General features: G+C 71.6%; 46 protein-coding genes (1 of these 46 running past the window's edge). 26 read left to right on the plus strand and 20 right to left on the minus strand.

The features are described 5' to 3' along the window. Nucleotides 1-616: the 5' portion of a hypothetical protein gene (locus tag WME83_RS23805; protein WP_437321563.1), read on the minus strand. The gene continues 8 nt to the left of window position 1, outside the view; 616 of the gene's 624 nt are visible here — the first part of the coding sequence; its start codon is at nt 614-616; its stop codon lies off the left edge, out of view. A gap of 528 nt (nt 617-1144) precedes the next feature. Between WME83_RS23805 and WME83_RS23810 the strand changes: the two genes are divergently transcribed. Beyond that, on the plus strand, nt 1145-2677 hold the full coding sequence (locus WME83_RS23810; RefSeq protein WP_437321564.1) for a hypothetical protein: 1533 nt from the start codon (nt 1145-1147) through the stop codon (nt 2675-2677). 37 nt (nt 2678-2714) lie between these two features. On the opposite strand, the gene WME83_RS23815 is transcribed toward WME83_RS23810, so the two are convergent. Continuing rightward, nucleotides 2715-3146, minus strand: coding sequence for a hypothetical protein (locus tag WME83_RS23815; protein WP_437321565.1), 432 nt, complete (start codon nt 3144-3146; stop codon nt 2715-2717). A 153-nt stretch (nt 3147-3299) separates the two neighbouring features. Between WME83_RS23815 and WME83_RS23820 the strand changes: the two genes are divergently transcribed. Further along, the gene (locus tag WME83_RS23820; RefSeq protein WP_437321566.1) at nt 3300-3986 is read left to right on the plus strand and encodes a DUF1349 domain-containing protein; all 687 of its coding nucleotides are present in this window, start codon (nt 3300-3302) and stop codon (nt 3984-3986) included. Nucleotides 3987-4037: 51 nt separating this feature from the next. Here the strand turns inward: WME83_RS23820 and WME83_RS23825 are convergent, their stop codons facing one another. Further along, on the minus strand, nt 4038-4970 hold the full coding sequence (locus tag WME83_RS23825; protein WP_437321567.1) for a LysR family transcriptional regulator: 933 nt from the start codon (nt 4968-4970) through the stop codon (nt 4038-4040). A 248-nt stretch (nt 4971-5218) separates the two neighbouring features. Between WME83_RS23825 and WME83_RS23830 the strand changes: the two genes are divergently transcribed. The 5 genes from WME83_RS23830 (at nt 5219) to WME83_RS23850 (ending at nt 10592) form a co-directional block, all read left to right on the plus strand. Continuing rightward, nucleotides 5219-6616, plus strand: a complete 1398-nt coding sequence (locus tag WME83_RS23830) for an alpha/beta fold hydrolase (protein WP_437321568.1) — start codon at nt 5219-5221, stop codon at nt 6614-6616. Between the two features lie 369 nt (nt 6617-6985). Continuing rightward, a complete protein-coding gene (locus WME83_RS23835) occupies nt 6986-8218 on the plus strand; it encodes a ferritin-like domain-containing protein (protein WP_437321569.1) in 1233 nt (410 codons plus the stop codon). 159 nt (nt 8219-8377) lie between these two features. Then, nucleotides 8378-8683 (plus strand): DUF3817 domain-containing protein, encoded by a 306-nt coding sequence (locus tag WME83_RS23840; protein ID WP_020736696.1) that lies wholly within the window; start codon nt 8378-8380, stop codon nt 8681-8683. Between the two features lie 238 nt (nt 8684-8921). Continuing rightward, complete coding sequence (locus tag WME83_RS23845; protein ID WP_437321570.1) at nt 8922-9524, plus strand: hypothetical protein; 603 nt, start codon at nt 8922-8924, stop codon at nt 9522-9524. Between the two features lie 267 nt (nt 9525-9791). Beyond that, nucleotides 9792-10592, plus strand: a complete 801-nt coding sequence (locus tag WME83_RS23850) for a GNAT family N-acetyltransferase (protein ID WP_437321571.1) — start codon at nt 9792-9794, stop codon at nt 10590-10592. A 37-nt stretch (nt 10593-10629) separates the two neighbouring features. On the opposite strand, the gene WME83_RS23855 is transcribed toward WME83_RS23850, so the two are convergent. Together WME83_RS23855 and WME83_RS23860 are read right to left on the minus strand one after the other, a co-directional pair. Continuing rightward, nucleotides 10630-12465 carry a M2 family metallopeptidase gene (locus WME83_RS23855; protein WP_437321572.1) on the minus strand — a complete coding sequence of 612 codons (1836 nt, stop codon included), beginning with the start codon at nt 12463-12465 and terminating at the stop codon, nt 10630-10632. A gap of 234 nt (nt 12466-12699) precedes the next feature. Beyond that, nucleotides 12700-14193 carry an arabinan endo-1,5-alpha-L-arabinosidase gene (locus WME83_RS23860; protein WP_437321573.1) on the minus strand — a complete coding sequence of 498 codons (1494 nt, stop codon included), beginning with the start codon at nt 14191-14193 and terminating at the stop codon, nt 12700-12702. A 535-nt stretch (nt 14194-14728) separates the two neighbouring features. On the opposite strand from WME83_RS23860, the gene WME83_RS23865 reads away from it, so the two are divergent. Beyond that, nucleotides 14729-15079 carry a hypothetical protein gene (locus tag WME83_RS23865; RefSeq protein ID WP_437322034.1) on the plus strand — a complete coding sequence of 117 codons (351 nt, stop codon included), beginning with the start codon at nt 14729-14731 and terminating at the stop codon, nt 15077-15079. A gap of 103 nt (nt 15080-15182) precedes the next feature. Here WME83_RS23865 and WME83_RS23870 read toward each other — a convergent pair whose 3' ends face one another. Next, on the minus strand, nt 15183-16235 hold the full coding sequence (locus WME83_RS23870) for an SRPBCC family protein (RefSeq protein WP_437321574.1): 1053 nt from the start codon (nt 16233-16235) through the stop codon (nt 15183-15185). A gap of 309 nt (nt 16236-16544) precedes the next feature. On the opposite strand from WME83_RS23870, the gene WME83_RS23875 reads away from it, so the two are divergent. Beyond that, nucleotides 16545-17243 (plus strand): fatty acid desaturase, encoded by a 699-nt coding sequence (locus tag WME83_RS23875; RefSeq protein WP_437321575.1) that lies wholly within the window; start codon nt 16545-16547, stop codon nt 17241-17243. A gap of 373 nt (nt 17244-17616) precedes the next feature. Beyond that, nucleotides 17617-18000, plus strand: coding sequence for a VOC family protein (locus tag WME83_RS23880; RefSeq protein WP_437321576.1), 384 nt, complete (start codon nt 17617-17619; stop codon nt 17998-18000). Nucleotides 18001-18228: 228 nt separating this feature from the next. Here the strand turns inward: WME83_RS23880 and WME83_RS23885 are convergent, their stop codons facing one another. Then, nucleotides 18229-18987 (minus strand): hypothetical protein, encoded by a 759-nt coding sequence (locus WME83_RS23885; RefSeq protein WP_437321577.1) that lies wholly within the window; start codon nt 18985-18987, stop codon nt 18229-18231. A 691-nt stretch (nt 18988-19678) separates the two neighbouring features. Here WME83_RS23885 and WME83_RS23890 point away from each other — a divergent pair. From WME83_RS23890 to WME83_RS23910, 5 genes are read left to right on the plus strand one after another with little or no spacing between them, the layout of a single operon-like run. Continuing rightward, complete coding sequence (locus WME83_RS23890; RefSeq protein ID WP_437321578.1) at nt 19679-20422, plus strand: tetratricopeptide repeat protein; 744 nt, start codon at nt 19679-19681, stop codon at nt 20420-20422. Further along, nucleotides 20422-21297, plus strand: a complete 876-nt coding sequence (locus tag WME83_RS23895) for a DUF4388 domain-containing protein (RefSeq protein ID WP_437321579.1) — start codon at nt 20422-20424, stop codon at nt 21295-21297. Before WME83_RS23890 ends, WME83_RS23895 begins: the two co-directional genes overlap by 1 nt. Further along, complete coding sequence (locus WME83_RS23900; RefSeq protein WP_437321580.1) at nt 21294-22097, plus strand: ParA family protein; 804 nt, start codon at nt 21294-21296, stop codon at nt 22095-22097. The genes WME83_RS23895 and WME83_RS23900 overlap by 4 nt, the downstream gene beginning before the upstream one ends. Beyond that, complete coding sequence (locus WME83_RS23905) at nt 22069-22629, plus strand: hypothetical protein (protein WP_437321581.1); 561 nt, start codon at nt 22069-22071, stop codon at nt 22627-22629. The genes WME83_RS23900 and WME83_RS23905 overlap by 29 nt, the downstream gene beginning before the upstream one ends. A 52-nt stretch (nt 22630-22681) precedes the next feature. Next, nucleotides 22682-23056, plus strand: a complete 375-nt coding sequence (locus WME83_RS23910) for a hypothetical protein (protein ID WP_437321582.1) — start codon at nt 22682-22684, stop codon at nt 23054-23056. A gap of 134 nt (nt 23057-23190) precedes the next feature. Here the strand turns inward: WME83_RS23910 and WME83_RS23915 are convergent, their stop codons facing one another. From WME83_RS23915 to WME83_RS23925, 3 genes are all read right to left on the minus strand, one after another. Beyond that, nucleotides 23191-24639, minus strand: coding sequence for an amidohydrolase family protein (locus WME83_RS23915; RefSeq protein WP_437321583.1), 1449 nt, complete (start codon nt 24637-24639; stop codon nt 23191-23193). Between the two features lie 323 nt (nt 24640-24962). Beyond that, on the minus strand, nt 24963-25556 hold the full coding sequence (locus WME83_RS23920) for a hypothetical protein (RefSeq protein ID WP_437321584.1): 594 nt from the start codon (nt 25554-25556) through the stop codon (nt 24963-24965). Beyond that, the gene (locus WME83_RS23925) at nt 25556-26074 is read right to left on the minus strand and encodes a hypothetical protein (RefSeq protein WP_437321585.1); all 519 of its coding nucleotides are present in this window, start codon (nt 26072-26074) and stop codon (nt 25556-25558) included. Before WME83_RS23925 ends, WME83_RS23920 begins: the two co-directional genes overlap by 1 nt. A 122-nt stretch (nt 26075-26196) precedes the next feature. Here WME83_RS23925 and WME83_RS23930 point away from each other — a divergent pair, with 122 nt between their 5' ends. After that, nucleotides 26197-26598 (plus strand): PEGA domain-containing protein, encoded by a 402-nt coding sequence (locus WME83_RS23930; RefSeq protein ID WP_437321586.1) that lies wholly within the window; start codon nt 26197-26199, stop codon nt 26596-26598. Between the two features lie 455 nt (nt 26599-27053). Further along, nucleotides 27054-27974 carry a transposase gene (locus tag WME83_RS23935; RefSeq protein WP_437321587.1) on the plus strand — a complete coding sequence of 307 codons (921 nt, stop codon included), beginning with the start codon at nt 27054-27056 and terminating at the stop codon, nt 27972-27974. A 431-nt stretch (nt 27975-28405) separates the two neighbouring features. Here WME83_RS23935 and WME83_RS23940 read toward each other — a convergent pair whose 3' ends face one another. After that, on the minus strand, nt 28406-29182 hold the full coding sequence (locus WME83_RS23940) for an SDR family oxidoreductase (RefSeq protein ID WP_437321588.1): 777 nt from the start codon (nt 29180-29182) through the stop codon (nt 28406-28408). Nucleotides 29183-29201: 19 nt separating this feature from the next. Further along, complete coding sequence (locus tag WME83_RS23945) at nt 29202-30074, minus strand: NAD(P)-dependent oxidoreductase (protein ID WP_437321589.1); 873 nt, start codon at nt 30072-30074, stop codon at nt 29202-29204. A 209-nt stretch (nt 30075-30283) separates the two neighbouring features. On the opposite strand from WME83_RS23945, the gene WME83_RS23950 reads away from it, so the two are divergent. Continuing rightward, nucleotides 30284-31120 (plus strand): helix-turn-helix domain-containing protein, encoded by an 837-nt coding sequence (locus tag WME83_RS23950; RefSeq protein WP_437321590.1) that lies wholly within the window; start codon nt 30284-30286, stop codon nt 31118-31120. Between the two features lie 9 nt (nt 31121-31129). Here WME83_RS23950 and sigJ read toward each other — a convergent pair whose 3' ends face one another. Further along, nucleotides 31130-32071 (minus strand): RNA polymerase sigma factor SigJ, encoded by a 942-nt coding sequence (gene sigJ, locus WME83_RS23955; RefSeq protein WP_437321591.1) that lies wholly within the window; start codon nt 32069-32071, stop codon nt 31130-31132. Between the two features lies 1 nt (nt 32072). Further along, complete coding sequence (locus WME83_RS23960; RefSeq protein ID WP_437321592.1) at nt 32073-32504, minus strand: carboxymuconolactone decarboxylase family protein; 432 nt, start codon at nt 32502-32504, stop codon at nt 32073-32075. Nucleotides 32505-32844: 340 nt separating this feature from the next. Here WME83_RS23960 and WME83_RS23965 point away from each other — a divergent pair, with 340 nt between their 5' ends. Together WME83_RS23965 and WME83_RS23970 are read left to right on the plus strand one after the other, a co-directional pair. Further along, nucleotides 32845-34395 carry an Hsp70 family protein gene (locus WME83_RS23965; protein WP_437321593.1) on the plus strand — a complete coding sequence of 517 codons (1551 nt, stop codon included), beginning with the start codon at nt 32845-32847 and terminating at the stop codon, nt 34393-34395. Between the two features lie 203 nt (nt 34396-34598). Further along, complete coding sequence (locus WME83_RS23970; RefSeq protein WP_437321594.1) at nt 34599-34901, plus strand: acyl carrier protein; 303 nt, start codon at nt 34599-34601, stop codon at nt 34899-34901. 56 nt (nt 34902-34957) lie between these two features. Here WME83_RS23970 and WME83_RS23975 read toward each other — a convergent pair whose 3' ends face one another. The 3 genes from WME83_RS23975 to WME83_RS23985 form a co-directional block, all read right to left on the minus strand. Beyond that, nucleotides 34958-35908: an AEC family transporter gene (locus WME83_RS23975; protein ID WP_437321595.1), complete on the minus strand. Its 951-nt coding sequence runs from the start codon at nt 35906-35908 to the stop codon at nt 34958-34960. Between the two features lie 384 nt (nt 35909-36292). Further along, the gene (tkt, locus tag WME83_RS23980) at nt 36293-38281 is read right to left on the minus strand and encodes a transketolase (protein ID WP_437321596.1); all 1989 of its coding nucleotides are present in this window, start codon (nt 38279-38281) and stop codon (nt 36293-36295) included. Between the two features lie 616 nt (nt 38282-38897). Next, entirely contained in the window at nt 38898-40592 is a 1695-nt protein-coding gene (locus tag WME83_RS23985) for a hypothetical protein (RefSeq protein WP_437321597.1), read from the minus strand. Nucleotides 40593-41387: 795 nt separating this feature from the next. On the opposite strand from WME83_RS23985, the gene WME83_RS23990 reads away from it, so the two are divergent. From WME83_RS23990 to WME83_RS24000, 3 genes are all read left to right on the plus strand, one after another. Continuing rightward, entirely contained in the window at nt 41388-42341 is a 954-nt protein-coding gene (locus WME83_RS23990) for a TolB family protein (protein ID WP_437321598.1), read from the plus strand. Nucleotides 42342-42977: 636 nt separating this feature from the next. Continuing rightward, nucleotides 42978-43970, plus strand: a complete 993-nt coding sequence (locus tag WME83_RS23995) for a response regulator (RefSeq protein ID WP_437321599.1) — start codon at nt 42978-42980, stop codon at nt 43968-43970. Nucleotides 43971-44031: 61 nt separating this feature from the next. Next, entirely contained in the window at nt 44032-50049 is a 6018-nt protein-coding gene (locus WME83_RS24000) for an AAA family ATPase (RefSeq protein WP_437321600.1), read from the plus strand. Between the two features lie 21 nt (nt 50050-50070). On the opposite strand, the gene WME83_RS24005 is transcribed toward WME83_RS24000, so the two are convergent. Then, entirely contained in the window at nt 50071-51204 is a 1134-nt protein-coding gene (locus WME83_RS24005) for an acyl-CoA dehydrogenase family protein (protein ID WP_437321601.1), read from the minus strand. A 280-nt stretch (nt 51205-51484) separates the two neighbouring features. Here WME83_RS24005 and WME83_RS24010 point away from each other — a divergent pair, with 280 nt between their 5' ends. After that, a complete protein-coding gene (locus WME83_RS24010) occupies nt 51485-52603 on the plus strand; it encodes a hypothetical protein (RefSeq protein WP_437321602.1) in 1119 nt (372 codons plus the stop codon). A gap of 273 nt (nt 52604-52876) precedes the next feature. Then, nucleotides 52877-54511: an amidase gene (locus tag WME83_RS24015; protein WP_437321603.1), complete on the plus strand. Its 1635-nt coding sequence runs from the start codon at nt 52877-52879 to the stop codon at nt 54509-54511. Here the strand turns inward: WME83_RS24015 and WME83_RS24020 are convergent. Together WME83_RS24020 and WME83_RS24025 are read right to left on the minus strand one after the other, a co-directional pair. Further along, nucleotides 54463-54648: a hypothetical protein gene (locus tag WME83_RS24020; RefSeq protein ID WP_437321604.1), complete on the minus strand. Its 186-nt coding sequence runs from the start codon at nt 54646-54648 to the stop codon at nt 54463-54465. The two genes, WME83_RS24015 and WME83_RS24020, sit on opposite strands and share 49 nt — an antisense overlap. A gap of 46 nt (nt 54649-54694) precedes the next feature. Beyond that, on the minus strand, nt 54695-56038 hold the full coding sequence (locus tag WME83_RS24025) for a tyrosinase family protein (protein ID WP_437321605.1): 1344 nt from the start codon (nt 56036-56038) through the stop codon (nt 54695-54697). Between the two features lie 394 nt (nt 56039-56432). On the opposite strand from WME83_RS24025, the gene WME83_RS24030 reads away from it, so the two are divergent. Then, on the plus strand, nt 56433-57140 hold the full coding sequence (locus WME83_RS24030) for a DUF4336 domain-containing protein (RefSeq protein ID WP_437321606.1): 708 nt from the start codon (nt 56433-56435) through the stop codon (nt 57138-57140). Nucleotides 57141-57255: the final 115 nt, after the last annotated feature.

Genomic DNA, 57255 nt, shown 5'->3' on the forward strand with positions numbered 1-57255 from the left:
GGGCGTCGCGCGCGGCTGCAGCGGGGCGTCGCGCCGCGAGGGCCGACCGGGCCGGCGCCGAGCTCGCGTAGGCGGCGAACGCGTCCGTCCTCGATCCATCGCCGCAGACGATCCGGCGCAGATCATAGACGTGATGGAATACGCCGAAGAACCAGCTCTCGCGCAGCCAGTGACCATCGCTCACCCGGCGCATCGTGAGCCGTGCGAGCTGCTCCGGGACGCGGACCCGCCGGCCGGCCAGGCTGACGAACGGGACGATCTCGCCGAAGGTCCGCTCGGCGTCGAGCCGGAGCTCGTAGACGAGGCGCGCCGCGCGCACCAGCGCGTAGAGCCCGCGCCCCCGGAGATCGGCGTGCCAGCTCCAGACCCGCTCGCCGTAGACATGGATCCGGGTCGTGCTGGTCTCGGCGTCCCAGACCGACCCGCCGAGCGAGACCACCTCGTCGGGGAGCGGGTTCCCATCCATCCAGAAGAGACCCTGGAGCGCCTCCGGGATCCCGCTCGACGGGCCGGCGACGAGCATCTCCCTGTCCACCCGATCCGAGGGTATCTCGATGAGCTCGTACGCAGAGCCCTCGGTCACCCCGACTGGCAACATCACGGGGGCACGCTCCATCTCCGATCGATAGCCCTCGGCGCCGCGCACGCCCGCAGAGCTCGACGCCACGTCGGACGACAGCCGCCGGGACGGTCGACGTCGCCACCAGCCCTGCCGCCCATCACGTCCGTTCGGGCCCGGGACGGACGCGCGGCTCTCGGGCAGGGTGGACAGCGACGTTCTCGAGGGTCGTGGCGGGGACGCGTACGGCCAGGGCGCGAGGACGTCGAGCCCTTCGCGCGGCGCGCCGCGCGCGACGTTCGCAGAGCTCGCATGAGGACGTGACGAGGGCGCGAGAGCTCCTCGGACGAAAGGCCGCCGCGGCCGCGCGACAGGAGCAGGCCCGAGGTGCGCGAGCGCACGCGCCGCCGTCTGGAGCGCAATCGCGCGAGCGCGAAGGAGAACGCAAAGGACGAACGCGCCCACCGACGCAGCTCTCCTGCGCGTGCATCGATTGCGCGACGCGTCCACCTCGCCGCTGGCCTGACCTCTGCAGACATCGGCGACGCGGGTGGCAGAAGGTAGGCGTCACGGGGGGAAGCAGCCATGACAATGCGCATCGGGGCGGTGGCGGTGAGCTCGGCGGTTCTCGCGCTGGGCTGTATGGATCCGGATCGGCAAGAGCCGCTGCGCGACGGCGCGGCCGCTCTCCAGAGCGGCGCGGAGCCGGCAGCGGCGCGCTTCATCGAGGGCGGCTCGGTGCCGTACGTGCTCGGGTTCTCGCCGGAGACCGGGCAGATCCTCGGCGGCTCGCACACGCTCCTCATCCCCCTGAGCGGGACGCGCGAGCCCATGGACGCCGCGAACCTCCCCACGAGCCTGCACCCGGAGCTCCGGGGGACCTACGCGGCGCTGAACTCGACCCTGCTGCAGGGCCAGTCCACGGGCCCCTTCGCCTCGCAGTGGTGGCCCCAGAACAGGAACGGCATCGCCGACCGCTGGAACTCCGTGGTCAAGGACTACGGCGATCTGACGTCGGATCCGGACAACCTCTCGCCGGCGGAGAAGTACGATCTCCTGTTCTACGCGGGGCAGGCGCGGTCGCTGGAGCCGCCCGAGGGCGCCGTCGCCGGCGAGGCCGGCCTGCCGGAGGGCACGCGCGCGGCGCCGCGGGCGACGCGGGTGGCGGGGCCGACGACGTACTGGGAGCTGACGCACCACGGGCTGTACCAGGGCGTGACCCCGGAGTACTGGTGGGGACACTGCAACGGCTGGGCGGCCTACGTGGTCGCGGAGGGCGGCGGCCCGCCGCTGCGCGACATCCGGGTGAAGGTCTCCGGCGGCACGCTGATCGAGTGCGCGGCGGTCGAGCGGGGGTGCATCCTGTTCCGCACGGCGGACATCGAGGCGCTCATGACCGAGGTGTACCACAACGACTCCGCCACCATGTCGGGGCGGCGCTGCGAGACGCGGGAAGACCTCGTCCAGCGCGACGTCTACGGCAGGCCGGTCGATCCGGCGTGCCGCGACCTGAACCCGGGGACGATGCACGTGGCCATGACCGGCCTGCTCGGGCTGGGCGCGAGCTCCATCAGCTCCGCGTCGAGCGGGCGAGCGCAGCGCTCGTTCATCGTCGACTACACGTGGCACCGCGAGGTGTGGAGCTACCCGGTCACCTCGTTCACCATCGACACGATGGCGGAGGTGAGCGCGCAGGAGGCGGCGCGGCTCGTCTGTAACGGCGGGTACCAGGGCGCCGATTGCTACAATTACCTGCTCAACCCGAACGCCAGGCGCTTCGTCCGCGTCGGGGCGCGCTACGGGATGATCTCGGACGAGGTGAGCGCCGCCGACCTCCTCCGGCCGCCCGCGCTGCGCAACGTCCCGATCCTCACCTCGGAGCTCCACTACGTGCTCGAGCTCGACGATCGGCTGACGGTGCTCGGCGGCGAGTGGATCAAGAACCCCGCCTTCGCCAACGGCGTGAACGGCAAGGCCATGCACCCGGACTACCTCTGGATGCCGGTGAGGCCGCAGGGCGCGGGCGAGGACAACGACGATCTTGGCGGCTCCGGAGACAACCCGTACATCGCGTACTCGCGCGCGAGGGCGCTGCTCGATCTGTCGCGGCGGCGGTGATCGCCGCCCGGCGAGCCGCGATCCCGCGCCCCTCTCGTCAGTTCGCGCCCGCCCCCTCGGCGCCGCCCGCCGCTTCCCCGGCCCCTGACGCCTCGCCCGTCGCTTGTCGCGGCCCGGCGTGCCCTGCTCCCGGATCGACCGGACCAGGCACGACGCCGCGGTCGGGCTCCCCGAGGACGCAGGCCTCCTTCCCCTCCACCACCTTGCAGCGGCGATCGGCAGGGCACTTCCCGCCGCACGGCAACCGCACGCACAGCCCCGTCGCAGGATCGCACGCCGTCCCGGTCTCACAGACGGCGTAGCAGGTGTCGTACAGCTTGCGGTTCACGGCCGCCGCCCCGGCCGCGGCGGCGAGCACCGCCGCGGCGTCCGCATAGGAGCCGCCCGCCGACGAAGAGGAGCCGCCCCCCGCCGAGGTCACGGGCCGCACCCCCACCAGGAACTCGGGTGGACCGCGCTTCGCCCTCAAGCAACCGGCCAGGCTTACAGCCATACAGCAGGACACCAGAAGGGCGGTAATTCGCATGGGCCTGAGATCCTGCATACACATCGAAACGATTCGACGACAAGACAGGAACGGACTCCGGTACTATGGTCGTCATGAAGGGGGGAGGCATACAAGGTGAGTGAGCCTGTACACCTAGCGCCGTTGCCGACGCCGCTCCGCTGGGAGGTACCGCCCAGGAGCTGGAGCACCGGCAAGGCATCGAGCCTGACCGTCACGGCGGGCGGCAAGACCGACCTGTTCCTCGATCCGGAGCGCACCACCGGCCTCCTGAACGCGCCGCGCCTGCTCGGGACGCCGCACGGGGACTTCCTCGCCAGCGCGCGGGTGACGGTGGGATTCGCGGCGGCGCACGACGCGGGCGTGCTGCTGCTCTGGGCGCACGAGCGCGCGTGGGCCAAGCTCTGCTTCGAGCTGTCGCCCGAGCGGGTGCCGACGGTCGCCTCCGTGGTGACCCGCGGCCTGTCGGACGATCGAAGATCCTTCGAGGTGGACGGCGACCACGTCTGGCTCCGCGTCTCTCGGCTCGGGCGCCTGTGCGCGTTCCACGCCTCCACCGACGGGGCGAGCTGGCACCTGCTCCGCAGCTTCTCGCTCAGCAGCACGACCGAGCTCGCCGTCGGTTTCTCGGCCCAGTCGCCCACGGGCGACGGCTGCACCGCCGTCTTCGACGACATCCGCTTCACGCCGCGCCGGCTCGGCGATCTGCGCAGCGGAGACGCCGAGAGCGACGCGGCGCTGGCGCGCGCAGGTCAGATGGCGCCGCGGACCGGCATCGCCTCGTCGCTCACGTACGCGTCGTAAGGGGCGCGCCTCACGGAGGCCCGCGCGGCGTCGTGCGGCCGTCTCCCGCGCTCAGGACGCCGCCCTCGCGAGCTGGTCGCGCAGCCAGCGCTGCGCCGGATCGTGGTGCGTGCGCTCGTGCCAGATCATCGCGAACGAGAAGCCGGCCAGCTCGAGGGGCGGCGGCAGCACCGCGAGCCCGAGCGGCGCCGCGGTGGCGTCGGCGATGCGGGCGCCCAGGGTGGCCATGAGGTCGGTGGCCGCGACGACGTGCGGCGCGACCAGGAAGTGCGAGACCGTCGCGGCGACGCGCCGGCTGCGCCCGAGCGCCGCCAGCGCGTCGTCGACCAGGCTGCCCGGCGTGCCGCGCGGCGCCACGAGGAGGTGCGAGAGCGCGCAGTAGCGGTCGAGGGTGAGAGATCTGCGCGCCGCCGGATGGCCGCGCCGCACCACGCAACGGAAGCGCTCGTCGAAGAGCGGGCGGAGGTAGAGGCCCTCGGGCCAGCCGCGGCGAGGAGGGCCGATCACGACGTCGACGGCGCCCGACGAGAGCTGCGCGACCACCCCCTCCAGGGTCAGCGCGAGCGGCAGCATCCACACGTCGACGCCCGGCGCCTCCCGGGCCAGGAGCGACAGCAGCGGCGGCAGCAGCACGAGCTCCGCGTAGTCGCCGGTGGCGACCCGGAAGGTGCGCCGCGCCGCTCCGGGATCGAAGCGCGCCTCGCCGCGGATCGCGCTGGCCAGGCCGCGCAGCGCGTCGCGCAGGCCGGGCGCCAGGGCCTCGGCGCGCGGGGTGGGCAGCATCGCGCCGCGCGTCCCGCGCACCAGCAGCGGATCGCCGAGCGCGCGGCGCAGCCGGCCGAGCGCGTGGCTGCACGCCGGCTGGGTCATGCCGAGGCGCGCGGCGGCGCGGGTGACGTGGCGCTCGGCGAGCAGCGCGTCGAGCACCACCAGCAGGTTGAGGTCCAGGGCGGAGAGCTCACGCGCATCATGTCCATCCTGCATGGTTCAGATGAATACCATGTATTGGAGACATGACGTTCCCGGGCACATGATGGGCTCGTCGGCGCGGCGGTCCCTGGCCGGCTGAGCCGGCCCAGCGCCGAGAGCTCCGCGGCGATCGCGCGATGTTCTGCGGCGAGCGGCAAGGCTCGCCCGGCCGGCGTGTGCCTCGCGTCCGCCGCGGCCACGGCCACCTCGACCCACGGGAGGAAACGATGAAGAGCGAAACAAGAGCGACTCTGACCGACACGATGACGAGGAGATGGACCGGCGCGGAGGTGCTGCGCGTCCTTTGGGCCGGGCTGGCCGCGGCGGTCTGCGTCGTCCTGCTGGCCACCATGGCCGTCCTGGCGGTACCGCATGCGCGCGGCATCGCCTTCTTCCCCGCGCTCCGGTACGCGGTCGTCACCCCCGCGTGCGCCCTCGTCGCGGTGGCCGCGGCGTTCCTCTACCGCGCCGTCGCCGAGCGCTCCGCGCGGCCGCGCTCCATCCTGGCGGCGAGCCTCGCCGGGCTCGCGGCGAGCGTCCTCGTGGGGATGATCCTGGCGGGCCCGCGCGGCCTCGCCGCCGCCGCGCTCCCCGCCGTGGCCTGCGCCGCGGTCGCGCTGGCCCTGCTCGTCCCTCGCCTCGTCGAGCGGCCGCGCTCCTCGCGCGCCGCCGTGGCCGCGGTCGCGATCCTCGGCGCGATCGAGCTCGTCGGCGTCGCGGGCGCGCTCTCGAGCGAACGCGCCGCGCCGCGCGGTCCGCAAGGCATGGCCTTCGAGATCCCGCGCGCGATGTTCGACGTCGACCACAGGTTCGTCGAGCTCCCGAGCGGAGCGCGCGTCCATTACGTGGACGAGGGTCAGGGCGAGACGCTCCTCTTCCTGCACGGCAACCCGGCGTGGTCGTTCCAGTGGCGCGAGCTCATTCACGGGCTCCGGGGCTCGTACCGGTGCGTCGCGCTCGACTACCCGGGCTTCGGCCTGTCCGAGGCGCCCGCCGGGTTCGGCTTCACGCCGGGCGAGGAGAGCCGCGTCGTCGAGGAGCTCGTCGATCGGCTCGGCCTCCGCGACGTGACCCTGGTCATGCAGGACTGGGGCGGCCCCATCGGGCTCGGGTTCGCCGGGCGCCGGCCCGAGCTCGTGCGCCGCGTCGTCCTCGGGAGCACGTGGGCCTGGCCGACCAGCGCGAGCACGCCGCGCGGCAAGTTCTCGAGGATCGTCGGCGGGCCGATCGGCGAGTTCGCGCAGGTGAACTTCAACGGGTTCGCCGCGCTGGGGATCGACAACGGGATCGTGCGGGAGCTGCCCGCCGAGGTCGCCGACGTCTATCTCCGGCCGTTTCTCCCGCTCGATCGCCGCGGCATCGCGGCCTTCTATCCGGGGCAAATCACGGCCGCGACCGAGTACTTCGCGGAGGTCGAGGCGGGCCTGCCCCGGCTCGCGGACCGGAAGGCGCTCATCTTCTGGGCGCTCAAGGACGTGGGGTTTCCGCGCAGCGATCTCGCCCGCTTCGAGGCCGCCTTCCCGGACCACAAGACGATCGAGCTCCCCGACGCGGATCACTTCTTCTTCGAGGACGCCGCGGAGGTGATGATCGCGGAGATCCGCGCGTTCGTCCCTGCGGGCCCGGCCGCGCGGACGACCGCGCTCGGCGACGTTCGCTGACGACCTGGCAGACGACGCCGCTCGTCGAGCGGCCTTCCAGCGACGTTCGGCGGGCAGCGCGCCCGACGAGCCCGTGTCGTCATGTGAAGACCGCCTTCCCCCCCAACGACGAGATGAAGGGCGGGGAAGAAGGCGTGAACTCACAGCAACGTTATCGAGGAGCGTCCGTTACGGGACATGACGCGCCCTCGTCTCGCGCCCCTCCCGGCGATACGCGACGACTTTGTCCCCCCGCGCCGCCAAGGATGCCAAGGAGACAATGTCCTCGTCGAGGAGGCACCGCATCCTCGGCCCCCATCATCGATAGCTCTGAGATATAAGGAGGGGTCCGACGCCGATCGACGGCACGTCGCAAGGAGGCACAGCGCCATGAACAGAGAGCTGCGCGCGCGCATCATGCATATCGTGGGAGCCGGCGTGTTCACCGGCCTGTCGCTGGCGCTCGGCTGCCAGGACGGCGCCGACGGCGGCGCGGAGACCGCAGGCGGGACCGGCGGCGCGGGAGGCGCCGGCGGCGCGGGCGAGCAGGGCGGCGCCGGCGGTCAGGGCGGCGCCAGCGGACAAGGCGGCTCCGGCGGACAGGGCGAGGTCGGTGAGACGAGGTGCTTCCCGCCGGAGGAGGTCCGCGCCGACGCCGGCGCTGGCGGGGCCGGCGGCGCGGGGGGAAGCGCCGCGACGTGCCCGAGCCAGTACCACCCGAACCCCGTGTCCTGCGTGGTCTACGAGCATGGCCGGCTGGAGGACGGCCAGTGCTGCTACGACACCAACAACCTCGGCGTCGGCGCCTGCGGCCGCCCCTTCTTCGTGGGCGGCGAGCCGCGCCTCGCGGGCGTCGAGGCGCGGACCGACTGGGTGCTCGCCGCCGCGCCGGACGAGCCGCTCGCGCTCGACCCCGCGACGCGCGCCGCCCTCGCCGAAGCGTGGCTCGCCGACGCGCGCCTCGAGCACGCGTCCGTGGCGTCCTTCGCGCGCTTCGCCCTCGATCTGCTCGCCCTCGGCGCGCCGCCCGCCCTGCTCGACGCCGCGCAGCGCGCCCTCTCGGACGAGCTGCACCACGCCCGGGCCTGCTTCACCCTCGCGAGCCGCTACGCCGGCCGGTCGCTCGGCCCGGGGAGGCTCGCGCTGGACGGCGCGCTCGACGCGCCCACGCTCGCCAGCGCCGCGGCCAGCGCGGTGCGCGAGGGCTGCGTGGGCGAGACGCTCGCCGCGCTCCAGGCCGGCGCGCAGCGGAGCCTGGCCCGCGACCCCGAGGTGCGCCGCGCCCTCGACAGGATCGCCGCCGACGAGGCCGCCCACGCCGAGCTCGCGTGGGCCTTCGTGCGCTGGGCCGTCGCGCGGGGCGGCGAGCCGGTGCGCGCCGCCGTGGCCCGCGCCTTCGACGAGGCGCTCGCCGGCGTGCGCGCGGCCCGGGGCCCGGAGCGCGCCGGGATCGACGCCGCCGCGTGGCACGACCACGGCCGGCTCACCGAGGCGGAGCGGGCGCGCTGCCACCTCGACGCCGTGCGCGAGGTCATCGCGCCGTGCGCAGAGGCGCTCTTGTCCGCGCCGCCCGTGATGCCCGCGGCCCCCGCGGGCATCGCCGGCCTGGACGCCCCGGCGTAGCTCGGCCGCACCGACGCTCGGCCGCCGCCGGCCCGGACGCCCCGGCGTAGCCTCGCCCCTGGATTCCGCGCCCGGCCGCGCCTACGTCGAGACGCGAGCACTGCGCCGGTGCCCGAGAAGAATTCCACGAGCCCCTGCCCCCTGCCCTACCTTCCCGTCATGACCGCGCTCCGCCAGCTCCGCCTCATCGCGATCCTCGAAGGCCTGTCGTACCTCCTTCTGCTCTTCATCGCGATGCCGCTCAAGTACCTCGCCGGCCAGCCGCTCGCCGTTCGCGTCGTCGGCAGCGCCCACGGCCTCCTCTTCGTGCTGTTCCTCGCCGCGCTCGCCCACGCCGCCGTCCGGCGCCGGTGGTCGCTCGGGCGTTCGCTGCTCGCCTTCGTGTCGTCGATCGTCCCCTTCGGGACGTTCGTCTTCGATCGCTCGCTGCGGCGCGAGATCGAGGCGACCCTGCCGTCGCCCTAGGCCAGGCGGCCACGGAGACGGCGCGATCCCGGGATCGCGGGCCCGCCCCGCCGCACCGGGCAGCGCGGTCTCGCAAAAAAAATCAATAAATTCTCATACTTAAGAGAATATAAAAAAGATTGAGAGGCGTGTCGATCCTGCATCAGCCCGTTCGTCGTGACGATAGAACCAGGGCGCATCCGGTCGGGGACGGCCGGACGGCCTGCTTCTAACCCAAGGAGACACGACGATGCGATCCATGAACACCGCGGAACCGGCGACGAACGAGGCGAGGACGGGCGCGCAGCAACCGGATCACGCGACACGGTCCGATCGCTGGACGAGAAGAGGCCGCGCGGTCATGAGGCGCATCTCGATGGCGGCGTGCCTGTTCGTCGCTGCGTGCGGTGGCACGGACGACGGCGGCGCGGGCGGCGGCGGCGGCGCGGACGGCGCGGGCGGCGGCGAGCCCGATGAGGTCGCGTGGAAGGACATGACCTTCGAGGAGCGCACCACGTACATGACCACCGTCGTCATGCCCCGGATGAAGGAGGTCTTCGTCGCGTACGACGCGAAGTACGAGACCTTCGACTGCACGACGTGCCACGGGGACGACGCGGTCGAGCGCGCCTACGCGATGCCGAGCCCGGCGATCGCCCCGCTCCCGGCCAGCGAGGAAGGGTTCCTCGAGTGGGTGGGGGATCCGGAGCACCCGGAGCGCCAGGAATGGACCGATTTCATGTTCAACGAGGTCGTACCCGCGATGGCCGACCTGCTCCAGGTCCCCAGGTTCGACCCGACGACGATGACGGGCGAGTTCTCGTGCAACAACTGCCACACGCTCGAAGAAATCGAGCCGTGAAGCGGCCCGAGGCGTGAGCGAGCCACGGCGGATCCCGGCGATCTCGCTGCGCGCGATCTCTCCCGGTCTGCGCCCTTGCGTGTGCGCGCCGTGGTGCGGCGCCGCCCCCTCTCAGAGTTCCTACCGGACAGGCCACCTCATCTCCTCCGACGGAGCGCCCCGCCGCGACCGGCGGCTCGGCACGATCGCTCCGCACGCAGCGCGACAGCGGCAGCCCGATCCCCGGACGCCCGGTTCCGGCTACTCTCCGCTTCGAGGAGGTTTCGCATGCCCGACCCGATCGAGATCGAAGAGTCCAACGCTCAGTTCCTGGCCGCCTGGATCTATTTCAGCCAGGGCCTCCCGGGCCATCGGATCGAGCACACCGACGGCGTCACCGTCGTCCTCTCGGGCACGGACATGGTCCTGCTCAACATGGCCACGCTCTCCTCGCCGGCCACCGACCTCCAGGATCTCGAGCGCCGGGCGCGCGGGGCCGTCGAGCTCGCCCGGGCGGGCGGCGTGCCGTGGCTCTTCGCGCTGTCCGACAGCTGGTCGCCCGGCGGCGACGGGGGCGCGACCGCCGAGCTCCTCGGCCGGCTCGGCTTCAAGCCGGCCGTGTCCCTCCTGGGCATGGTGGCCGACGCGATCACCCCGCCGCGGCGCGCACCTTCCGGCCTCGATCTCCGGCGCGTGGCCGACGCCGAGACGCGCACCGCCATCGCGGACCTCAACGCCGCGGCCTACAGCGTCCCGATCCCCGCGGGGCGCGCCTCCGTGGCCCACGAGGCGATGTGGGGCGACCGGGCGTTCGGCCGCGTCGGCTACGTGGGCGAAACGCCCGTGTGCTCCGCGGCGACGTTCATCGTGGAGGGAATCCGCTACGTGGGCTTCGTCGTCACCGCGCCCGAGCACCGGCGCAAAGGGTACGCCGAGGCGGTGATGCGCGGCTGCCTCGACGACGCGCTGAGCGGAACAGGGATCCAGAGGACCGTCCTCCACGCGACGGACATGGGGCGGCCCGTGTACGAAGGGATGGGCTACCGCGCGGTCACGCGCTTCGCCTTCTACACGCCGCCGCAGGCCTGAAGCCCGGGCGGCGCGCGCGTCCCGCGCCCGCCGCAGCCTACCATCCGCACGTCCTGCCGCGGTTCTGCCGATCGAGCCAGCCCCTGAGCGGCGCGAAGTAATCGAGCATCGCCGCCGCATCCATCCGCCGCGATCCGGTCACGGCCTCGAGCGCCTCCGGCCACGGCCGGCTCCGCCCCATCTCCATCATCCGCCGGAGCCGCTCGCCGGCCTGCTCGCTGCCGTAGATCGTGCAGCGATGGAGCGGCCCCTTGTGCCCCGCCTCCTCGCAGAGCGCGCGGTGGAGCTGGAACTGGAGGATATGCGCGAAGAAATACCGGATGTACGGGACGCTCGCCGCCACATGGTATTTCGCGCCGGGATCGAAGTCCGCCTCGGAGCGGGGCACCGGCGGCGTCACGCCCTGGTATCTCCTCCGGAGATCCCACCAGGCCTTGTTGTACTCCGCCGGCGGGATGTCCCCGGAGAAGACCCCCCAGCGCCACCGGTCGACGAGGACCGCGAACGGCAGGAAAGCCACCTTGGCGAGGGCGTCGCGGAGGAGGAGCGAGACATCGCTCGACGGCGGGGGCAGCTCGTCCACGAGCCCGATCCGCTGGAGGTACGCCGGCGTGACCGACAGCCCGATGGTGTCACCGAGGGCCTCGTGGAACGCCGGGTTCGGGCTGTCGCGGTACAGCCACGGGAGGTGGTTATACGCCCTCTGATAGAAGGTGTGGCCGAGCTCGTGGTGGATCGTCTGGAAGTCGTCCGCCGTGATGTCGATGCACATCTTGATGCGCACATCCTCCTCGTCGTCGATGTTCCACGCGCTCGCGTGGCAGACGACGTCGCGATCCGCCGGCTTGACGAAGAGCGATCGCTCCCAGAAGGTGGCCGGGAGCGGCTCGAACCCGAGCGAGACGAAGAAGCGCTCGCCCGTCTTCACCATCTCGATCGGCGTGAACCCCTTCGCGCGGAGCGCCGCGTCGAGATCGTAGATGGGCGCGACGCCCTCGGGCGCGACGAGATCGTGGATGTTGCTCCAGTCCTGGGCCCACATATCGCCGAGCAGATCGGCCCGGATCGGGCGCGCGCCGGGCACGACGTCCTCGCCGTAGCGCGCGGCGAGGCGGCCGCGCACGTAGCAGTGGAGGGCGTCGTAGAGCGGCTTGACCTGCCCGAAGAGGCGGTCGACCTCCCGGGGCAGCGCCTCTAGCGGCATCTCGTATTTCGCGCGCCAGGCGTCGCCGGTGTCCTTGAATCCGAGCTCGCGGGCGCCCTCGTTCGCCAGCGCCGCGAGCCGGGTGAAGTCGCCGCGCATCGGCGCGGAGACCGTGCGCCAGCCGACCCACGCTCGCTTGAGCTCCTCGGGATCGCGGCTCTTGGCGATGATCCTGCTGAGCTCCTGGAGATCGAGGCACTGGCCGGCCGAGGGGCAGTATTTGCCCGCGCCGTACGTGGCCTCGAGCCTCGACGCGATGGTCGCGAGCTCCTGCGTCTTCGCCGGATCGGCGGGCGCGTAGAGGGTGAGCGAGGTGCGCAGGAGATCGAGCCGCCGGCGGACGTCGTAGGGCAGCTCGAGGTCGCGGTAGCGGGCCGCGCGCTCGGCGTAGTCGGTCTGCGCGCCGAGCAGCTTCGCGCTCGCCGCGGCCGCGAGGACCTGCGTATCGGCCGTGATGTACGTCGACGCGACCCAGGCGGCCCGGTTGTTCTGGGTGCTGAGCTCGTGGAGCTCCGATTCCGCTTGTTCGATGAATCTCTGGGCCTCCTCCGCCGCAGGCTGTGCGCCGGGCCGCGGCCGCGGCGGAGGGGTGGGATCGGAGCAGGCCGCCGTGAGCGCGAGCGCGCCGCACGGCAAGGCGACGACCAACACCGGAACCATGCGCACCATTTCCCGCCGCTCCTCGATCGCGGGCAGCTCCGGCGTGCAAGGGTCCCTCCACCCCGGACGCGCAGAGGGCGCGGGGTGCGCTTCGGCGCCGCGATCCTGGTGGGCCTCTAAGGCCGCTCGGCCGCTCGAGCAATCCTCGGGGGTGCCGCCTCGCGAAGGGCTGACATGCGGCAAACTCCGCGCCTTTCACGCCGTCACGTCAGCCTGGAGGACGCCCCCTCGCCGCGACATCGCTCAAGGTCCGCCGGAGATGGGCCAGCCGGCGCTGTCCCAGGCGAGCTCGGAGACGCGGAGCTTGGGTGCGCCGTTCGCGCTGGCGTCGTAGGCGTGGAAGATGTTGTACGCGGCTTTGCCGTTGAACAGGACCGCGTTGTGGCCCGGGCCGCGCCAGCGCTCGTTGCCTTGCAGGACGAGGCTGCCGCCGCCGTTCAGCATCGGCGTGCCGTTCTTGTCGACGTACGGGCCGAGCACGTTCTCGGAGCGGCCGACCCGGATGTTGTAGGTGCTGTCGGTGCCGCTGCAGCACCTGTCGAAGGAGACGAAGAGATAGTAATAGCCGCAGCGCCGGACCACGAAGGGCGCCTCGATCGCGCCGCCGCCGCGCGAGGCGAGCGCGTGAACCTCCGCGCCCACCCGGGCGCCGCTCTGGTCGAGCTGGACGGCGCGGATGCCGTCCCAGAAGCTGCCGAACACGAGCCACGGCGTGGCCGCCTGATCGACGATGACGTTGGGATCGATGGCGTTGTAGCGATCCCCGCGGCGCGAGCAGATCACCGAGCCGTGATCGGTCCAGCTGCCGGACGCCATGGAGTCCCGGGTGGCGTGGCCGATGCACGAGCTCTGGCTCCCGAACGTGGAGGCCGAGTAATAGAGGTGGACCTTGCCGCCGAAGCGCGAGAGATCCGGCGCCCACAGGTCGGTCGCGCCCGGGACGTCCCGCGCGACCCAGGCAGGGTTCGTCGCGCCGAAGGCGCTCGGGGCGCCGCTCCAGTCGATGAGGTTGTTGGACCGCTTGCCGGGGAGCCGTGGGCCGGTCTGCTGAAGATAAAAGGTGCCATCCTGGACGAGGATGGCGGGGTCGTGGGTGCCGAGATTGCCGGTGACGTTGAGCGACGCCGGCGGGTCGCTCGGGTCGTACACGCCGACATCGCAGCGATCCTCTGCGGAGCCGCTGCCGCCGGGCTGCTGCCCTCCGCCGCCCGTGCCGCCGCTGCCCGATGAGCCGCCGCCTGCGGGCACGAGCTCGACATAGTCGACTTTGAGGTCGTAACCCGACGCGGCGGCGTTCCTGCCGGTGCATTGCAGCGTGAACTCGACGGCGCCGGAGAGCGACGCATCGCCGAGCGTCGTCGTCGTCCAGCTGTCGCCCGTGGTGCCGGTATAGGCGTCGAAGGTCGCCACCGAGGCGCCGTTCGCCTTCAGGGCGTACTGGCCGTACACGTTCCGCTTCGCGTGGCGGAGGACGATCGTGTACCTGCCGGCCGCGATCGGCGTGGAGAACCTGAAGGTATCGCCGATCTGGTTGGCGCGGAGCTTCACGTTCTGCGCGTTGTCCTCGATCCGGTCGCCGGGGGAGGTCGACCAGGACTGGTCCTCGGCCTCGATCTTGATGACGCTCAGCGCATCGCTGAGAGAGCCCACGTCCACAGGGGCGTCCTCTGTCGCGACGCAGCCGGCAAGGCCGAACGACAGCATCGCCGCCAGCGTATGTGTAAAGTTGAATCTCATAAGCTCGTTCCTCGCGGATTACCTGAGATGTGCAGGTCCCACCCTTCATCCTGAGAACGGCGAGAGGGACGCACCGTCCCTGGGCGACGCTCGCGCTGGGGCTCGACGCCCGGGTCTCCTCGGATGGGCAGCGCTGAGCGACTGCAGCGATGCCGTCGTCAGGGTGGTGTCGACGCGAGGGCAGAACCAATCACCGGTCTCGACGAGCGACGGTGTGTTCGCCCATGAGCAGACGATTGCAATGTCATGCTTCGCTGGAGCGGTGACGGGCGCGCCGCTCGCAGGCTGCCCAGCCCGGGTCGGATCGGCCCCCCTCCCCAACCCGGGTCGGGTCGGCCGCCCAGGGTCGTCGAAAAAATCGTCACCGCCGATGTCGAGGACGCGTCGGCGGCTCCGACGTCTCCGTGTAGCGCCGAGGACGGCGTTCCATCACGCGGACGAGGACCCCATGAACACCAGCGAAACTCTTCAAGCAACGCTCACCATCACGACCGATTCCGCCCCGGCTAGAACCACGCTCCGCAGCGTCGGCGCGGTGCTCTGCGGTCTCCTCTCGACGGCCATCCTCACCACCGCCGTCGACATGGCGTTGCACGCATCCGGCGTCTTCCCGCCGCACGGCGAACGGATGGCCGACCTGCTGTTCGTGCTCGCGCTCGCCTACCGCATCCCGCTGAACGCCGCCGGCTGCTACGTCGCGGCCAGGCTCGCTCCGGCTCATCCGATGCGTCACGCGCTCGCCCTCGGCTTCGTCGGCCTCGGTCTTGCTACCGTGGGCGCCGTCGTGATGTGGGAGCACGGCCCCGCCTGGTACTCGCTCGCGAACATCGCGATCGCGCTGCCGTGCGCCTGGGTCGGCGCGCGGCTGCGAGGCGCTCGCTCCTGACCAAGGCGCCCACCAGACCTGCGCCACCCCGCGGCCACCCCGACCTCGACTGGGTCGCTCAACCTGAGTCGGACGGCGCCATCCCTGAGAGCCCGCGAGCGCGTCACCCGGCCGGCTCGCCTCCGTAGCCGAGAACGTGCACCGGCTTCCTCCCGCGCGCCCCCGCGACCCGCGACGCCGCCTCGGGGAAATACCGCTCTGCCAGCCGCCGGAAGCTCCGCTCCGTCGCGCGCTGAAACAGCGGGCGAAACACCGCCCGATCGAACCACCGCCCGAGCGCCCCCCAGCGCACCTCGTACGTATACGACGTCGAGAACTCCACGACCCCGTCTCCCACGGCCCGGTAAAGCCAGAGCCCGACCCCGCGGCGGATCAGCGACCGAGGATCCTCCGACCAGAACTCGAACGTCGACTGCCGACAAGGCCGGTGCAGCTTGTATCGCCCGCCGCCACGGATCGTCACCCCGAGCAAATCCTTCTCGTAACGCATCGCCGTCCCGGTCTGGACGACCTCCCCGAGCATGACGATCCGGCTGAAGCGATGATCCCAGCTCGGATGGAGCTTGTGATCCTGCGTGAGCTCCCAGAGCCGCTCGACGGTGGTGCGGAGCCGGACCCGGACGTGGATCGGCGCCGGTCGCGGCAGGCGCTGCTCGACGAGCGCTAGCCCCTCGATCACCGCGACGAGCGCAGCCCCCGCGCCCATGAGCCCGAGCGTCCCGCGGAGCCAGCCGGGGACGTCCGCCGGCGCGTAGACGATCGCCGAAGGCTGGTGCCGCCATGCCATCGAGTCCAGCGCGATCGCGTGCAGGTAGGCGCCGACGAGCACGCTGAGGACGATGTGCATCGAGTACTCCCCGGCGGGCAGCCCTCCCTGGCTGCGCCGCGACGCCGGCTCGACGGCGATATCGGCCATCGCCACACCGATGTCGGCCACGAAGAGCGCCACGAAGACCGCGTAGAACGCGCCGTGAAACTGGACGTTGGGCACGAGCGCGAGCTGAAGCGCATAGATGAATCCGCGCGCCACATGGATCCATACCTCGGCCCGCGACTCGGCGCGCTCCCCGAGACGGCACCGGTGCCAGTGAAAGTAGGCAATATCGAACGCGCCGATGAGGCAGACGACAGCAAGCAAAAATGACGCGGTGACCATGGTGCACCCATCCCTGGACCCAAACGACCCGAACGAGCGAGATCGCCCGTCCCGGCCACCGCTCGTGCAAGCCGCTCACCAGCCTCTGAAACCCCCACCGCGCGCCGCCCCATCGCGCGCGCCTCGGCCCCTCGCTGTCCACGCGCCCTCGTGGCTGTCCACGCCGTGGACACCCGGGTTGCCGCCCGCGTGGACACCGGAGGTCGCGCCGCGCGCGCGGCGTCCGCCGAGCGCGCCGCCGCGGCCCGCGCCCGCCCGCGCCGCGCCGGCCCGCGCTCCCTGGCACGGCGATCGCACCCGGAGGGCGGCATGCAACCTCGCCTCGGCGACCTCGCCTTGCACATCGCCCGTATCAGCCTCTGCGCCTCCGGCGTCGCCCTCGCCGCGCGCCTCGAGAGCGCGACGCTCGCGGCGGCCTTCGAGGGCGCGCTCTTCTTCGCCTCCTTCGCCCTGATGCACGACGTCGCCCACGGCGCGCTCCGCCTGCCGCGCAAGGCGAACGAGCTCGCCCTCACCCTGTCGGCCGCGCTCATGCTCATGAGCGGCCACGCCCTGCGGCTGCTGCACCTGCGCCACCACGCTCGCCCCCTCGCGCCCGACGACGCCGAGGGCGCCCCCGCGCGACTGCCCCTCTCGCGCGCGCTCCTCGGCGCCCCTCTCAGCGCCCTTGACCTCCGCGTCGAGGCGTTCCGCGCCGCCGGCCCCTCGGGCCGCCGCTGCCAGCTCGCCGAGACCGCGCTCAACCTCGCCTCGCTCGCCCTCCTGCTCGCCTCGCGGCGGCCGGCGCTCCTCGCCGTCGCGGCCACCGCGACGTGCCTCCAGCTCACCATGGCCGTGTGGGCCGCGCACATCCCGCACAACGCCCCGCCCTGGATGCTGGCCGCCGCGCGCCGGCTCGCCTTCACCCGCTCGCCGATCGCGCTGAGCCTCGGCTACCACGAGCGCCACCACCGCATTCCCAACCTCCCCTGCAGCCGCCTCGCCCTCCCCTCCCTCGACCGCGAGTGAGGCCATCGCCCGGGCAAACCCTCCTCGATTCCGCTCGAGCGCCGCGGGCTCCCGGCGCCGCGCGGACAGGTGACCGCGACGATACGGCGGTGAGGAGTTCACGTGACCGACGAGCGGAGGAGAACAGCAAAGACGGGCTGGCGCGCCGGTCGGCGCGCCCCGGCCGGCGAGGTTGCTCACGTGGACCCACCGTGGCAGGCTCGCCCTGTTCCCGGGCGAGCACGCGCGGCGGGCCTCGTGCAGCGGCTCGCCCGGCGGGGCTCGGCTGGATGGAGGGTACAGAGATGAACGACACCAGGCCGAGGCGTGAAATGACGGCGTCGACCGGGCGGCCACGAGGCCCGCTCGGGCGCCGCGGAAGGGGGACGCGCGCATGACCGTCCGGCTGAACCACACCATCGTCGCCGCGAAGGACAAGAAGGTGTCCGCCACCTTCATGACGGAGATCCTGGGCCTCCCCGCCCCGGAGCCGTTCGGACATTTCCTCACGGTGCGGCTCGACAACGACGTCACGCTCGACTTCATCGACACCCCTGACGAGATCCACCCCCAGCACTACGCGTTCCTGGTCAGCGAGGCCGAGTTCGACGAGATCTTCGGCCGGATCCGCGAGCGGAAGCTGCCGTACTGGGCCGATCCCAGAGCGCAGCACCCCGGCGAGATCAACCATCACGACGGCGGACGCGGCGTGTACTTCCCCGACCCCGCCGGGCACTTCCTCGAGATCATCACCCGCCCTTACGGCAGCGGCGGCTGATCCCGGCGCGCCGCCCGCCCCGCGGGCCGGCGCCGATCGCGCCGGAGCTCCGAACGGCGGCGCTCGACGTCGACGTTCGTCGGACAGCGCTCACCGCCATGGGTGTACGAGGGCGTCAGCGCCATGCGCAGCGTCTTGTGCAGAGAGCGCGGCGCGTGGCGAGCGCGATGGAATGGGGTTCGTGGAGGGGGCCGCGAAGGCGAAGCTGGAGCGCTCAACCGCGCGGATTCACGCGGCGAGGATCGACGAGCGGGTCATGATCTGGCTCACGCCGTCCGTCTCGGGGTCGGACATCGGAATGGCCGCCGGGTGGGCGATGGCATAGCGCAGGAGCTCGTGCGTCCACGGCTCGAAGAGCGCGAACACCTCGTCCGCGAGCGCCTTGTAGCGCGCGCGCGTCTCCGCGTCGAGGGGGATGCCCGCGAGCGCGGCGTGATCGGCGTCGACCGTGTGGCCCGACTCGCGCTCGAAATGGAACGGGCCGCAGTAGCGCAGCTGCGTTCCGAGCCGCTTCTCCAGCGCCTCCGCCAGGGGAAGCATCGCGCTGAAGAGGACGTTGCCAGTCTCCTCGATCGCTTCGATGATGACCAGCCGCTCGAGGCCCGTCGTGCCCTTGATGAGCTCGGTAAGCCGCGCGGTGAGGATCCGATTCTCGATCGTCTCCTCGCCCCAGAGGAAGTGCATCAGGTCCGAGCTCCGCGCCTCGACGTCGTAGCCCAGCTTCGTCAAATCCTCCAAGTACCACGGCCAGTGATGGTCGTCCTCGCGGGTGTGGACGTTCACCATTTCCTGGTATGCGTCCGCCGCGGGCTCCTGCCTCAGCACGAATTTGTTCAGATCACCGAAGCTCATGATGAAGTAAGCCATGCACGGATAGAAAGCGAGCCGCTCGCTGGGATCGAGCCGCTCATCGCGCATCCGCTCGAACAGGGGTAGACGAGCGTATGCCTGCTTCTTCTGGAAGATGTGCCGCAAGACCTGCCGCATAAGCGATCTCCTTTCGGCTGGTGGTGTCAGTTGATCGAACGATCCCTCTGTTTGCGTAAGCCAAGCGTCGTATGCGCTTCGTGAGGCAACAAGACAAGACCACGGCGTACCCCCAATGGACGCTGCGGCTGGATCTCACCTTGGTTGAAATCCTGCACGCCCCCCCCTCGCTGCATTCCGAGCTTGATTTTTGGAATTTCCCACGAACCACCTCAGACGTTACGCAACGTTGGGGGGTGCTTCCACTCGGTGAACCCACTCTAGCGCAAGTTCCGCGTAAGCTGCATCCAGTATCTTCAGGGATCTCCATCGAAATCGAGCTCGGCAACCGGGTGGGCAGATGGGCGCCGATGTGCGACACCTATTCCTCTTATGGTGATTGCTCGACGATTTATTCGGCAGGTATCCGAGGGCGCCGGCGGGCCGACCCGCCACGCATTAAAGAAACTGGCAGAGTCGTCGCGGGACGTGTCTCCAGGGCCTCCACATGGGCCCATGTCGCAGCACCCATGTTCTCGGAGTGGGGCTCTGGCTGGTCCCACACGCTCGCACCTGAACGACGGCGATCCCAGTGTGGACAGCGCCGCCGGGGCGGCGGCCGCGGAGGCGCTACCAAACCGCTTGAAGGTCGGCGGCCCGGGCATGTAGCTTGCCGAGTTGTGCCGTGAAAGACCAACACGAATCGGCCTGGATGATGGAACCCGAAAGCCGCGAGGTCCCCAAGAGCACACCCGTGCGGGCGGAGGTCGTGCGGCTGGTCCGTGAGAAGCGCTACGAGGAGGCGCTGGCGGTGCTGTACCGCGCGCGCGCGGAGGCGCCCGAAGATCGCGAGCTGCAGACCAGCATCGAGCGGATCAAAGAGTTCCTCGCCGGCGCCTACGCCAAGCGGCTCGGCGGCCTCGATCAGGTGGCGGGGCCCATCCCGGTGTCGGCGGGTCGCTCGCCCGACGCGCTCCTGGTGGCGCGGTACATCGATGGCTCGTCGACGTTCGACGACATCGTGCAAATGTGCCCGCTCGGGCGGCTCCGCACGCTGCAGGTGCTCGTCGGCCTCTACACGGGGCGGGAGGTGGCGTCGCCGTTCAGCGAGAAGACGCCGCAGTCCTGGCGCCGGCAGATGGACACGCTGCCGTCCGCGGTCAGCGTGGATCCGGCGCCGCCGACGATGCCGGAGCGCGGGCTGCAGCGGCGAGCGCCGGAGCCGGCCCCCACCAGCGCGCCGTTCACGCCGCCCAGCGCGCCGTTCACGCCGCGGGTCTACGAGACGGAGGAGGATCGGCGCTACCGCGAGGCGTTCGCCCGCGGCACCGCCGCGTTCGTGCAGCGCCGCTATGACGAGGCGATCGAGGCCTTCGAGGCCTGCGCGCGCATGCGCCCAGGCGACACGGCGTCGTCGGTCATGCTGCGCCGAGCGCGGCGCGACCTCGGAGGCTGATGCCGATCGTCGTGGTCGCGGATCCCGATCTGCGCGAACGCATGCGGTGCATTCGCGTCATCGCGGGGCAGACGCCGGTGAGCGCCATCGGCGCCGCCACCTGGGAGGAGCTGGAGCAGGCGCTCGAGGTCGCCGAGAGCGCGGAGCTCATCATCTACGCGCCGTCGCTCCCGGGCGGGCCGGAGGACGCCGTCGCGCAGCTGCTCCGCCGCACGGCGCGCCTGGTGCTCGCCGTGAACGAGGGCGTGGAGGTCCCGGGGGCGATGAACGTCACGCGCGTGACGTGGCCCATCGCCGAGGAGACGCTCGTCCTCATGGGGCACGCCGCGGGCGCGCAGTCGGCGCCGATCGGGATGAACTTCGTGCCCGTCGACTTCTTGCAGATGATCTGCATGTCCGGCGACTCGCACGTCCTCGTGGTCAGCAACGAGAGCGGCGACGTGGGCCTCATCGAGGTGCGGCGCGGCCAGGTGTGGACGGCGTTCGACGGGCTCGGCGTGGGCGAGGAGGCGTTCGCGCGGCTCATCCGGCCGGAGATGCGCGTGCGCGTCAACCCGACCGTCAGCTCGACGAAGGAGCGCACCATCTTCAAGGATCTCGCGGAGCTCGTGCTCGACTCGCTCCGCCGGATCGACGAGGGCTGCGTGGAGATGCCGCCGCCGATCTCCTCGAGGCGGATCGAGGTCGCGCTCTTCTCGCCCGAGCAGCGCGCGGCCCGCGTCAAGCAGCTCAACGCCGACGCGCGGCGCCTCTTGATGGAACGCAGCTACAGCGAGGCGGCCCGCGTCCTCACCGACCTCTCCACCCTCGACCCCGCATCCAGTCTCGTGCGCGCTAACTTGGAACAGCTACGCAAGCTCGGATACCCCAAATGACCCGATCCATCGCATTCGCCAGCCTGAAGGGCGGAGTCGGAAAGACCACCGTGGCGCTCAACTGCGCCTTCGCCTTCGCGCGCCGAGGCGCGCGGACCCTCCTCGTCGACACGGATCTGCAGGGCGCCATCGGCATGTCGCTCGACGGCGTCAGCGACCGCCCTGGCCTCGCCGCGAGCCTCGCGCGCGGCGGCCCCCCGCTCGAGGGGCTCGTCAAGACGCGGCTCCCGGAGCTCTGTCTCCTGCCCATGGGCCCCGTCGACGCGCTCGACGAGGATCGCTTCTCCATCAACGCGCGCGAGGCCAACCTCGTCGGGCGCATCCTGGAGCAGAGCCAGCGCGACTTCGACCTGATCCTCTTCGACACGCCGGCCGGGCTCGGCGGGATGTCGCGCATCGCGCTCGAAGAGGTGGACAACGTCATCGCCGTGGCGCAGTGCGAGCCGCTCGCGCTGCGGGCCCTGCCCCGGCTGCTCGAGCTCCTGGCGCGGCTCCGCGACATCGGCTCCGCCTGCTCGCTGCTCGGCGTGGTCGGCACCATGAGCTCGTTCCGCGATCCGGTGATGTTGGCCTCGCTGGAGGAGCTGTGGTCGCTCTACCGCGACCAGGTCTTCGACACGGCGGTCCCGCGCGACAGCACGTTCCTCCAGGCGAGCCGCGCGGGCGTGCCGCTCGGCCTGCTCAGCCGCCGCCCGCCGGCGGTCTCCGCGGTGTTCGACAAGCTGGTGGCCGAGATCGAGGAGCGCCTTGGCACCACGGCAGGAGGCGAGGATGACGGTCCGATCCGTCTCGTGGACTGACGCGCAGCGGGTGAGCTCGCTGCTCGCGCGGGTGTCAGCGACGCCCGCGCGCGAGCCCGCGGCGCTCGTGAGCGCCATGGGGTCGTCGCGCGCCGGCGCGCCGGCGAAGGCGGCGCCCGCGCCGGCGAAGGCGGCGCCCAAGGCGCCGAAGGAGGTGCCGCGCCTCGTGCAGACCTCCGACAACCCGGCCGACCGGCTCGACGCGCTCGTCGCCTGGACGCTCGCCCACCACGCGTGCGCTGGCGCCTTCGTCGCCGACGACAACGGCCTCACGCTGGCGGCGCACGGCATCTCGGAGGCGCACGTGTCCCTCGTGGGCCCGCTGCTCTCGGCGCTGGTCGGCGTCCGCACCGTCCCTGGCGTCGACGCCACGGCGGGCGCGCTCTGGCTGGGCGCGCAGATGATGTCCTGGGTCGAGACGCGCACGGCGCGCGGCGGCTTCTGTCTCGGGACCGTGGGCGACGAGGCTCTCTCCACGCGGGCGCTCGAGCAGCTGAAGGAGGCGCTCGAGACGACCGTGCGCGGGCTGTGATACATCCGGATTTTCAATGCGGGCGCGCGCGCCCAGGAGCGACGGAAGCACGATGATCGACACCAAAGTCCTCGAGGCCGCAGTCCACGACCTCCGCAACATCCTCCGCGACGGGCTGCTCGCCACCGACATCTGGGAGCGCACGGCGGGCCTGTCGCTCGCCGGCTTCAACCAGCAGCCCGTGGCGGTGGCCCTCTTCACGCGCATCACCGAGGAGCTGGACAGCTCGCTGCGCGACTCGAATTTCCCGCCCCTCGGGCGGTATTACATGCTCGACATGGCGGGCAACCACACCGTGGTGGTGGTCAACCACGGCAAGCTGCTCCAGGGCATGCTGGTGGACAACAAGCGGGCGAACCTCGGGATCCTCATCTCCGTCGCCATCCCGCGGATGATCGAGACCGTCGCGCAAGCGTACGAGCCCTGAGCTGCCGGGCCCGCTCGCTCCCGCTCCGAACGCACCACAGAGATCCCGCGCCGCATCCGGGGACACGTCGCGAAGAGGGCTCGACGCGCGCAGCCGCTCGTACGGCGTGCGCGCCCCGCGCGCAGGCCTCGCCGCTAGTCGGGCAGGCCGCGCGTGAAATCGAGCAGCCGCAGCATGTCGCGGCGGGTCCGCGGGCCGTAGGTCTGGAACGAAGGCATCGGCGCGTTCGCGTACTCCGCGCGAGCGCGGCTCACCTCATCGCGGGCCTGCGCGCCCTGCACTGCGGCGACGTCGACGCCATACACGCGCGCGGCGTTCAGGCCGAGGATCTTCGCCTTCCGCTCCGGGGTCAGCGCCGGGTACCCGTGGCGCTCCTGGAGCTCGGGGGTGATCTCGAACGCCCGGAATGCCTGGATCTGATCCTGCGGCGAGCCGAACCAGATGGCGTCGGTCCCCCAGAGGATCCGGTCCTCGCCCACGTGCTTGAGCAGCTTGCCCAGGACGTGCGCCGCCTCGTCGGGTTTCTTCATCACCTCGCGCCACGTGGAGCCGAGCTCGGCGTACACGTTCCCGTTCTGCCCGATGCCGTTCTCCTCGAGGGAGCGTATCAGCGCGTCCACCCCGCGCGTGGCCTTCGGGTCGTACGGGCCTTCGGTGATGTCGGGCTCATAGCCGGAGTGGTAGATGAGGAACGTCGCCTTCGGGAACGCGCGCGCCGCCGGTCCCACGTCCTTCGGCCGCGTGTACTCCGGGTTCATTCCGGAGAGCGGGAGCCCCTTGTGCACCGCGAAGATCGGAATGCCGAGGGCGATGCCGTGCTCGATCGTCCTCCGGCCCACCTCGTCGTTCAGCCACCAGCCCTCGCCGGTCGGTCCCCACACCGTGTAGAGCTTCCACGCGCTGAGCTTCATGGTCTCGGCCTGCCTGCGCATCTCGTCGGCGATCTTCTCCCAGGGCGCGATGGTCGGCTGGACGACGCCGTGGATGCGCAGCCGATCGCGCCCGAGCTGCGCGACCTTCTCCCGCGTGCGCGCGGCCTCCTCGGTGAGCATGGGCAGCGGATCGCCCCAGAGGCCGGTCAGCACGGCGAGCTGGGTGTCGCTGTTCATGAAGACCTCGCGGATGAGCACGTCATCGGTGAAGCACCGCGCCCAGGTCGGGGCGCCGCAGTCCGCTTGCGGCGTCGTCTTGAGGAAATCCGCGAGCGACGGCTGCCCTTCCTTCCACCAGACCCGGTCGGCGCTCACCTCGTGCGTCTGCACGTCGAAGATGAACTCTTTGCCGGTCAGCTTCTCGTTCGCGGCGGCGGGGTCGAGCGTGGACTCCTTCGTGACCTGGTAGCGCCCGCCCCCGCAGCCCAGCTGGTTCAGCGCGAGGAAGACGGTCGCGGCGCCGCACGTGCTGGCCAGGTACTCGCGCCGGCTCATCCCGAGCCTGCGCGCGTTGTCGAGCGCGCTCTCCATCGCGCTCCGCTGGGCCTCGCGCAGCGCCGCGTCCGGGGATCGCGGCCAGTACTCACCGTTGCTCGTGGAGTCCAGCTTCACCGGCAGGCGGAGATCATCGTCAGGTAGGCTCTTCTTCATCGAGTGGCTCCTGTGGGTTCCGGCTCAGGCGTTCACGGCGGCGCGTCACGGTGAAGCGGGATCATCGCCCGTGTCGCGGCCGATCGCTGACGCGACCTCGGGTCGGACCGCGTCGGTCGACGCACGAGGTCGCTCGAGCTCCACGCGGACGCATGGCTGGGTCGTGACGCGGCCGGGCGCGCGCGGCAAGGCAGGGACGCGCGCGCCGGGGTGAGCATCCCGAGCGATGGCGAGCTCGATCGAGCAACGTCGCCGTCTTCGGCGCACGCGGTGCGGCTGGGTTCGCTCGGCGTGATCGCGTCGAGGACGGAGGAGGTCGCGCGTCAGGTGGTGCTCGCCCCGCGGGTCGTGCCGCCCGCGGCGCCCCGGCGCTGCGGGTCGAGCCACGCCGCGAGCGCGCGATCGATGGCGAGGAAGGTGAGCGCCGCCGCGGTCGCCACGAGGGCGAAGAACAGAGCGTAGCGCGGGAACAGCGCCTCCCAGCCCGTCCAGACGCGGCGGGAGAGGTTGACGTTCGTCTCGGGCGGCGTGAGCGCGCGCGTGAGCCCTACCAGGGCGAGCAGCGCCGCGGTGGCCTTGAGCCAGGCGCGTTGCGGGAGGCCCAGCTCCCGCAGCGCGAGGACGGCGAGGATCGGGCAGAGCACGTGCGGCAGGAACGTGGTCAGGATGAGGCCGCTGCCCGTCGCGATGTCGAGCAGCCAGATGGGCGTGCCGAAGGCGAGCCACAGCGCCGCGATCGCGGCGAGGTCTGGCTTGGCGAGGAAGCAGCCGGCCGCGAGCAGGAGGGGCGCGACGTTGCACATCCAGAGCAGGTCGTGCGGTGAGCCCCGCCGCACGTGGTTGCCGCCGTGGACGACGAACGCCATCGCGGCGAGGCCGCCCATCACCCGGAGCCGCGACGAGGACGGCGCTGCCATCAGAGCCCTCCGTCGCCCCTCGTCGTGGGACCGGTGACGTAGGCGTTCGCGAGCGCTAGGCGCCGCGCGCGCATCGCCGTGGTCGTGATGCGCGGGCCGCTGTCGCGGTCGAGGTCGCGGTACGCGCAGCGAGGCATCGGCCGACCGTCGGGGAGCGCGCAGCGGGTGCTGCGCGTCTTGATGAGGTCGGCGTCGGCGTCGCGCATGTCCATGGAGGCGTTGAGGAACACGGTCTTTACGAGGCCCTCGCGGACGATGCGGAGGCGCTCCTCGAGCGCAAGGGCGCGCCCCTCCGGAGACAGGGGGGCGAGATGCCACTCGATGCAGGAGGCCACGAGCGGACGGAGGGCGACGTGTTTTCGGCGGAATTTGTCGAAAGATACCGCTCCATCAGAAAACGGGATGCCGGCGTCCGCGGCCTGCTCGCGGGCCCTGCTGGAGCTCTCCGTGGACGCGCAGTCGACGTGCTCCGTCGGCTGTCGCGGGTTCCCCGTTCCGCGGATCGCCACGGTCGACATGGCGACCAGAGGTACCTGGGCCGGTCGGACAAGGCAACGTCCGGGCTCCGGGCGCTCGCGGCGCGTGCGCGATGTCGCCGGGCCATTTCCTCGCGCGAGATTTCGTGTCTAGCCTCCGGCGCATGCTCCGTGTTGCCGCTCTTCTCCTCGTCATCCCGCTCGCCGGCTGCGGCGGGGCCCCCAAGCCCCCGCCGGAGCCTCCGCAGCCCGCGCCGATCGCGGCCCAGCCCGAGCCTGAGCCCGAGCCTCCGCTGGACGACGCGCCGATGCTCGACGTGGTCTCGGCGCAGCCAACCGAGATCCTGCTGGACGGTAAGTCCATCGGGACGACGCCGATCACGGGGCGCAAGGTCGCGCCGGGAACGCACGAGGTGACGTTCGTGGACCTGGAGCGCGGCAACCGGACGATGATGGTGACGCTGGAGCCCGGCGACGCGAAGACCGTCCAGTCGGACCCGCCGCCCTCCATCCAGGAGAGCGGCGGCGGCGACGCCAAGAGCGACAAGCCGGGCGAGAGGAAATAGGACCCGACCCGACCCGGGTTGGGCGGACCCGACCCGGGTTGGGCGGACCCGACCCGGGTTGGGGCGCTCCGACCCGGGTTGACCTCGGTGGGGTTGGGGCGCTCCGACCCGGGTTGACCTCGCGTGGGGTTGGGGCGCTCCGACCCGGGTTGACCTCGCGTGGCGCTCCGACCCGGGTTGACCTCGTGTCGCGTCGGCCACTTGACCCTGGTCGGCAGCGACCACCCAACCCAGGTCGGCAACGCCCGCCCAATTGTCGACGCAATCCAGGTCGGCAACGCCTCAGCACGTGCGGATTGCGAAACGCGACGCAGCGCGGATAGGCATGGCGACGCGCTTCAGCCAAGGGTGGCGGAAACCGGCGGAATCCGCGGCCGCCACCCACCGCGCGATGGCAACCCCTTGAAATGATTCACAGCGAGTCACGGCACAACGCTTGCCTCTCCACTCCGAGCATGAGCCAGCCTCGCGAGATAGCTGCCGGCGCAACCTACCTGGTCACCCGTCGCGTCCTACGCCGTCATTTCCTGTTGCGCCCCGACGCGGCCATCAACCAACTCTTGGTCTACGCCCTCGCAGTCTCAACCCGCCGCTACGGCGTCGAAGTTCACGCTCTTTGCGCAATGTCGACGCATCTGCACCTCGTCGTGACCGATGTGCAGGGCGTACTGCCGCGCTTCTTGCAGTATTTCCATCGCCTCGTCGCTCTGGGGACGAAGGTGCTGCGAAAGTGGGAAGGGCCCGTATGGGACCACGAGGCAACGAGCGTGGTACGACTGATGACGCCGGCGGCGGTGGTGGAAAAGATTGCTTACGTGCTCGCGAATCCTGTGACCGCTGGTCTGGTCCGGCATGCGACGGAATGGCCGGGCGTCAAGGTGCATGTGGGTGAGCTCGGCCGTGGCGTGCTCCGCGCGACACGGCCCTCGGTGTATCTCGATCCGGCGAACCCGCAGTGGGTCGAGGAAGCGACGCTGCCGCTGGCGCTGCCGCCGGACGTCGCGCCGGAGGATGCGGAGAGCCTTCGTCGTCAGGTCGCTGCTGAGCTCGAGCACCAGGAAGAGCTGGCGCATGCGGACGTGGAGCAGAGAGGGCTCCGCTTCGTGGGCGCCGAGCAAGTCACCAAGAACTCCCCCTATGAGCGAGCCACAAGCTCCGAGGGCCTGCGCGGGCGCAATCCGACATTCGCCGTCGGTCGCGACCAGGGCGACGCCTGGCGAACCGCTGCTGCCGCCGTACGCGCGTTTCGCACGTCGTACCGTGCTGCGCTCGAACGATGGCGTGCTGGCGTGCGCAGCGTTTTATTCCCGGTGGGGACGTGGTGGATGTGCACATTTCACGGCGCCAGCGTCAATGATGCGGTGATCACGGGATAGCACCGCACGCGGAGCGAGGGAGCGCGAAGGGTACGAGGGGGACACCTCTACGCATGGTCCCGCGGAACGTGTGTGTGATGGGGGCGGAGCGGGTGTCGGGTCCGCGATGCAGCGTTCCGAGAATGGCTGTCCATGCGTCATGCCGCGCCACGTGACCATGGGGCGGGAGCCAAGCCGCCGCGTCTCTGCTTGACCGACGGCGGCTGTTCTGCCGCCGGTCCAAGCACCCGGATTGATAGATTAACCTGGGTCGGTCGCGCCGCGCCGCCGCCGGGGGTTTCGCCCGCGGGTTACCCTCGTCACGTCACGTCACGCCACAACCTGGGTCGGGTCAACCTGGGTGGGTCAACCTGGTGGGTCAACCTCAACCTAAGTCGGGTGGGTTGGTGGGTTGGGTGGGCGGGTGAACCCGGGTCAGGTTACGGGTCAGGTTACGGGTCAGGCGACGCGTGAGGCGCCACGATGCCCTGACCGAGGCCGCCATCGACGGGCAGCTCGACGCCCGTGGTGAAGGTCGCCTCGAAGGCGAGGAACAGCACGGCGCGAGCCACCTCTTCGGGCGTGCCGATACGCTTCATCGGGGTGACCTCGCAGCCCTCCTGCTCGAAGGCCACCAGCGCCTCCGCGGATGCGCCCGCGATGCCCATGGTCGGCGTCTTGATGAACCCCGGGCTCACCGCGTTCACGCGGATCTGCCTCGGCAGGAGCTCCGCCGCGAAGACCTGCGCGAACGACCGCAGCGCCGCCTTCGATCCGGCGTAGACGCTCATGCCGGGGCTGCCGCCCTCGTTGGCGATCGACGTCGTGAAGACGATGGCTCCGCCATCCCGCATCAGCGGAACCAGCCGCTGGACCGTGAAGAACGCCCCCTTCGCGTTGATACCGAATGTCCAGTCGTACGAGGCCTCGGTCACCTGATCCAGCGTTTCCAGGCTCGCGACACCGGCGTTGACGAACAGCAAGTCGGCCTGCCCGAGCGTGTCCTTCACGATCGCGAAGAGCGCGTCGATGTCCGCCATGCTCCCCATATCCGATCGCACCACGTGCGCCCTCGAACCGAGCTCGCGCCGCGCCGCCTCGACGTTCCTCTCGTTCTTGCCGGTGAGCAGCACCTCGGCGCCTCCGTCGAGGAGCGCCTTGACCGTAGCGAGCCCCATGCCGTGGGTTCCGCCGGTGACGATCGCCTTCTTCCCTGCGTAGCTCTTCATGACCCGTCCTTTCAGCAACTCAGGTTGCCGCCCGCAGCACCTTGATCAGCGCGCCCGGAGACTCAGCGCCGTAGCCCGCGGCCACCCCCTTCCGGAGGAGCCCCTGGGTGAACGCCGGAATCACGGCGTCGATCCTCCCCTCCCGGGCCTGTCGCAGGACGATCTCGGCGCCTCGCGCGCACATCTCCAGCGAGCTCTCTGGGCTCTCGTACGTCCCGACCTGGATCGCGTCGCCGTCCTGCTTGAGCATCCCGCCCACGGCCGGCGCGACGTCGGCGATCATGGAACCGAAATCGCCCACGCGCAGGCCTTCGCTCTCGCAGATGCGAGCGCCGTGATAAAAGCCGATCAGCCCCCCGAAGACGAACGAGAGGAAGGCCAGGTCGAGGGCCGACGCCGAGCCCACCTGCCCGCCGAGGTACGACACGGTGCCGGCCATGCGCTCGAGGAGCACCTTGCTCTTCTCGAATGCCGTGGCGGAACCCGAGACGATGATGCTGCTCTCGGGCTTTCCCATCTGGCTCGGGATAGCCAGGATGGCGCCGTCGAGGTAATCGACCCCTCGCTCCTTCGCCCACGCCTCCCCGTCGCGCGCGTCCTTCGGCGTCCCTGTGCTCAGCTGAACGAGCACCTTTCCGGCGAGCGCGGCGGCAACCTGGGTCGCCTCCAGCAGCCCGTAGGTCGCCTGGTAGTCGGCGACGCAGACGACGACGACCGGGCTCGCCTGCGCGGCCGCTGCGACGCTCGACGCGAGCGCCGCCCCCTCCGCGACGAGCGGCTCGGCCTTCGCGCTCGTCCGATTCCAGACGGTGACGCGGGCGCCGCTCCGGAGCAGCGCCCCGGCGAGCGCGATGCCCATGCGACCCAGGCCGATAACCGAGACTTCACTCATAGGATGTCCTCCGTTGGCTCGCCCGCCGTCGATGGCGGGCGCGTGTGCTCGCCATGGATGCGGTCCGCGCGCCGGCTCGTCGCGCACGTTTGGACGCGCGGAGAGCACGTCCGGCCAGCGGAGGGGCGCGCCGCGGGCCGCGCGCCGAGGGGCGCCCCGCGCGCCGGTGGCCTGGCGCGCCGCCGGGCGCCGGTGGATACTCGCCGTGAATGCGAGCCACCGGTACACAGGAGCACGCGGCGAGCGCGCCCCGGCCTCGCCTCGGGCCGCGCGTCGATGTCATCGAGACCCCGGGCGGCGTGGTCGCCCTCGAGCCCTCGCCCGACCACCACCGGCTGAGGATCCACGCGGGCCCGCCGGTCCGCGGCTCGTGCGGCGTCCACCGGTTCGTCTACACGCGCGGCGACACCGACGTGCTCCCCGCCGGGTTCGCGGACGTCTGGCACGAGGACGACCCGAACACGTCGCTCCTGCTGGCGCTGCCCGCGTCGCTCGTGCGTCGCGCGGCGATGGACATGGGGCGCGACCCCGACACGGCCGGCCTCGATCTGCGCCACCAGCTCCGGGATCCGCAGATCGAGCACATCGCCTGGGCGCTCGACGCCGAGCGCATGGCCGGCCATCCGAACGGGCTCCTCTATGCGGAGAGCCTCGGCCTCGCCCTCGCCGTGCACCTGCTCGGCCGCTGCGCCGCGCCGGCCAGGTCGCCGCGCGGGCTGTCGCCGCAACAGCTGCGGCGCGTCACGGCCTACATCGAGGAGCACCTCGACCAGAGCCTGTCCCTGGAGCGGCTGGCCGGCATCGCCGAGATCAGCGCCTCGCACCTCAAGACCCTGTTCAAGCGGTCGACGGGCCTGCCGGTGCACGAGTACGTCGTCCAGCGCCGGGTCGAGCGCGCGAAGGCGCTGCTCGCGCGCGGCGACCGGCCCGCCAGCCAGGTGGCGATCGACGCGGGATTCGCGCACCAGAGCCACATGGCGCGGTGCATGCGCCGCGTCCTCGGCGTCACGCCGACAGCGCTGGCGCGCCGCTCGCCCAGGCGCTGATCCGCCCGGTCAGCCGGCCTCGCCCGCGCCGCGCAACACGACCCCGCCTCCACCGTCGTCCCGCGCGACGCCGCCGCCCTCGCCCAGGCGGGCGAGCTTGTCGGGGTTGCGCACGATGTAGATGTTCGTCGCCGCGCCTTGCTCGTCGTAGGCGAACGACACGCAGGCCACGGCCGCGCCGTCCTTCCACAGGACGACGCCCCGGCCTCCATTGATGTCCGTCGTCTCCCACGTGTAGTCGCCCCAGTACGCGTGGAGGGCGCGGCCGACGAACTCCATCACCTCGTCCTTCCCCCGCAGGACCTCGCGCAAAGTCGGCACCTTGCCGCCCCCGTCGGCGCAGAGCTCGACCTCGTCCGAGAGCAGCGCCGACAGCCGCTCCGTGCCGCCGCTCGCCACCGCCGTCTGGAAGGCGGCGAGCAGCTGCTCCTGCCGGTCCAGCGGCGTGGTGTGCCGCACCTTCGATTGCGCCACGTTGGCGCGCGCCCGCGAGACCAGCTTGCGGCACGTGGTCTCCTGGAGGCCGAGCGTCGCCGCGATCTCCGGGTAGGACACGTCGAAGACCTCGTGGAGCAGGTACGCCGCCCGCTCCTTCGGGGTGAGGCGCTCGAGCACCAGCAGGAACGCCGTCTGGAGCGACGCCGCGAGCGACAGCCGCTCGCCGGGCTCGCCCTCGGTCGACGCGTGGATCGGCTCTGGCAGCCAGGATCCCACGTAGTCGACACGGGCGTTGCGGGCGGCCCGCAGGAGATCGATGCACCGGCGCGTGCACAGGGTCGTGAGCCACGAGGCCGGGTTCTCGATCGCGCTCCTGTCGGCGCCCTGCCACTTCAGGTACGTGTCCTGCACCGCGTCCTCGGCCTCCGCGCGCGAGCCGAGGATGCGGTAGGCGAGGCCGAGGAGCATGGGCCTCGTGGCCTCGAACGCCGCGACGTCGTCCTCTCGGGTCATCTCAGTGCCTCGACACCTGGATGCGGTTCCACAGGTTGATCATGGCGACGGCGGAGGTCAGGACGCCGATCTCCTGCTCCGAGAAGTGCTCCCGCAGCCGCGTGCGCAAGGCCGCATAGTCGGTCCGCCGATCGAGGACGGTCAGCGCTTCGGTCCAGGCGAGCGCGGCCCGCTCGCGCTCGCTGAAATCGCTGACGTGCTCCCACACGATCACCCGGTCCAGCCGCTCGTTCGTCTCGCCGTCCTGGCGCGCCTCCCGCGTGTGCATCTTCACGCAGAAAGCGCACTGGTTGATCTGCGACGCGCGCAGCTGCACGAGGTGGATGATCTTCCTGTCGAAGCCGTGCTTGTCCATCGCCTGGTGCACGCCGGCCAGCGCCTGCAGCACGCCCGGGATCTCCTGCTCATACCTCACAGCGGTTCTGTCGCTCACGGTGGTTCTCCTTGTCCGGGGCCCGCAGGCCCCTCCACCTGACGACGATCCAGCCTCGCCGCCTGTGACGCCTGGGCGACCCCGCGCTCGCTCGGCGTTCATTTTCATCTTACAAGAAATTTACAGCTCGCAGCCGGCTCGCCGCGAGGAGCGCCGCCCAAGAGCCGCCTGGTGCCCAGGGCGACGTCGAAGGCCGGCATGCCGAGGACGCGCGGCGCGCGCGCAGCCAGCGTACCGTGCTGAGCCGGGCCTGATCCGGCGCGGCGCGCCGCGCGCTCAGGCGGTGATCTGCACCGCGGGCGGCCGAGTGTGGCAGCATGCGGGCCGGAGGAGACCCGCCTTGCGACTCGGGATCGATTTTGGGACCACGCGGACCGTGGTCGCGTGCTGCGACCGCGGGAACTACCCCGTCATCAGCTTCCAGGACACGGCGGGGGACCCCGTGGACTTCTACCCCTCCGTGGCGGCCGAGCGGCGGGGGGAGCTCCGGTTCGGCTTCGACGCCCTCGCGGTCGCCTCGGACCCGGAGTGGACCGTGCTCCGCTCGTTCAAGCGCGTGCTCTCGGGCCCGCGCGCGTCGCCCGACTTCGAGGTCGAGATCGGCGGGACGAAGCTCCGGGTGCTCGACCTCCTCACCCTGTTCCTGAGGTCGCTCCGCGACGCCGTGCTGCACCGGTCGAACCGGCCCAAGAAGAAGGACGACGACGGGCGCCTCATCTGCGTCGTGGCGACCCCGGCGAACGCGCACGGGACGCAGCGCTTCGTGACGCTCGACGCCTTCCGCCGCGCCGGCTTCGAGGTCATCGCGCTCCTGAACGAGCCCTCGGCCGCCGGCTTCGAGTACACGCACCGCTACCGCAGCACCATCACGTCGAAGCGCGAGCACATCGTCGTGTACGACCTCGGGGGCGGCACGTTCGACGCCTCGCTGGTCCACATGACGGGGCGGAGCCATGACGCCGTGGCGACCGCGGGGCTGAACCACCTCGGCGGCGACGACTTCGACGTCGCGCTGAGCGAGATGGCGCTCGATGCGGCCAAGATCGAGCGCGAGGCGCTGCCGGCGCGCGCGCTCGCGGCGCTCGCGGACCAGTGCCGCGAGGCGAAGGAGCGGCTCAACCCGAACTCCCGGCGGATCGTGATCGATCTGGAGGCGTGCCTCGGCGACCTCGCGCCCGCGCACGAGGTGACGATCTCGGCCTCCGACTTCTACGACCGGTGCGTGCCGCTCGTGGAGGCGACGATCAGCGCGATGCAGCCGGTGATCGCGCGCCTCGACGCCGGCGCGGGCGAGGCGCTCGCCGACATCGCGGGGATCTACGTCGTCGGCGGCGCGAGCTCGCTGCCCATCGTCGCGCGGACGCTGCGCGAGCGGTTCGGGCGCCGCGTCCATCGCTCCCCCTACCCCTCGGCGGCGATCGCGATGGGGCTCGCCATCGCCGTCGACGAGGACGCCGGCTTCGAGCTGTCCGACCGGCTGTCGCGCCACTTCGGGGTGTTCCGGGAGAGCAGCGGCGGGGAGGAGGTGGTGTTCGACCCGATCTTCGACCGGGAGGCGCGCGTCCCGTCGAGCCACGAGGCGCCGGTCGTCTCGCGGCGCGTGTACCGGGCGGCGCACAACGTCGGCCGCTACCGGTTCGTCGAGTGCGCCGCGCTCGACCGGCTCGGCGTGCCCCACGGCGACATCACCGCGTTCAACGAGGTCGTGTTCCCCTTCGACCGGCGGCTCCGCGAGCGCGCCGCCGAGCTCGCCGCCGTCCCCGTGCAGCGCATGGGCGGCGAGGGGCCGCTGATCGAGGAGCAGTACGCGATCACCTCGCACGGCATCGTCGAGGTGACGATCACCGACGTCGAGGCGGGCTACCAGCGCGTCTATCAGGTCGGCGCGTGAGCGCGCCGGCCGCGGCCTGGATGCATCCGCGCTGACGTCGGCCGCGCGCGCCGCGCCCTCGCCGGAGGGCAGCGTCGCGGACGCAGTCGCGGCGCGCGCGGCCCGACGCAGCCCGCGCTTGCGGCATCCTTCATGCTGACCATACTCTGCGCTGTTGCCGGCGAGCGTGGCCTGCTGCGCTTGTCCTGCTGGGGGGCAGGATCATGCACATTCCCGAGACTCCGGCGTGGCGCGCCGAGGCGCACGTGCGCGCGATCGTCGCGCGGCTGGTACGGGCGGAGCACCCCGAGGCCTTGCCGGCGCACGCCGATCTGTTCACGACGATGGGCGTCAGCTTGCCCGCGGCGCTGGTGCTGCTCGTCTCCCTGGAGGACGAGCTCGGCATCTCGATCCCCGACGGCGCCTTCATCGAGGCCCGCACGGTGAACGCGCTCGTCGCGCTCGTGGCGGCCTTGATGGCTCCGCGCTGGCGGGGCGGGCCTCGGGCGACGCGCCTCGGGCGATGATCGCCATGTAAACCGGCCTCGCCGGCGGTCGTCCGGCGTCGCGCGCGTCGCGCGCGTCACGGGAGGAGCCGGCGCAGCGCCTCGATCACGGCCGGCAGGGTCGCCAGCGCCCCGAGCGTCGTCACGACCGCGGCGGCCGCGGCGAACTGGCCGTCGCAGCCGTACCGCGCGGCGACGATCACGGACACCATGGAGGTCGGCATGGCCGACTGCAGCACCGCCACTTCCGACACCGGCCGCCGGAGGCCGAGCGCGACCGCGGCGCCGAGCGCGACCGCCGGGGCCACGAGCAGCTTCACCGCGGCGACGGCGACGAGCGGTCGCACGCGGCCGCGCAGCGAGCGCAGGTCGAGGCTCAGACCGAGCGCGAGGAACACGAGCGTCGGGGTCGCGCTCCCGAGCGCGTCGAGCGCGCGCTCCACCCACGTCGGCAAGGGGATCGGCAGCGCGTAAAGCGCGAGCCCGGCGGCGATCGACAGCACGTTGGGGTGCAGGATCACCCGGAGCAAGCTCCGCGCGTCCACGTCGCCGCCCGCGCCGCCCATGCGCGCGGCGAGCGCGACGCCGAAGGTCCAGAGCATCAGCATCGTGACGATGCTGTCGACGAGGATCGCCGTCCCCGCCGCGTCGCCCGCCCGCCCGTAGAGGGCGAGCACGATGGGCACGCCGAGGAAGCCGGTGTTGGAGAAGCTGCCGACGAGGCCCGCGGCGCCCTGCGCGGCGCGCGGGAGCCCGAGGGCGCGCGCGACCGCGATGCCCGCGAGGGCGCACGCGAAGAGCGCGATCGTCGAGGCGGCGACGGCGCCCCACGCGCCGTGGCCGATGCCGGAGCGGCGCAGCACGGAGACGATCAGCGCCGGCGTGGTCACGTCGATGACGAGCCGGTTCAGCGCGGCCGCGTCCGCCTGGCCGCCGCGGCCGAGCGCGCGCAGCAGCACGCCGACCCCGAGCACCGCGAAGAGGGCCAGGAGCTGCGAGATCAGGTCGCCCGACGGCACGGGCGGCATGTAGCTCCGCGGCGCGCGGCGTCCAGCGCTCTCGTCGCCGGGGCTCTCGTCGATCGAGCGGCCCGCGTCACGGCGCGCGCCCTCCCGGCCTCCCGGCGGGCGCCCGCGACGCAGCGCCGTCGTCGGCCGCGGCGGGGCAGCTCTCCGCGGTCTCGCCGCTGCAGCACTCGGCCTGGTTGGCGCCGAACATCGGGCAGCGGCTGTTCACGCAGGCGGCGTGGCCATGGATGTAGGCGAGCGATGAAGCGCAGAGCCGGCAGCGCACCGCGACGGACTATAGCCGGCCGGCACCCGGCGGAACAGCAGAGGAGAGGGCGCCAAGGACGCCGAGAGCGCGCGGCTCCCCGGCGTCCTTGACGTCTCGGCGGGCGCCTCTTCCGAGGCTCAGGGCACGAGGTCCTGCACCGCCTGCACGACCGCCTGCGGATTCATGCCCAGCCGGTCCATCACGATGTCGCCGGGGGCGCTCGTGCCGTAGCGGTCGATCCCGAGGGCGAGCCCCTTGGAGCCCACCCACCGGTGCCAGCCGAAGGTGACGCCGGCCTCGATGGACACGCGCCGCGTGCACGCCGCGGGCAGCACGGCCTCCTGGTAGCCGCGGTCCTGGCGCGCGAACCGCTCGACGCACGGCATCGAGACGACGCGGACGCCGGGGCCGATCCGCTTCGCGGCCTCGACCGCGTGCTGCACCTCGCTGCCCGTCGCGATGAGGATCGTCTCGAGCGCCGCCGTCTCCTTGACGAGGACGTAGGCGCCGCGCCGGACGCCCTCGCGCTTCAGGGCGGCGTCGCCCGGCAGCAGCGGGACGGCCTGCCGCGTGAGGGCGAGGACCGTCGGCCCGTCGGTGCGCTCCAGCGCGGCGATCCAGGCGCCGGCCGTCTCCTCGGCGTCCGCCGGCCGGACGACGTCGAGATCGACGATGGCGCGCAGCCCGGCGACGGTCTCGACGGGCTGGTGCGTCGGCCCGTCCTCGCCCACGCCCACCGAGTCGTGCGTGAAGATGTAGATGACCGGCAGGTGCGACAGCGCGGCCAGGCGGATGCTCGGCCGCAGGTAGTCCGCGAAGACGAGGAACGTGGCGCCGCTCGGGCGGAGGCCGCCGTGGTAGGCGATGCCGTTCAGGATCGCCCCCATGCCGTGCTCGCGGATGCCCGCGCGGATGTTCCGGCCGCCGGGATGCTCCGGATCGAAGTCGGTGCTCGACGCGATGTAGTTGAACGTCGAGCCGTAAAGATCCGCGCTCGATCCGATGAGCGCGGGCACCGCCTCGGCGACGGCCTGCAGCACGGTCTCGCCGGCCTTGCGCGTGGCGACCTTGGTGCCGGCGGCGAAGGCGGGGACGCGGGCGTCGAGGTCGGCGGGCACCTTCCTCGAGGTGCCCTCGTCGAGCTTCTGCGCGAGCTCCGGGTTCTTCGCGCGCCAGGCCTGGAAGGTCGACTCCCACGCCGCGCGCGCCTTGCCGAGCTCTTCCTTGCGCTTCGCGAAGAACTGCTTGACCTCCTCGCTCACGTAGAAGTGCTCCGGCGGCAGCCCCAGGTTCTTGCGCGCCGCGTCCACGAACTTGGCGCCGCCCTCGCCGTGCGCCTTCTGCGTGCCGGCGACCTCGGGGATCCCCTTGCCGATCAGGGTGTGGGCCACGACGAACTTCGGCTTGCCGCTCTTCGACGCGCGCGCCTGGCCGAGCACCCGGTGGACGGCCTGCAGATCGTTGCCCTGCTCGATGTGGAGCACCTCGAAGCCGTAGGCCTCGAAGCGCTTGGCCGTGTCCTCGCTCTGGGTCTTCACGGCCATCGCGTCGAGGGTGACGTCGTTGGCGTCGTAGATGAGGATCAGGTTGTCGAGCTTGAAGTGCCCCGCGAAGGCGGCCGCCTCGGCGGCCACGCCCTCCTGGAGGCAGCCGTCGCCGGCGAGGCACCAGACGGTGAGATCGAAGATCGTGTGCTCCTGGGTGTTGTAGCGGGCGGCCAGCATCTTGGCGGCCACCGCGTGCCCCACGGCGTTGCCCACGCCCTGACCGAGCGGGCCCGTCGTCGCCTCGACGCCCTCGGTGTAGTGGTACTCCGGGTGGCCGGGCGTCTTCGACTCCCACTGCCGGAAGCGGCGGATGTCGTCGATGGACACCGGGTAGCCCGAGAGGTGCAGCCAGCCGTACAGGAACATGCTGCCGTGGCCGGCGGACAGGACGAAGCGGTCGCGGTTCAGCCAGTGCGGTTCGCTCGGGTCGTGACGGAGGAGGTCGCCATAGAGAGCGGCCCCGATCTCGGCGGCCCCGAGCGGCAGGCCGAGGTGACCGGAGGAACAGGCGTGGACGGCGTCCATGGCGAGGCCGCGGGCCATCGTGCACGCGGCGGCGAGCTTGGCGAAATCAGGCATGGCGCGCACTCTAACCTACTTCGTCAAGAAGCGCGCCCTTTCGCTCACCCTGCCCTCCCTCCCCGGCCGAGCGGCGTCTGGTCTGCCTGGAGGGCTCCTCGGCGCGCGCTCGAAGTCCACGCTTTCTCGGGATGCGCGGGGATGGCGGATCGCCAGCTTGGTCGGGCTGGAAGTGTGCAGTGGCGCGACCCGACCCAGGTTGGCCGCGACCCGACCCAGGTTGACCGCGATCCGGCCCCAGGTTGACCGCGATCCGACCCAGGTTGGCCGACCCGACCCAGGTTGGCCGACCCGACCCAGGTTGGCCGACCCGACCCAGGTTGGCCGACCCGACCCAGGTTGGCCGACCCGACCCAGGTTGGCCGACCCGACCACCCAGGTTGGCCGACCCGACCACCCAGGTTGGCCGACCCGACCACCCAGGTTGGCCGACCCGACCCAGGTTGGCCGACCCCCGACCCGACCCAGGTTGGCCGGCCCGGGGGTGGGATGGCGCGGCGACCCAGGTTGGCAGGACGGCGCGGGGTGGGATGGCGCGGCGAGCGTCGGCTCCGGCGTTGTGGGAGCTCGCGGACACCGGCATCCGTCACCCCTGACGCAAGCGCGCTCGCGTACGTCAGGGAGCGAGGACCGTCACAAACCCGTCGCTGCCTGCGGCGGTGAGCGGGCCGGCGCCGAAGTCGACTGTACCCGTGAAGTCGCCGACCAGCACGAGTCGGTCGTCGTGATAGCTGGTCGTCAGGCCTCGAATCGTGGCGGGCGTGCCCGTGAACGTGCGGCGCCAGAGCTCCGCGCCGGAAGCATCGAGCTTGACGAGCGCTCCTTCTCCCAGAACGATGACGTTCCCGGCGGAGTCCGCGAACACGGCGTCGCTCGGTGCCTCTCGGTGCCAGATATAGTCGCCGAGCGGGCTCATCTTCACCACGAAGTGCGTCCCGTCGGGGATTGGTCCACCGCCCAGATCCAGATTTCCCATGCTGCGGCCCACGATCAGCAGATTGTCCTCGGGATCGACGGCGATATCCTTTGCCTGCCCACCGTCGTCCCAGGCGTCCGGTCCGGACACGCGCTTTCGCCAGAGCACGGTGCCCTCAGGGGCCCGCTTCTCGACGTGGAAGGCGTGGTCGCAGGGACATGTCCCCAGGCCCGGCGAGTCCGCCATGGCCACCAGGACGTTGCCGGCGCTGTCCATGGCGACGCCGCCTGGCGAGCGGACGAACGTCCGATGGGTGAACCCCCACATGTACTCGCCCGCCGCGTTGAACGTCAAGAAGCTCATGCCGTCATCGACGGTGCTCGGGTAGGCGAGCAGTGCAGCGGAGTTGCCCGCGGCATCGACTGCGATGTCTCGTAGGTTGATCGACTGCGCGCCGGTCGGGACGGTGTGCCCGCGGCTCCAGAGGTGGTTCCCGTCCGGATCGAGCTTGACCAAGAAGACGGCGCTCGTGGAGAAATCATAGTACCAGGGGAGCGGGCCGCCGCCGAAGTCGACGGGCGGCGGACCGTCGAGGAGGGCGCCGCCATAGCTCCCGCCGAGGAGGATGTTGCCGCTCGCGTCGAGCGCGATCTTGGTTCCTGATTCCCCGTAATCGCTGCTGCCGAACCGCCTGCTCCATACCGCATGGCCTGCCGGGTCGAGCTTGAGCAAGAACACGTCGTTGGCTCCTGCGCTCACGAGCGGCCCCGCACCGAAATCGACCGTCCCCTCGAACCAGCCCGTCACATAGAGATTGCCCACGGCGTCGGTTGCGACGGCGTACGCGGCGTCGCTACCCGCGCCGCCCAGGCCGGCGGACCACAGCGGCGCAGGCGAGCATTGCCCGATGCCATCGCAGTCCTCGTCGGCGTTCGTGGCACAGTCTTCGGCCGATGGCGTGACCTCGCCGGTGCACGGGCCATAGCCGGAGCCGTCTGGCAGGCAGGTTTGGACGCCGGCGGTGCAGAGCCCTACCCCTTGCGTCCCGGGGTCCCCCGAGTAGCAGCTCAGGTGTGACCCCGGCACGCAAACAGCTGTGCCGCCGCCGCCGCCCGTCGCCGGCTCTCCTCCGGCGCCGCCGCCGCCCGTCGCCGGCTCTCCTCCGGCGCCGCCGATGCCGCCCTGGCCGCCGCCGCCGGTCGCCGGCTCTCCTCCGCCGCCGCCCTGGCCGCCGCCGCCGGTCGCCGGCTCTCCTCCGCCGCCGCCCTGGCCGCCGCCGCCGGTCGCCGGCTCTCCTCCGCCGCCGCCCTGGCCGCCGCCGCCCGTTGCCGGCTCTCCTCCGCCGCCGCCCTGGCCTCCGCCCACTTCGATCGTGCAGCCGATCGCCAGCATCATTCCTAGCATCGCGGCCCCGCTGAGCCCGTGCCACACCCCGGTGCCTCGGTATCCCATGCGCTCCATCTTTCGCTGACTGGCAACAGGTCTCCCGAGCGCTACCCCGCTCCTGAACGCGGGCGGAGCTCAGGCGACGAGGTGCTAGATGCCGCGACGCGCGCGCGCATTCACCCCGGAGAACAGCATGGCCCGGCGATCCGGCGCGGGCTTCTGCCGATACCGACCAGCGCTCCAGAAGCCGCACGGACGTCGAGGATGGCTCCTGCATCAGGGGTCGCAGCGCCGGCTGCTCGCGCCCCGACCCGCGACCCGCGCCCCCAACCTGGGTCGCCGGCTGCTCCCCCCAACCTGGGCCGGGTGCCCCGCCGCCGGTCTCCGCCGGCCTCAACCTGGGTCGGCTGCTCAGACAGGCCGGCGATCGCTGCCGGCACGCCGCGGCGGGTCGCCCCAACCTGGGTCGGCTCAGCTCACCCCCAACCTGGGCGGGTCGCCCCAACCTGGGTCGGCTCGGCTCACCCCCAACCTGGGTCGGCTCGCCCCCGACTCGCCCCCAACCTGGGTCGGCTCAGCTCGCCCCCAACCTGGGTCGGCTCGGCTCACCCCCAACCTGGGTCGACTCGGCTCACCCCCAACCTGGGTCGGCTCGCCCCCGGCTCGCCCTCCAACCTGGGTCGGCTCACCCCCAACCTGGGTCGGTTCACCCTCAACCTGGGTCGGGTCCGCTCCACCAAGATCCGCGGCGCACCTCGTGCGCAGGCGTCCTATGCTCATCGGGCCTGCTGCCTCCAGATTCCCATGTCCGCACAAAAATCCGCTCGGCCCACCCCCTCCGCCGGTCTGCCCGAATGCACCTCCTCGGCGTGGCGCTCCCGCTGGCTCGGCGCATCCCGGGGGCTGGCGCTCGCGCTCGGCGGGGTTGCTTGTGAGGATCAGCAGGTCGTCATCGGCGTGTTCACGCCGGAGCGGCCGCGGTTCACGGCGCCACAGAAGGTCGCCACGCTCAACGACGACGCCGCCAGGGACGAAGACCCGACGCTGACGGGCGATCTGCTCGAGATCCACTTCATGTCCGAGCGCGGCACGAGCCAGGATATCTGGCTTTCACGCCGCGCGGACCTGGACTCGCCCTGGGAGACGCCGACCGTCGATCTCATGGAGAACCTCAACACCGAGGACGACGACGACACGCCGGCCATCTCGAACGACGGGCTCAGGATGTGGTTCTTTCGCGGCGGCGCGGAACGCTCGGGCATCTGGATGTCCGAGCGCGCAAGCCGGGACACCCCCTGGGGCGAGCCCTCCTACGTCGACGCGCTCAATCCCGGTCACGACGACGGCACGCAGGCGATGAACCCGCATGTCGATCTGCCCGAGCTCCGCGCCGTGGTCGGCCTGAACGGGCCTGATACCCAGGGCTGGGACCTCGCGATCGCGTCCCGCGAGAGCCCGCAGGACGAATGGGGCGAGTTCGTCCCGCTCGCCGAGCTGAACGACGCGGGCGACCAGCTGGCGCCCTTCCTGTTCGATGATGGCCGGCAGATCCTGTTCCGCTCGGGGGACGACCTGTACTGGGCGCGGCGGCCGGGAACGAACGACGCCTTCGAACCGCCGCAGCCGCTGGAGGAGGTGAACGTCCCCGACGCGCGCGAGAACGATCCTTACCTGTCGCCGGATGGGTCCATCCTCTTCTTCTCCTCGGAGCGCTCCGGCGGGACCGACATCTACGAAGCACGCCGCATCGCACCATGAATGAGCGTCGGCCCTCAACCCCCAATCCAGCTTCACCTCACCCAATGTCCGCCACAGCGAAAGAGCCAGAGGCGTGTGAAGAGAACCAGACCGAGCGGGACCCCACGAGCATGGCACTCGACCAATTCTCTATCCCGCTCGTACCCATGGCATCGTTCGCGGTCGCCTGGGGGACGCGGCGATGCGGCGATCCCCTGATTCATCGAGCCCCACCCGCTCCTCGATCGACTCATCGGGTCGCGCGCTCTCGCACCCACCTTGACCCACGCCATCCATCAGCCGTTCTTTGCAGCGGCCACACGCGACAGCCATGAGGCCGCGCTGGGCGTCCGAACCGCCTCGGCACCGACCACGCCGAGGTCAGCCGGCAGCAGCGCACCGACGTGTGCGTACGCGCATGACGCGCATGATGGGACGCCCCGCGTGACTCAGCCTACCCCGCCCAAGCGTCTGCCGCCCACAAAAGACGTGTTAACGCCGGCCATCCCATGGTACGAACGTCAAGATGCCAGAGGGATGCCTTCCGTGACAGAGATGCCAGCTCCCCGCGCGTGCGTTTGCTCGCTCGCCGTCCGGCGGGACACGCCGGCCAAGCCCAGGAGGCGCCTTCGGGCCCCCTGAGACTGGCAGACACCTATGCAAGCGCAAGAATCTCCGCCCGCCGGGCTCGTCCTCATCGTGGACGACAGCGCGGACAACCTCAACGTGCTGTCGGACGCGCTCATCTCCGATGGGCTGGAGGTCGCCGTCGCGTGCGACGGCGAGGAGGCGATCGAGCTGGCCGGCCTGACGCAGCCGGACCTCGTCTTGCTCGACGCGCTGATGCCCGGCCTCAGCGGGTTCGAGACGTGCCAGCGCATCAAGGCCGACCCGGCGACGCGGAGCATCCCCGTCATCTTCATGACGGCGCTCGCCGAAGCCAAGTTCAGGATCCAGGGCTTCCGCGTGGGCGCCGTGGACTACGTGACCAAGCCGTTCGAGAAGACCGAGCTCCTCGCGCGGGTGCACACGCAGATCTCGCTCCGGCGCGCGACGCGGGCCGTCGAGGAGCAGAATCGCAGGCTCTCGGAGGAGATCCGGGAGCGCGCCAGGGCCGAGGAGGCGCTGGCCGACGCCGTGCAAACGCTGCGCGACACCAACGCTCGGCTCTGCGACCAGCTGCTCCAGAGCGAGCGCGCCGAAGCCGCGAGGGCCGCGCTGCAAGACCAGATCATCGCGGCCCAGCGGGAGCGGCTCCTCGAGCTCTCCGCCCCGCTCATCCCGATCATCGATGGCATCCTCGTGATGCCCCTCGTCGGCACGGTGGACGTCGAGCGCGCCAGGCAAGCGGTCGAGACCGCGCTGCACGGCGCGAGCGAGCGCGGCGCGGACCACCTCATCATTGACATCACCGGCGTCAGATCGGTAGATGAGACGGTCGCGCACATGCTCGTGCAAGCGGCGACGGGGCTGTCGCTGCTCGGCACGCGAACGGTCGTCACCGGCATCCGCGCCGAGGCGGCGCAGACGCTCGTGCGGCTCGACCTGCACCTCGATCACGTCGTGACCAAGGCCACCCTGCAGTCGGGCGTGGAGCACGCGCTGCGGACGCGCGGCCGTCGTCGACGCGCGCGCGAGCGCGAGCTCTGACGTCCTGATGAACCGTCGTTCCCCGGCATCTCCGCCGGACCCGAAGAGGAGCTGAACCGGGATGGATCTCAGAGACTACGCCGTGGGGGAGGTGCTGCACGAAGGGACCGAGACGCGCGTGTGCCGCGCGGTCCATCGCCCCTCGGGCGACAGGGTGGTGCTCAAGCTCCCTGCGTCGCCCGAGCCGAGCTCGCGCGTGACGGGGCGCCTCCTGCACGAGCATCACATCCTGGCGCAGCTCGGGGCGGTCCCCGGGGTGCCGCGAACGCGGGAGCTCCTAGAGCAGGGCGGCGCGGTCGGCCTGGCGCTCGAGGACCCCGGCCTCCGGTCGCTGGATCGCGTCCTCGCCGAGCGAGGGCGCTTGCCGGTGGAAGCGGGGCTGAAGCTCGGCGCGCTCCTCGCGCGGGTCCTCGAGGCCGTGCACGCGGCGGGCGTGACGCACAAGGACGTCAAACCGCAGAACGTGCTGGTCGATGAGGCGTACGCGCAGGTCAAGCTGCTCGACTTCGGCATCGCCTCGTCGCTGCCGCTGGAGGCGACGGCGGCGAGCATCCCCGAGGGGCTCGAGGGGACGCTCGCGTACATGTCGCCGGAGCAGACGGGCCGCACGGCGCGGGCGATCGACGCGCGCACCGACCTGTACTCGCTCGGCGTGACGCTCTTCGAAGCGCTCTCGGGCCGGCTGCCGTTCACCGACCGCGACCCCCTCTCGCTGGTGCACGCGCACCTCGCCAGAGAGCCGCCCGCCCTCGACGAGGTCGCCCCGGAGGTGCCCCCGGGCCTCGCGGCGATCGCGTCGAGGCTCCTGGCGAAGAACCCCGACCGGCGATACCAGACGGCCCGGGGTGCAGCGGAAGACCTGGAGCGCGCGCTTGGCCTGTGGCGCGAGCGCGGCACGGTGGAGCGCTTCCCGCTCGGGAGCAGGGATTTCTCGCACAAGCTGCGGCTGCCCGACGTCCTCGTCGGGCGAGAGCGCGAGCGCGAGCTCCTCGGCGCGAGCTTCGCCCGCGCCGCCGAGGGCGCGGCGGAGCTCGTGCTCATCGGGGGTCCGTCCGGCATCGGCAAGACGGCGCTGGTGCGCACCGTCTACGGGGACATCGCGACCCGAGGGCGCGGCCTCTTGATCTCGGGCAAGCACGACCAGCTCGCGCGGTCGACGCCGTACGCGGCCATGGCGCAGGCGTTCGGGGCGCTCATGCAGCAGTGGCTGGCGAGCCCGAAGCCGGTGCTCAGCGCGTGGCAGGCGCGCATCGAGGCCGACGTCGGCGAGAACGCGCGGCTCATCGCCGACGTGGTGCCGGAGCTCGACCGGATCATGGGCAAGCTCGCGCCGGTGCCGCCGGTGCAGGGCGATCAGGTGCTCGCCCGCCAGCGGCTCACCTGGCTCGACTTCGTGCGGGCGGTCACGGCGCCGAACGCGCCGCTCGTGATGTTCCTCGACGACATGCAGTGGGCCGACAGCGCCACGCTCGAGATCCTGAAGACGCTGCTCACCGACGCGGAGCGCAGAGATCTCCTGGTGATCGCGGCCTACCGCGACAACGAGGCGCCCCCCGAGCACCCGCTGTGGAGGCTCGTCTCGTCGGTCGAAGAGAGCGGAGCGAGGGTGTCGAGGATGTCGGTGCGCCCCCTGTCGGAAGAGCACGTGCAGGCGTGGGCGGCGCAGGCGCTCGACACCGAGGCGACGCGGGTCGAGCCGCTCTCCCGGGTGCTGTGGCACAAGACCCGAGGAAACCCGTTCTTCATGGAGCAGCTGCTGCTCTCGCTGCACAAGCAGGGCAAGGTGGTCCGGGACCCGGAGAGCGGCGCGTGGCGCTGGGATCAAAGGGCGCTGGCGCAGGCGCAGATCACCGACAACGTCGTGGCCTTCCTGACGGACAAGGTGCTCGAGATGCCCGAGGCGACCCAGCAGCTCCTGGGGCTCGCGGCGTGCGCGGGGCACACGTTCCACCTCCACGATCTGGAGCGGCTCAGCGGGTGGGAGCGCGCCCGGGTGACCGGGGCGCTGTGGCCCGCGCTGCAGGAGGAGCTCCTGGTGCCGGCCGACGGCGCCTACCGGACCGCGCAGGCGCTGGGGCAGCTCGGAGAAGGCGCGCCGGACGCGGAATACCGCTTCTTGCACGACCGCGTGCAACAGGCGAGCTACGAGCGGGCCTCGCCGGAGCAGCGCGTCCTGGCGCACCTGGAGATCGGCCGGCGGCTCTGGGCGCGGTACCGGGCGCAGGGCGGGACACCGCAGCAGCTCCTGGAGCTGGTGCGGCACCTGAACCTCGGCGCGGCGCGGATGGACGCCGAGGACGAGCGCGAGGCGCTCGCGCGCCTGAACCTCGAGGCCGCGCGCGCCGCGAAGGCGGCGAGCTCGCACCGGCTCCTCGCCAGCCTCGCCGAGGCGGGGCAGGCCTTGCTCGGCGACGGCGCGTGGCGCACGCACCCGGCGCTGTCCGCAGAGCTCGCGCTGGAGCGCCTCGAGGCCGCCTTCCTGATGCGGGAGTTCGACGATGTCGAGGCGCGGTCCGCGCGGCTGCTCGCGATGCCCCTGCCGGCGCTCGCCCGGCTCTCGGTGCACGAGCTCCGCGTCCGCTGCATCCAGGCAGCAGGCCAGTTCGCGCGCGGGGTGGAGCTGGGGCTCGCCGCGCTCGCGGAGCAGGACATCATGTTTCCGGACACCGACGAGGCCCGCCGCGCCGCGCTCCTCGAGGAGTCCGCCGAGCTGGATCGATGGTTCGAGGGCGACCCGGGGGCGTTCGAGCGGATGCCCCCCGATCCGTCGCCGGAGCACGTGCTCGTCGACGCGCTGACGATGCACCTGATGGTCTGCGCGGCGATCGGCGGCCAGCCGATCCTGTCCGCGCTCGTGATCGTCCGCGCCGTGCTCCGGGTGCGGCGGCAGGGCGTGCTCACGCCGGTCTCCCCCTTCATCATCGTCTGTTTCGCCAACGTGTGGTCGCTCTCCACAGGGCTCTATCGCCGCGCCGCGAGCTGGGTCGGGCCTGGCGTGCGCGCGGCCGAGCGCGTGGCGTCCCCCTTCCTCGCAGAGTGCCTGTCCTTCGAGGGCCAGTACACGGCCTATGTCCGCCCCGCGGACGAGATGGCGCCCATCTTCGAGCGGACCTGCGCGACCGGCCTGAAGGTCGGCTCGTTCCAGGGGGCGAGCTGGGGGCTCGAAGGCGACCTGTTCTACTACCGGGTGTGGCGCGGCCAGCCGCTCGGCCAGATCGAGGCGCACCGCGCGGCCCGCTGGGGGCTGATGCAGCGCGCGGGGACCGCGCTCGGGACCCACTATTTCGAGACGGTCGCCTCGTGGTGCGGCCTCCTGTCGACCGCGGACGGCGCGGGGAGGCTCCGCTCGGAGGAGCCGTTTTCGAGAGGGTCCCGCTCCCTCCTGGCCGACGGGGACGTGATGGCGGCCGAGCTTGCGCGCATCCTCGAGGCCCACCTGTTCCTCGTCGCCGGCGCCTCTCCGATGGCGCTCTCGCGGGCGCGGGAGGCCGAGCAGTTCCGCATGTCCATCTTCGGCTTTCCGCCGGTGACCGACGTGCCGCTCTGGCTCGCGCTCGCGGCCGCGAGGTGCTGGCCGGAGGTCACGGACGCGGAGGAGCGGGCCAGGCTCCGCGAGCACATCGAGCAAGGCCTCGCGCGCCTCCGGTATTTCGCCGAGGGGAGCGCGGACAACTTCCTCCACAAGCTGCGCCTCCTCGAGGCGGAGCACGCCCGCGTGCAAGGCAAGACCGACGAGGCCATGGCCAGGTACGACGAGGCCATCGAGCTCGCGCGCGGGCAGCGCTTCCTGCACATCGAGGCCCTCGCGGCCCAGCTCTCCGCCGAGTTCCACCTGGAGGCGGGCAGGCGCCGCATCGGCGCGCTGTACCTGCGCGAGGCCCGGGACGCCTATCTCCGCTGGGGCGCGCACGCCGTCGTCGCCCACCTGGAGGCGCGGTGGCCCGCCCTGCTGCGCGCGCCGGCCCAGCCCTCGGCCGCGGAGCGCCGCCTCACGACGGGCGTCTCCACGCTGACCACCACCGGCGTCGCCGGCGGCGCGCAGCTCGACGTGAACACCGCGGTGCGCGCGGCGCGGGCGCTGTCGAGCGAGCTCGACCCCGAGCGGGTCGTCGGCCGGCTGATGGAGCTCGTGCTGGAGAGCGCCGGGGCGCAGCGCGGCGCCCTCTTGCTGGCCGAAGGCGAGGAGCTCTCGGTGGTGGCGCGGCTCTCGGTGCACGGCGGCCGGATCGAGACGGGCCTGTCCGAGCCGCTCTCGCAGAGCATGGATGTCGCGAGGACGGTCGTGAACTACGTCGCGCGCACGAGCGAGCCGGTCGTGGCCGACGAAGCCCGGGCCGACGCGCGCTTCGCGGCCGATCCGTACCTCGCGGCGCACCCCGTCCTCTCGCTCCTCTCGCTGCCGCTCTCGCATCGAGGGCGCCTCCTCGGCGTGCTCTACCTGGAGCACCGCGAGGTGCCCGCGGCGTTCCCCGAGCGGCGGGTGGAGCTCCTGTCGATGCTCGCCGCGCAGGCCGCGATCGCCGTGGAGAACGCCCTCCTCTACCGGGACCTCGAGGCCAAGATCAAGGAGCGCACCGCCGAGCTCCGCGTCGCCAAGGAGGCGGCGGAGCGCGCCAGCCAGGCCAAGAGCGACTTTCTCTCCAGCATGAGCCACGAGCTGCGCACGCCGCTCAACGGGATCATCGGCTACGCGCAGATCCTGGAGCGGACGCCCGAGCTCCCGCCGGCGTGGCGGGATGGGCTGAGCGTCATCCAGAAATCGAGCCAGCACCTGCTCTCGCTCATCAACGACCTGCTGCATCTGGCCAAGATCGAGGCGGGAAAGATGGACGCCGTCGTGACGGTGGTCCGGCTGCCCGCGCTCGTGCAGATGGTCGTCGACCTGTGCCGGGTGCGCGCCGAGGCGAAGGGGATCGCGTTCACCCACGAGCTGCGCGGTCCAGCGCTCGAGGCCGTCCGCGCCGACGAGAAGCGGCTGACGCAGGTGCTCTTGAACCTCCTCGGCAACGCCATCAAGTTCACCGAGCGCGGCGGCGTGCTCTTCCGGGTCGAGGTGCTGGACGAGCGCGTCCCCGCGGGGCGGATGGTGCGCTTCCGCGTCGAGGACACCGGCCCCGGGATCGCCGCGGAGCACCTGTCGCGCATCTTCGAGCCCTTCGAGCAGGTGGGCGAGCAGGGCGCGAGGAGCGAGGGCACCGGGCTCGGCCTGGCGATCACGAAGAAGCTCGTGGAGCAGCTGGGCGGGGCGATCGAGGTGCAGAGCGAGGTCGGCGAGGGCAGCGCGTTCACCGTGACGCTCCCGCTCGCCGAGGCGCGATCGGCGGAGCAGGCGGCGAGCCCGGGCGAGGCCCGGAGGTGGGACGCGATCGTCGGGTATCGGGGGGAGCGCCGCACGATCCTGATCGTCGACGACAACCCCCAGAACCGCGCCGTGGTGCGCGGGCTCCTCGGCCCGCTCGGCTTCGAGCTGCGCGAAGCGGACGGCGGCGAAGCGGCGCTGCGCATGGCCGCCGAGCGCGCGCCGGCGCTCATCCTGATGGACGTGTACATGCGGGGCATGGACGGCTGCGAGGCCACGCGCCGCCTCCGGCGCATGCCCGAGCTCCGGAGCGTCGCCATCCTGGCCTCGTCGGCGAGCGTCTCCGAGGCCGAGCAGCAGAAGTGCGCCGCTGCCGGCTGCGATGACTTCCTCCCCAAGCCGATCCAGGCGAGCGCGCTCCTCGACAAGATATCGCGCCTCCTGGGCGTCGAGTGGCTCCGCCGCGACGAGGCGCCCGCGCAGGGTTCGCCGGCCGAGCGGGCCGCGGACGGCGACGGCGACGGCGGGCGCCTCACGCCGCCCTCGGCCGACGACCTGGCCACGCTGTCGGCGCTCGCGAGCAAGGGGCTCGTGCACCGGATCCTGGAAGAGGCCGAGCGGCTCAGGCTGCACGACCCGCGGCTCACGCCCTGGATCGAGCAGCTCACGGCGCTCGCGCGCGGCTACCAGACCCGGAAGCTGCGCGAGTTCGTCGGCGCGTACGCCGAAGGCGGCGCGGACCTCGTCGACGGTCGCGCGGCTCCCCAGGAACCGGCGTAGGACGCCGCGCGGCCCCCGCCCTCACGGCCGCGCGCGGTCGATCGCGCCGCCGCCCCGGCCGAGCAGCCGCTGCACGGTCGCCGCCTGCAGATCGCGCGTCTGGGCCGTGAGCGAGTAGAGCATCGCCTCGCGGAAGAGGCGCTGCGCGGCGTTGTCGAGGCGGTTCGCGCTGCCGCCGGTCGCGGCGACCGCCGCGTGCGCGGCGCGGACGCCCAGATCGACGCACGACGCGCGGGCGCGGACCGCGTGCTCGGCGTAGCCCTCCGCCTCCGGCTGGTCCGCCCATGCGTTCACCTCGGCGCGGGCGGCCTCCCGCTCGTCCTCGAGCGCCCGTGCGGCGCCGGCCAGCTGCGCGTCGCCGCGGCGCTCGGCCAGCGACGCGAGCAGGGCGACGGCGGCGCCGGCCGCGCCCAGGGAGAGCGCCGCCGGCGTCAGCAGGCCCGCCACGTCGCGCGCGGCCTGCTGCTCGCGCGTCGCGGTGGCGATCACCTGCTCGGGGCCGACGCGCAGCGCGCGCAGCGTCAGCGACACCGTGGCCGAGGCGTTCATCGCGCTCAGGCGGAGCGGCGCCGACGCCTCGATGGAGTCCCCGGCCGAGAGCGGCGTCAGCACGTACATCAGGCGGCCGTCGGGGAGCGTTCCGGCGATGACGGCGTCGTCGGCGATCCCGTGGCCGGTCAACCACGGCACGGTGCCGTCGAGGCGGACGTGGTCGCCGTCGGGCTCGATCCGGACCATCGGCGGGCCCGGGCGGCGGACGTGCGAGAAGCCCACGGTGCAGAAGCGCTCTCCGGAGGCCAGGCGAGGCAGGGCGCGCTCTTTGAGCGCCTCGTTGTCGCCGCGCGCGATGAGCGGGCACGCGGCGGTGGCGTGCTGCATCTGGACGAACGCGGTCACCCCGCAGGCGCCGGCGAGGATCTCCAGGACCTCGCGCGCGACCCGCGCCGGCGCCCCGAGGCCGCCGTAGCGCGCCGGCGTCGCGATCCCGAGGAGACCGGCCTCCGCGAGCGCGCGGAGGTGCTCGCGAGGAACGCTGTCGGCCTGATCCGTGGCGTTCGCCGCCGGAGCGAGCACGAGCGCCGCGAGCGCTCGGGTGCGCTCGATCAGCGCGATCGCGCCGGCCCCGACGGGCGGCGTGTTCGATGCGGGGGACATGCGAAGGCAGTGTAGGCCGCGGCGGCGCCCCCGGAACCCGAAGCGGGCCGCGGCCGGCCCTGGAATCGGCGTAGGGCGACTTCTTTCACCCGCACCACCCGCGCGCAACTCTTCGTCTGACGCGCCGCGCAGGCCGATTCGCCCTGTTCGTGTCGCTGCGGAACCGCAACGCGCTCACGCCGGAGCTGTGGCGCCGCGGCGTTGGCGCGGCCCTGCGGGCAGAGGGCTTCCTTACTCTTTCAGACCTCCGGCCAGCCGCGGGAATGATAGTCTCTGGATCATGGCAAGACTTCGTTTCGTGACTCGCTTCTGCGCTGCGCTCGCGGCCTTCTGGCTGCCCGTCATCGCTTGTTCGGCGAGCGGCGGCGGCGGCAACACCACGGGAAATGGCGAGGGCGGGCAAAGCGCGAGCGGCGCCGGCGCCGACAGCAGCAGCAGCAGCGGCGACGACATTGGCGGCGAGATCGGCCTCACGAGCTCGGGTCCGGGCGGCGGGCCGCCGGCGGACGCCGGCCATCAGACGACCTGCGATGACGCGGGCAACTGCACCTGCATCAACATCGCGTCGATCGGCCATGAAGGCGTCTGGGGCCCGTGCAGCAGCGACAGCACCACGGCGCTCCAGAACTGGCTCAACACGCAGAGCACGGCGCAGGTCGACAACTACAACATGGAGAAGCCCACGCTGACGCCGGAGTTTCTCGCCAAGTACGACGTGATACTCCTCCAGTGGATGGTCACGAAGGGCGCGCAGAACGACGACGGGCAGCCCTGGCAGTTCACGCCTGACGAGGTGAAGGCGCTCGAGGACTGGGTCAACGGCGGAGGTGGTCTCATCGCGCTGAGCGGCTATCAGTGCAATGGACAGGGGTGCATGATCCACGACGTCACGGCGACCAACCAGCTCCTCTCGTTCACGGACATCCAGTTCAACGCCGACGGCGTGCTGGATCCTGCGCGGACCGGCTGCGCGAACTGCAACTGCTGGGGCGGCCCGGTGCCGCTCGGCGGCCCCCTCCCCGGGAGCGTGGGCACCTGGAACCAGGACACGCCGATCGGCAAGGACATCCAGAGCGTCGGCGCATACATCGCGCGCTCGATCAAATCGACGACGGCGACCGTCGACTGCACCGACGGCACGAACAATTTCGCGGTGCACAAGGAGGTCGGCAAGGGCCACGTCGTCGCGTACGGCGACGAGTGGGTGACCTATTCGGGCCAATGGCTCGGGACGGCGGATTGCATCAATCCCCAGATGTACACGGACCCGAACAGCTCCTGCTACGAGAGATCGGCGGCGCAGGTCTTTCAGATCTCGCAGTTCTGGTACAACGCGCTGAAATACGCGGCGTCCTCGATCGAGTGTTTCACGATCGAGGATCCGGCCATCATCAAGTGACGCCGGGCCGCCGGACGGCAGGCAGCCCCCCTCGGCGCTCACCGGCGCAGCGCCCCGCCAGCGCCGCGGCGCCCAGGCTGAACGCGACGCCGGGTCGATCGCTCGATCGCTCGATCGCTCGATCGCTCGATCGCTCGACCCGGACGCCCCTCCCGCCGACTCGAAGCTCCCGGACGCATTGACGTCGAGCAGCCTCGGAACGATTTTCATTGTAGAGTAGAGCTCGATAAACTGACGCGATCTGCGTCTTGAACCGAGAGCGAGCGATCCTTCATGAAGAAGCACAAACGTCCAGGCGGCGCGTGGATCGCCGCCATGTTGCTCGGCGTCGTCCTGGGGGACCCCGGCGACGCCGGCGCGGCGGCGGGCCCCGTCCGCGCCCACCACATCGACGTGACCGAGCTCACGATCTCGAAGATCCAGAAGGCGTACAGGAACAGACATTACACCGCCGAGGCCCTGACCCAGGCCTACCTCGACAGGATCGAGCAGTACGAGCCGTCCTACAACGCCTTCACCTTCTTGAACCCGAGCGCGCTCGACGAGGCGCGCGCGATCGACAGGAAGCGGAGGAACGGCGAGCCGCTCGGCCCGCTGGCGGGGATCCCCGTGGTCGTCAAGGAATCCATGGACGTCGTCGGACTGCCGTCGACGGCGGGCTGGGCGCCCCTCAGCTCCGCAGCGGGCGGCGTCGATCTGTTCCCGATCGAGAACGCCGTCGTCGTCGAGCGGCTGATTCGAGCGGGCGCCATCCTCCTCGGGAAGACCAACATCCCGGCCTTCAGCGACGACGGGACCCGGGCCAACAGCAGCTGGGCAGGTCCCACGTACAACGCCGTCGACAGGGACCTGGCGCCCGGCGCGAGCAGCAGCGGGACCGCCACGGCGGTGGCCGCCAGCTTCGCGGTGCTGGGCCTCGCGGAGGAGACGGGGGGTTCCATCCAGAACCCCGCGGCGGCGCAGAGCCTCGTCGGCGTCAAGCCGACGTTCGCCCTGGTCCCCACGGCGGGCATCGTGCCGCTCGCCGCCAGCACGAGGGACGTCGCAGGGCCGATCGCGAAGACCGTCCTCGACGCCGCCCTGGTGATGGACGTGCTCGCCGGCTACAGCCCGGAGGACCCCAAGACGAGCGCCTCCGATGGCCGGCTGCCCCCGCACGGATACACGAGCGAGCTCAGCAAGACCGCCCTTCGCGGGAAGCGGATCGGGCTGTACGGCCCGGGCTTTCGCACGAGCGCCCTGTCGCCGGAGACCCAGGATCTCTACGCGCGCGCCGTCCTGGAGCTCGAGCGCCAGGGCGCGACGGTCGTCGACGATCCCTTTGCCGGCAGCGGCTTCGCCGAGCTGGCCTTGCCCGGCGAGCCCTACGACATGCGAGGCACGGAGTCGGTGGCCCATGACTTCCAGCAATACCTCGCGGGATTGACGTTCGACGGGGGCGTGGTCGGCTCGATCGACGAGCTGTCGCTCCTCGCGGGGGTATCTCCGTTTCAAGAGGATGGCGGCCCGCTGTTCTGGTACGTCGAGAAGCTCCCTGTCCTCGCGGAGTCGCTGCTTCACCCGGAGGATCCGCCCGATCTATCGAGCTTCTGGGCCCTCCGCGGCCAGTACCTGAGCCTCTTCGACGCCGTGATGGCCGAGCACGATCTGGACGCCCTCGCGTTCCCTCAGACCTACGAGGTGATTCCGGAGCTCTTCAGCGCGGACACCTACGCGGCGACCACGGAATCGGCGATCAACATCGCCGGTTTGCCCGGGGTGGTCGTGCCTGCTGGCCAGTACGAAAACGGGGCCCCCTTCGGCTTGATCTTCGTCGGCCCCCTCTGGAGCGAGCCCCGCCTGCTGGGGTATGCCTACGACTACGAGCAGGCGACCCGGCACCGGGTCGAGGCCGAGCTGACGCCGTAGCCGTCCTTCATCGGTCGGATCCCTGTTCCCTCGTGGTGCGCGTACGCCGTCGCCATGGGACGCCACTCGGCGTCAGGCACCGCGAACCCCGTGTCCTTCATCTGAAGGGGTCCGAAGATCCTCTCCTGGAAGAACACGTCGAGAGGCTGCCCGGAGGCGACCTCGATGACGCGCCCCGATGGCTCACTCGGTCGCGATGACCACGCGGCGGATAGTTACACGCACGACTGGCGTAGATCTCCCCGCGGCTGCGGCCGACATGCTCTCTGCGCCACCCGGCGGGATGAGCTCACGCAGGATGAAGGTCACCTTCGGTGAAACGTCCGCCCACACGCCGCGCTCGGCCATCGTGCGCACGTGGGCCGTGATGTCGAAGGCTTCGTCGATGGTGGCCGGCCCGTGCAGGTGCCCGTGGCCGCGCACGACGAGGAACCCGATGTTGCCCACGTAGAAATGGCTCTGGTAGTCCGGCGGCGTCCCTTCAGGGAGGTTCAGGTAAACCTCATAGGAGACGCCTGGGTTCCGCTCGAACGCGATGTCCTCGAGGCTCAGGACGATCTGCGTCTCGACGAGCCCTTTCGTCGCGATGGTCCTGAGGACGGCGGCGTCGTCGGGCGACATCTCGACCAGCACCGAGACCGGCTCGGCCCCGAGCACGATCGGCGCTCGGCTGGTCCCGCGGACATTCGCGGCGAGCTCCGGGCTCCTGGCAGCAGCGCTGCTCTCTGCAGCGAGGCGAACCGTCGCGAGCGGCGGCGGATCATCGTCATAGCGGTAGCCTAGCTGGAGGACCGTGTCGGTGATCTCTTCGCCCGTCATCCGCACGAGGCTGCCGTTCTCGTCGACGAAATCGAAGCTGAGGCGCCACCAGGCCTCCTCGTCCTCCGAGCGCCCTGGGTAGCCGCGCCCTCCGCCCTGGTCGAGCCAGCGCTTCCACAATCGGTCGATGTTCGCGTGGTGCAGCCAGAAGATGGGATCTTGCGCGGCCGTGTCCGTGTAGCTCATCCAGCCATCCTGACCGCCCACCATGCCGTGGACGACGTTGTGCGGCTGCCGCTCGAGCTCCCCGGCGCGAGCTCCGCCTTGCCCGGGTTGCCGGAGCGCCCCCCCACCGAAGCTCACACGCGCCCCGGGCCGAGCGCTGAAGTTGGTCAAACGGAAGGCCGACGAAAACGTGACCGCAGACGGCGGGAGAAGGGCTCCCTGGTTGATGCCCGCCGCGCGCTCCCCGACGTAGAGAGGGTTGGACGCATCCCCGGGCTTTCGAAATGCGGCCGGTATCGCGCGATTGCCGGCGGCGGAGTAGTTCCAGTACGGGAGCGCAAAGCCCGGATCTCCGGAGGCGGACCTCAGGATCCGCTCGAATCGGGAGAGATACATGCGGTGCCAGGAGAGAAAGAAGAAGCTGCTGTGCTGGCACGCGTTCCATCCGGGGAGCGGATTTCCACCGTCTGGCGACCCGTGAATCCCGGCCTGGTAGACCCAGCCGGTCGGATCGCGGCGGTCGACCCGAGATCGGCGCTGCATCTCGGCGATCCCCCGCCTGAGCGCCTCGATCTCCGGGCCTTCCGGGGAAAGGCTGTAGACGTCGCGACGTAGGAACCCGCTCGAAGCCGCACTCGCGAAGCCCTTGACCTCCATGACGCCCCCCTTTACAGCCCCGCTCCGCGGTCGAGCCCGGAACCTGCGAGCTCGCGAGCGCGGCGCGTCTTCCGGCCGCTGCGCTTCGCTCGTGAGAAACGTAAAGAGAGCAGCGCTGAGCGGCAATCGTCCCGGGCGGGTCAGGGCCGCGCGGCGTCCGGCGCACGATCTCGCGGCCCGCCTGGACGACCTGTGTAAGCTGGAGCAGCCCCTCGAACCGTGCGCCGGCGGTGCAGACGCAGGTCTTGACGAGGCAGCCGCGCGCGCCTTGCATGGCCGCATGCTCCGAACGATCGCCAAAGACGTGTGGGCCTACGAGCGTGACTTCCGGATGCCGGTCGGGTATCTGCCGGCGCGCGCGACCGTCGTGCGGCGGGCCGACGGCGGGATCGTGCTCCACTCGCCGCTCGCGTTCGACGACGCCACGGCCCGGGAGATCGACGCCCTCGGCGAGGTGCGCGCCATCGTCGCCCCGAGCCGCCTCCACCACCTCTTCGTCAAGGCCGCGACCGAGCGCTGGCCGCGCGCGAGCGTGCTCGGGGCGCCCGGGCTCGAGAAGAAGCTGTCGGGCGTCCCCTTCGCCCCGCTGCCCCGGTCCGGCGTGGCGCCGGAGCTCGGCGACGACCTCGCGGTGCGCCTCGTGGAGGGCGTGCCGTACATCGGTGAGCACGTGTTCCTGCACGCGCGCTCGCGGACGCTCATCGTGACGGATCTCCTCTTCAACGTGCACGAGGTCCGGAGCTTCGGCATGAAGGTCTTCCTCTGGCTCGGCGGCGCGTGGAAGAAGACCGCGGCGGACCACGTGTGGCGCGTGCTCGTGAGGGACCGCGCCGCGGCCGCGCGGAGCGTCGCCGACGTGCTCGCCTGGGACTTCGAGCGCGTCGTCGTCGCCCACGGCGATATCATCGAAGGCGACGCCAAGGACCGGGCGCGCAGGGCGCTCGCCTGGATGGCCGGCGGGGCTGCCCCGCTCCCGTCGGCGAGGTGAGGCCCGCGGGCGCGCTCGGCGCTGCTGGCCGTCCGCTGGACGGGGAATTGATGAATCGATGAATGGAAGGGGGGGGTCGATGCAGCGGCGGCGGGCTGGGCCCTGCCGGACGAGC

The sequence above is a fragment of the Sorangium sp. So ce385 genome (genome assembly GCF_051474135.1).
In the GTDB taxonomy this organism is placed as follows: Bacteria; Myxococcota_A; Polyangia; order Polyangiales; family Polyangiaceae; genus Sorangium; species Sorangium cellulosum_D.

Excerpts from the sequence above, each read along its gene's own strand:
- WME83_RS23810 (WP_437321564.1), top strand. The coding sequence starts at position 1,145 with ATGACAATGCGCATCGGGGCGGTGGCGGTGAGCTCGGCGGTTCTCGCG.
- WME83_RS23825 (WP_437321567.1), bottom strand. The coding sequence starts at position 4,970 with ATGCAGGATGGACATGATGCGCGTGAGCTCTCCGCCCTGGACCTCAAC.
- WME83_RS23830 (WP_437321568.1), top strand. The coding sequence starts at position 5,219 with ATGACGAGGAGATGGACCGGCGCGGAGGTGCTGCGCGTCCTTTGGGCC.
- WME83_RS23835 (WP_437321569.1), top strand. The coding sequence starts at position 6,986 with ATGAACAGAGAGCTGCGCGCGCGCATCATGCATATCGTGGGAGCCGGC.
- WME83_RS23840 (WP_020736696.1), top strand. The coding sequence starts at position 8,378 with ATGACCGCGCTCCGCCAGCTCCGCCTCATCGCGATCCTCGAAGGCCTG.
- WME83_RS23845 (WP_437321570.1), top strand. The coding sequence starts at position 8,922 with ATGAACACCGCGGAACCGGCGACGAACGAGGCGAGGACGGGCGCGCAG.
- WME83_RS23850 (WP_437321571.1), top strand. The coding sequence starts at position 9,792 with ATGCCCGACCCGATCGAGATCGAAGAGTCCAACGCTCAGTTCCTGGCC.
- WME83_RS23855 (WP_437321572.1), bottom strand. The coding sequence starts at position 12,465 with ATGGTGCGCATGGTTCCGGTGTTGGTCGTCGCCTTGCCGTGCGGCGCG.
- WME83_RS23860 (WP_437321573.1), bottom strand. The coding sequence starts at position 14,193 with ATGAGATTCAACTTTACACATACGCTGGCGGCGATGCTGTCGTTCGGC.
- WME83_RS23870 (WP_437321574.1), bottom strand. The coding sequence starts at position 16,235 with ATGGTCACCGCGTCATTTTTGCTTGCTGTCGTCTGCCTCATCGGCGCG.
- WME83_RS23875 (WP_437321575.1), top strand. The coding sequence starts at position 16,545 with ATGCAACCTCGCCTCGGCGACCTCGCCTTGCACATCGCCCGTATCAGC.
- WME83_RS23880 (WP_437321576.1), top strand. The coding sequence starts at position 17,617 with ATGACCGTCCGGCTGAACCACACCATCGTCGCCGCGAAGGACAAGAAG.
- WME83_RS23885 (WP_437321577.1), bottom strand. The coding sequence starts at position 18,987 with ATGCGGCAGGTCTTGCGGCACATCTTCCAGAAGAAGCAGGCATACGCT.
- WME83_RS23890 (WP_437321578.1), top strand. The coding sequence starts at position 19,679 with ATGATGGAACCCGAAAGCCGCGAGGTCCCCAAGAGCACACCCGTGCGG.
- WME83_RS23895 (WP_437321579.1), top strand. The coding sequence starts at position 20,422 with ATGCCGATCGTCGTGGTCGCGGATCCCGATCTGCGCGAACGCATGCGG.
- WME83_RS23900 (WP_437321580.1), top strand. The coding sequence starts at position 21,294 with ATGACCCGATCCATCGCATTCGCCAGCCTGAAGGGCGGAGTCGGAAAG.
- WME83_RS23905 (WP_437321581.1), top strand. The coding sequence starts at position 22,069 with ATGACGGTCCGATCCGTCTCGTGGACTGACGCGCAGCGGGTGAGCTCG.
- WME83_RS23910 (WP_437321582.1), top strand. The coding sequence starts at position 22,682 with ATGATCGACACCAAAGTCCTCGAGGCCGCAGTCCACGACCTCCGCAAC.
- WME83_RS23915 (WP_437321583.1), bottom strand. The coding sequence starts at position 24,639 with ATGAAGAAGAGCCTACCTGACGATGATCTCCGCCTGCCGGTGAAGCTG.
- WME83_RS23920 (WP_437321584.1), bottom strand. The coding sequence starts at position 25,556 with ATGGCAGCGCCGTCCTCGTCGCGGCTCCGGGTGATGGGCGGCCTCGCC.
- WME83_RS23925 (WP_437321585.1), bottom strand. The coding sequence starts at position 26,074 with ATGTCGACCGTGGCGATCCGCGGAACGGGGAACCCGCGACAGCCGACG.
- WME83_RS23930 (WP_437321586.1), top strand. The coding sequence starts at position 26,197 with ATGCTCCGTGTTGCCGCTCTTCTCCTCGTCATCCCGCTCGCCGGCTGC.
- WME83_RS23935 (WP_437321587.1), top strand. The coding sequence starts at position 27,054 with ATGAGCCAGCCTCGCGAGATAGCTGCCGGCGCAACCTACCTGGTCACC.
- WME83_RS23940 (WP_437321588.1), bottom strand. The coding sequence starts at position 29,182 with ATGAAGAGCTACGCAGGGAAGAAGGCGATCGTCACCGGCGGAACCCAC.
- WME83_RS23945 (WP_437321589.1), bottom strand. The coding sequence starts at position 30,074 with ATGAGTGAAGTCTCGGTTATCGGCCTGGGTCGCATGGGCATCGCGCTC.
- WME83_RS23950 (WP_437321590.1), top strand. The coding sequence starts at position 30,284 with ATGCGAGCCACCGGTACACAGGAGCACGCGGCGAGCGCGCCCCGGCCT.
- sigJ (WP_437321591.1), bottom strand. The coding sequence starts at position 32,071 with ATGACCCGAGAGGACGACGTCGCGGCGTTCGAGGCCACGAGGCCCATG.
- WME83_RS23970 (WP_437321594.1), top strand. The coding sequence starts at position 34,599 with ATGCACATTCCCGAGACTCCGGCGTGGCGCGCCGAGGCGCACGTGCGC.
- WME83_RS23975 (WP_437321595.1), bottom strand. The coding sequence starts at position 35,908 with ATGCCGCCCGTGCCGTCGGGCGACCTGATCTCGCAGCTCCTGGCCCTC.
- tkt (WP_437321596.1), bottom strand. The coding sequence starts at position 38,281 with ATGCCTGATTTCGCCAAGCTCGCCGCCGCGTGCACGATGGCCCGCGGC.
- WME83_RS23985 (WP_437321597.1), bottom strand. The coding sequence starts at position 40,592 with ATGATGCTGGCGATCGGCTGCACGATCGAAGTGGGCGGAGGCCAGGGC.
- WME83_RS23990 (WP_437321598.1), top strand. The coding sequence starts at position 41,388 with ATGTCCGCACAAAAATCCGCTCGGCCCACCCCCTCCGCCGGTCTGCCC.
- WME83_RS23995 (WP_437321599.1), top strand. The coding sequence starts at position 42,978 with ATGCAAGCGCAAGAATCTCCGCCCGCCGGGCTCGTCCTCATCGTGGAC.
- WME83_RS24000 (WP_437321600.1), top strand. The coding sequence starts at position 44,032 with ATGGATCTCAGAGACTACGCCGTGGGGGAGGTGCTGCACGAAGGGACC.
- WME83_RS24005 (WP_437321601.1), bottom strand. The coding sequence starts at position 51,204 with ATGTCCCCCGCATCGAACACGCCGCCCGTCGGGGCCGGCGCGATCGCG.
- WME83_RS24010 (WP_437321602.1), top strand. The coding sequence starts at position 51,485 with ATGGCAAGACTTCGTTTCGTGACTCGCTTCTGCGCTGCGCTCGCGGCC.
- WME83_RS24015 (WP_437321603.1), top strand. The coding sequence starts at position 52,877 with ATGAAGAAGCACAAACGTCCAGGCGGCGCGTGGATCGCCGCCATGTTG.
- WME83_RS24025 (WP_437321605.1), bottom strand. The coding sequence starts at position 56,038 with ATGCAGCGCCGATCTCGGGTCGACCGCCGCGATCCGACCGGCTGGGTC.
- WME83_RS24030 (WP_437321606.1), top strand. The coding sequence starts at position 56,433 with ATGCTCCGAACGATCGCCAAAGACGTGTGGGCCTACGAGCGTGACTTC.